At 36.0% G+C, this 40,576-nt stretch carries 42 protein-coding genes; 10 read left to right on the top strand and 32 right to left on the bottom strand.

From position 1 onward, the window contains the following. Positions 1–132: 132 nt before the first annotated feature. The 8 genes from mtnA to ILA26_RS04725 all read right to left on the bottom strand — a co-directional run bounded on the left by mtnA (position 133) and on the right by ILA26_RS04725 (position 7,577). Positions 133–1,062: an S-methyl-5-thioribose-1-phosphate isomerase gene (gene mtnA, locus ILA26_RS04760; protein WP_292894685.1), complete on the bottom strand. Its 930-nt coding sequence runs from the start codon at positions 1,060–1,062 to the stop codon at positions 133–135. 249 nt (positions 1,063–1,311) lie between these two features. Then, on the bottom strand, positions 1,312–2,232 hold the full coding sequence (locus ILA26_RS04755; protein WP_292894682.1) for a manganese-dependent inorganic pyrophosphatase: 921 nt from the start codon (positions 2,230–2,232) through the stop codon (positions 1,312–1,314). A 137-nt stretch (positions 2,233–2,369) separates the two neighbouring features. Further along, a complete protein-coding gene (locus tag ILA26_RS04750) occupies positions 2,370–3,236 on the bottom strand; it encodes a radical SAM protein (protein WP_292894679.1) in 867 nt (288 codons plus the stop codon). A gap of 68 nt (positions 3,237–3,304) precedes the next feature. Further along, positions 3,305–3,865, bottom strand: a complete 561-nt coding sequence (locus tag ILA26_RS04745; RefSeq protein WP_292894676.1) for a methanogenesis marker 17 protein — start codon at positions 3,863–3,865, stop codon at positions 3,305–3,307. A gap of 17 nt (positions 3,866–3,882) precedes the next feature. Continuing rightward, a complete protein-coding gene (locus ILA26_RS04740; protein ID WP_292894672.1) occupies positions 3,883–5,124 on the bottom strand; it encodes a methanogenesis marker 15 protein in 1,242 nt (413 codons plus the stop codon). Further along, complete coding sequence (locus tag ILA26_RS04735) at positions 5,124–5,579, bottom strand: methanogenesis marker 5 protein (RefSeq protein WP_292894669.1); 456 nt, start codon at positions 5,577–5,579, stop codon at positions 5,124–5,126. Before ILA26_RS04735 ends, ILA26_RS04740 begins: the two co-directional genes overlap by 1 nt. Positions 5,580–5,587: 8 nt before the next feature. Next, positions 5,588–6,058, bottom strand: coding sequence for a methanogenesis marker 6 protein (locus tag ILA26_RS04730; RefSeq protein WP_292894665.1), 471 nt, complete (start codon positions 6,056–6,058; stop codon positions 5,588–5,590). Further along, positions 6,030–7,577, bottom strand: coding sequence for a methanogenesis marker 3 protein (locus tag ILA26_RS04725; protein WP_292894662.1), 1,548 nt, complete (start codon positions 7,575–7,577; stop codon positions 6,030–6,032). Before ILA26_RS04725 ends, ILA26_RS04730 begins: the two co-directional genes overlap by 29 nt. A gap of 126 nt (positions 7,578–7,703) precedes the next feature. On the opposite strand from ILA26_RS04725, the gene ILA26_RS04720 reads away from it, so the two are divergent. Next, positions 7,704–8,450 carry a thermonuclease family protein gene (locus ILA26_RS04720; RefSeq protein WP_292894659.1) on the top strand — a complete coding sequence of 249 codons (747 nt, stop codon included), beginning with the start codon at positions 7,704–7,706 and terminating at the stop codon, positions 8,448–8,450. Between the two features lie 15 nt (positions 8,451–8,465). Here ILA26_RS04720 and ILA26_RS04715 read toward each other — a convergent pair whose 3' ends face one another. The 4 genes from ILA26_RS04715 to ILA26_RS04700 are packed head-to-tail and all read right to left on the bottom strand — an operon-like array spanning position 8,466 to position 11,819. Further along, positions 8,466–9,197: a DUF4013 domain-containing protein gene (locus ILA26_RS04715; protein WP_292894656.1), complete on the bottom strand. Its 732-nt coding sequence runs from the start codon at positions 9,195–9,197 to the stop codon at positions 8,466–8,468. A gap of 10 nt (positions 9,198–9,207) precedes the next feature. Continuing rightward, positions 9,208–10,182, bottom strand: coding sequence for a methanogenesis marker 2 protein (locus ILA26_RS04710; RefSeq protein ID WP_292894653.1), 975 nt, complete (start codon positions 10,180–10,182; stop codon positions 9,208–9,210). Between the two features lie 18 nt (positions 10,183–10,200). Then, a complete protein-coding gene (locus ILA26_RS04705; RefSeq protein WP_292894650.1) occupies positions 10,201–11,316 on the bottom strand; it encodes a DUF2117 domain-containing protein in 1,116 nt (371 codons plus the stop codon). Further along, positions 11,313–11,819 (bottom strand): type II toxin-antitoxin system VapC family toxin, encoded by a 507-nt coding sequence (locus ILA26_RS04700; RefSeq protein ID WP_292894647.1) that lies wholly within the window; start codon positions 11,817–11,819, stop codon positions 11,313–11,315. Before ILA26_RS04700 ends, ILA26_RS04705 begins: the two co-directional genes overlap by 4 nt. A gap of 227 nt (positions 11,820–12,046) precedes the next feature. Between ILA26_RS04700 and ILA26_RS04695 the strand changes: the two genes are divergently transcribed. Genes ILA26_RS04695 through ILA26_RS04680 form a run of 4 tightly spaced genes read left to right on the top strand, consistent with a single transcriptional unit; the run spans position 12,047 to position 14,472 of the window. Further along, on the top strand, positions 12,047–12,835 hold the full coding sequence (locus ILA26_RS04695; RefSeq protein ID WP_292894644.1) for a transcriptional regulator FilR1 domain-containing protein: 789 nt from the start codon (positions 12,047–12,049) through the stop codon (positions 12,833–12,835). After that, positions 12,835–13,626 carry a transcriptional regulator FilR1 domain-containing protein gene (locus ILA26_RS04690; RefSeq protein ID WP_292894641.1) on the top strand — a complete coding sequence of 264 codons (792 nt, stop codon included), beginning with the start codon at positions 12,835–12,837 and terminating at the stop codon, positions 13,624–13,626. Before ILA26_RS04695 ends, ILA26_RS04690 begins: the two co-directional genes overlap by 1 nt. Then, complete coding sequence (locus ILA26_RS04685) at positions 13,623–13,976, top strand: winged helix-turn-helix domain-containing protein (protein ID WP_292894639.1); 354 nt, start codon at positions 13,623–13,625, stop codon at positions 13,974–13,976. Before ILA26_RS04690 ends, ILA26_RS04685 begins: the two co-directional genes overlap by 4 nt. Next, complete coding sequence (locus ILA26_RS04680) at positions 13,966–14,472, top strand: molybdenum cofactor biosynthesis protein B (RefSeq protein WP_292894638.1); 507 nt, start codon at positions 13,966–13,968, stop codon at positions 14,470–14,472. Before ILA26_RS04685 ends, ILA26_RS04680 begins: the two co-directional genes overlap by 11 nt. A 32-nt stretch (positions 14,473–14,504) precedes the next feature. On the opposite strand, the gene pyrE is transcribed toward ILA26_RS04680, so the two are convergent. Together pyrE and ILA26_RS04670 are read right to left on the bottom strand one after the other, a co-directional pair. Next, positions 14,505–15,032 carry an orotate phosphoribosyltransferase gene (gene pyrE / locus ILA26_RS04675; protein ID WP_292894635.1) on the bottom strand — a complete coding sequence of 176 codons (528 nt, stop codon included), beginning with the start codon at positions 15,030–15,032 and terminating at the stop codon, positions 14,505–14,507. Further along, positions 15,029–15,262, bottom strand: coding sequence for a PRC-barrel domain-containing protein (locus ILA26_RS04670; protein WP_292894632.1), 234 nt, complete (start codon positions 15,260–15,262; stop codon positions 15,029–15,031). Before ILA26_RS04670 ends, pyrE begins: the two co-directional genes overlap by 4 nt. 126 nt (positions 15,263–15,388) lie before the next feature. On the opposite strand from ILA26_RS04670, the gene xseA reads away from it, so the two are divergent. Continuing rightward, positions 15,389–16,780, top strand: a complete 1,392-nt coding sequence (xseA, locus tag ILA26_RS04665; protein ID WP_292894629.1) for an exodeoxyribonuclease VII large subunit — start codon at positions 15,389–15,391, stop codon at positions 16,778–16,780. Next, positions 16,780–17,001, top strand: a complete 222-nt coding sequence (locus ILA26_RS04660) for an exodeoxyribonuclease VII small subunit (protein WP_292894626.1) — start codon at positions 16,780–16,782, stop codon at positions 16,999–17,001. Before xseA ends, ILA26_RS04660 begins: the two co-directional genes overlap by 1 nt. On the opposite strand, the gene ILA26_RS04655 is transcribed toward ILA26_RS04660, so the two are convergent. The 15 genes from ILA26_RS04655 to xerA form a co-directional block, all read right to left on the bottom strand. Then, complete coding sequence (locus tag ILA26_RS04655; protein WP_292894624.1) at positions 16,991–17,950, bottom strand: adenosylcobinamide amidohydrolase; 960 nt, start codon at positions 17,948–17,950, stop codon at positions 16,991–16,993. The genes ILA26_RS04660 and ILA26_RS04655 overlap by 11 nt on opposite strands. An 84-nt stretch (positions 17,951–18,034) precedes the next feature. Then, positions 18,035–19,645, bottom strand: a complete 1,611-nt coding sequence (gene thsA, locus ILA26_RS04650) for a thermosome subunit alpha (RefSeq protein ID WP_292894621.1) — start codon at positions 19,643–19,645, stop codon at positions 18,035–18,037. Positions 19,646–20,015: 370 nt separating this feature from the next. Then, positions 20,016–21,173: a glycosyl transferase gene (locus ILA26_RS04645; protein WP_292894618.1), complete on the bottom strand. Its 1,158-nt coding sequence runs from the start codon at positions 21,171–21,173 to the stop codon at positions 20,016–20,018. A 230-nt stretch (positions 21,174–21,403) separates the two neighbouring features. Continuing rightward, positions 21,404–22,453, bottom strand: a complete 1,050-nt coding sequence (gene asd / locus ILA26_RS04640; protein WP_292894615.1) for an aspartate-semialdehyde dehydrogenase — start codon at positions 22,451–22,453, stop codon at positions 21,404–21,406. 9 nt (positions 22,454–22,462) lie between these two features. Beyond that, positions 22,463–23,284, bottom strand: coding sequence for a 4-hydroxy-tetrahydrodipicolinate reductase (gene dapB, locus ILA26_RS04635; protein WP_292894612.1), 822 nt, complete (start codon positions 23,282–23,284; stop codon positions 22,463–22,465). Positions 23,285–23,296: 12 nt separating this feature from the next. Continuing rightward, positions 23,297–24,190: a 4-hydroxy-tetrahydrodipicolinate synthase gene (gene dapA / locus ILA26_RS04630; protein ID WP_292894609.1), complete on the bottom strand. Its 894-nt coding sequence runs from the start codon at positions 24,188–24,190 to the stop codon at positions 23,297–23,299. Next, positions 24,187–25,407: an aspartate kinase gene (locus ILA26_RS04625; RefSeq protein ID WP_292894606.1), complete on the bottom strand. Its 1,221-nt coding sequence runs from the start codon at positions 25,405–25,407 to the stop codon at positions 24,187–24,189. The genes dapA and ILA26_RS04625 overlap by 4 nt, the downstream gene beginning before the upstream one ends. 190 nt (positions 25,408–25,597) lie before the next feature. After that, a complete protein-coding gene (locus tag ILA26_RS04620) occupies positions 25,598–25,795 on the bottom strand; it encodes a 30S ribosomal protein S17e (protein ID WP_067043908.1) in 198 nt (65 codons plus the stop codon). After that, positions 25,782–26,123: a chorismate mutase gene (locus ILA26_RS04615; RefSeq protein WP_292894603.1), complete on the bottom strand. Its 342-nt coding sequence runs from the start codon at positions 26,121–26,123 to the stop codon at positions 25,782–25,784. Before ILA26_RS04615 ends, ILA26_RS04620 begins: the two co-directional genes overlap by 14 nt. A 66-nt stretch (positions 26,124–26,189) precedes the next feature. Then, complete coding sequence (locus ILA26_RS04610) at positions 26,190–27,356, bottom strand: succinylglutamate desuccinylase/aspartoacylase family protein (RefSeq protein ID WP_292894600.1); 1,167 nt, start codon at positions 27,354–27,356, stop codon at positions 26,190–26,192. Between the two features lie 50 nt (positions 27,357–27,406). Further along, positions 27,407–28,627: a succinylglutamate desuccinylase/aspartoacylase family protein gene (locus ILA26_RS04605; protein ID WP_292894597.1), complete on the bottom strand. Its 1,221-nt coding sequence runs from the start codon at positions 28,625–28,627 to the stop codon at positions 27,407–27,409. Beyond that, positions 28,624–29,490 carry a shikimate kinase gene (locus ILA26_RS04600; protein WP_292894594.1) on the bottom strand — a complete coding sequence of 289 codons (867 nt, stop codon included), beginning with the start codon at positions 29,488–29,490 and terminating at the stop codon, positions 28,624–28,626. The genes ILA26_RS04605 and ILA26_RS04600 overlap by 4 nt, the downstream gene beginning before the upstream one ends. Next, a complete protein-coding gene (locus tag ILA26_RS04595) occupies positions 29,490–30,572 on the bottom strand; it encodes a glycosyltransferase family 4 protein (RefSeq protein ID WP_292894592.1) in 1,083 nt (360 codons plus the stop codon). Before ILA26_RS04595 ends, ILA26_RS04600 begins: the two co-directional genes overlap by 1 nt. Positions 30,573–30,720: 148 nt before the next feature. Next, complete coding sequence (locus ILA26_RS04590; RefSeq protein WP_292894589.1) at positions 30,721–33,246, bottom strand: peptidoglycan-binding protein; 2,526 nt, start codon at positions 33,244–33,246, stop codon at positions 30,721–30,723. A 272-nt stretch (positions 33,247–33,518) separates the two neighbouring features. Beyond that, positions 33,519–34,514, bottom strand: a complete 996-nt coding sequence (gene xerA / locus ILA26_RS04585; RefSeq protein ID WP_292894585.1) for a site-specific tyrosine recombinase/integron integrase — start codon at positions 34,512–34,514, stop codon at positions 33,519–33,521. A gap of 297 nt (positions 34,515–34,811) precedes the next feature. Between xerA and ILA26_RS04580 the strand changes: the two genes are divergently transcribed. Together ILA26_RS04580 and ILA26_RS04575 are read left to right on the top strand one after the other, a co-directional pair. Continuing rightward, entirely contained in the window at positions 34,812–35,033 is a 222-nt protein-coding gene (locus ILA26_RS04580) for a hypothetical protein (protein WP_292791989.1), read from the top strand. Between the two features lies 1 nt (position 35,034). Further along, the gene (locus ILA26_RS04575) at positions 35,035–35,289 is read left to right on the top strand and encodes a type II toxin-antitoxin system RelE/ParE family toxin (protein WP_292894582.1); all 255 of its coding nucleotides are present in this window, start codon (positions 35,035–35,037) and stop codon (positions 35,287–35,289) included. Positions 35,290–35,462: 173 nt separating this feature from the next. Here ILA26_RS04575 and ILA26_RS04570 read toward each other — a convergent pair whose 3' ends face one another. Next, a complete protein-coding gene (locus ILA26_RS04570; RefSeq protein WP_292894579.1) occupies positions 35,463–39,011 on the bottom strand; it encodes a C1 family peptidase in 3,549 nt (1,182 codons plus the stop codon). A gap of 443 nt (positions 39,012–39,454) precedes the next feature. Here ILA26_RS04570 and ILA26_RS04565 point away from each other — a divergent pair, with 443 nt between their 5' ends. After that, positions 39,455–39,583 carry a hypothetical protein gene (locus tag ILA26_RS04565; protein ID WP_292894576.1) on the top strand — a complete coding sequence of 43 codons (129 nt, stop codon included), beginning with the start codon at positions 39,455–39,457 and terminating at the stop codon, positions 39,581–39,583. Between the two features lie 70 nt (positions 39,584–39,653). On the opposite strand, the gene ILA26_RS04560 is transcribed toward ILA26_RS04565, so the two are convergent. Together ILA26_RS04560 and ILA26_RS10340 are read right to left on the bottom strand one after the other, a co-directional pair. Continuing rightward, positions 39,654–40,307, bottom strand: a complete 654-nt coding sequence (locus ILA26_RS04560) for a DUF447 domain-containing protein (RefSeq protein WP_292894573.1) — start codon at positions 40,305–40,307, stop codon at positions 39,654–39,656. Positions 40,308–40,441: 134 nt separating this feature from the next. Continuing rightward, positions 40,442–40,576 carry a zinc ribbon domain-containing protein gene (locus ILA26_RS10340; RefSeq protein ID WP_366514880.1) on the bottom strand — a complete coding sequence of 45 codons (135 nt, stop codon included), beginning with the start codon at positions 40,574–40,576 and terminating at the stop codon, positions 40,442–40,444.

Here is a 40,576-nt window from a genome sequence, read left to right as displayed (position 1 = left end):
GTTTTTTCTTTATTATATTTAATCTCCATAAAATCTCCTCGGTAATAATAACAATTAATTCTATTAATGTTATATTTATTTTATATTTTTATTGCTTAAATAATTTTATCTAAAATGTAAAATACAATGGAATTAGATTGGGTCAATAATTCCCTTTTCGGTGATAATTCCAGTGACCAATTCTTTAGGAGTTATGTCGAATGCAGGATTTATAACATCTGTTCCCTCAGGACAGATTCTTGCACCACCGTAATATCTTACTTCATCACCATCTCTTTCCTCAATGATTGTGTCATAGATGGATATCTCATTGTCGAAAGTTGAATATGGTGCTGCAACATAAAACGGAATGTCATGATGCTTTGCGGCCAGTGCCACCATGAAAGAACCTACCTTATTAACAACTCCTCCACGGGCAATCCTATCTGCTCCAATGACAACCTTATCAATTTTTCCTTGAGACATTAAGAATCCTGAAGCCACATCAGGGATTAATTTAACTGGAATGTTTTCCTGCTGCATTTCCCATACGCTTAAGCTTGCGCCCTGTCCACGTGGACGTGTCTCGTCACAGATTACATTGATGTTTTTACCAGCATCCCTTGCGGCCCTGAACACTCCAAGAGCGGTCCCATAGTCCACACATGCAAGAGCACCCGCATTACAGTGAGTTAAAACGGTGTCACCGTCATCAATTATTTCAGCACCAAATTTTCCGATAGCCCTGTTTGTAGCCATATCCTCCTCATACATTTTAAGTGCTTCTGACAATGCATCATCACTGTTCAATACACGGTCAACTGCCCAGAACAGATTTACAGCAGTTGGCCTTGCTGCCTTGATTTCCTCTGCAGCCTTGTCCAGGTCAACACCTTCAATGTCTGCAAGAGCCATTCCAAAAGCGGCTGAAACTCCAATAGCCGGAGCGCCACGTACAGTCATATTTTTAATTGCAACAATAACATCCTGATAGTTGTCACAGTAAACGTAAGTCAATTCATCAGGAAGTTTTCTTTGATCAATAAGTTTTAGTTTGTTATCTTCCCATTCAAGTGTTTTCATTTTAACACCTTGTCTAAAAAAAGTATAAAAAGTTGAAAAGCATAATTAACGTTAGTTTCTAATTTTTTTATGTATAAAAATACAATTAAAGGTTTATAATTATGCTTCCCGTCTAATTTAATATCCAAAAATGGATTGATTAGAGATGTATTTACATACATCTAATTATTACTTATAATATTATCATTTATAAATATTTATAAAAAACCATGAAAATGCCTTTATTTTAGTCAGACCTAATAAAATTAATTATGCATTATCAGTCATGATTGGCACAACTTGTTTTTTACGTGAAACAACACCCTCTAACAATACTGTGTTGTCTTCAAGTTTTACACCATAAGCCTTTTCGACTAGGCATGCGTCTTTACCCAATGCAATCACTTGTGAGTTGCTGTTGACGATATCAGTGATTAAAAGCATGAAAAGGTCCAATCCTTCATCTTCAATGATTTTGTTCATGCCTGCTTCCAAATCATCCTTCATGGCCATGACATCTGAAATGTCTGCAGTGTTGACTTGATTAATAATTGATTTTACATCTTTAAAGTCAATTTGCTTAGCGTCTAAAGCCAAGATTTCCTCAATTGAAAAACTGCTTAAGTCAGTTCCTGCCTTGAGCATTTCCAAACCATATTCTTCAGCGTCAACTTCAGCGATTTTTGCAAGTTTTTCAACAGCAGCCTTATCGTCCTCGGTTGTGGTTGGAGATTTCAATAGCAATGTGTCGGAAATGATTGCGGACAACATTAATGTAGCGATTTCTTTTGTGATTTCCACATCGTTCTCTTCATACAATTTGCATAATATTGTTTCAGTACATCCGACAGGTTCAAATCTTAAGAATAAGGGATAAGAAGTTTCTAAAGCTAATTTATGATGATCAACAACTTTTAAAATATTTGCATTTTCCAAATTGTCAACGGATTCTGCCGGAGAGTTGTGGTCAACTAAAATCACATTTGCATCGTCTTCAACATCTTCCAGAAGTTCCGGTGCTTCCATATCCAAATAATTTAAAATGAATTCAGTTTCCTTGTTGATGTTTCCTAATCTGTAAGCTTTTGCATCAGCATTACCCAATTCGTTTTCCAAATTAGCCATTACAATACTGGATGTAATTGTATCACTATCAGGACTTTTATGTCCAAAAACATAAGTTTTAACCATATTATTTACTCCTATTAATTATGAATTGATAAAAATAAACTTAATATCAGTTATAAATTATCTTTTTCATCAGTATTTAATATTACTAAAAAAATAGATGAAATATAAAAAAAAGTTATGAAAATAAAAAAAAGTGTTTAGTAATGACTTTGTGGAGTCATTCCTAAATGATGGTCTTCGCTTTTCTTACCAGGTATTCCGTATGCATCCGCCCTACATTGAGTACATGCCCTGAATACTGGAATAATTTCTTCAACTTGTTCCCTGACGCTTTCCATCATTGAACAATCCGGACGAGAATAATGTTTCATTTTTGCCAATGGGATTAAAGGCAAGACATTCATCAATGCTGCACCACGTTTTTTGACTTCCTTAGCTATTTCAACAATATGCTCATCATTCAATCCTGGAATTAAAACTGAATTGACTTTAACAACCAAACCGTTTGCTGCAGCTTTCTCAACACCATCCAATTGATTTTTAATCAAGATTTCAACAGCATCATATCCTTTGTACACTTTTCCTTCGTATTTGATGAAAGAATAGATATCGACTGCAATATCTGGATCGATTGCATTGATTGTAACTGTAACGGAGTTCACTCCAAGTTCAGCCAATTTATCAGCATATTTTGGAAGTAAAAGTCCATTGGTACTCATACATTTGATTAAGTCAGGTTGTTCTTTTGCTAACTTTTCGAAGAATTCAAATGTTTCCTCATTTGCAAGTGAGTCTCCCGGCCCAGCAACTCCGACAACTGAAATTGGACCGTCTGCAGTAACATCATTAATGTGAGTAATTGCATCATCTGGTTTCATTATGCAGCCAGCAACACCCGGCCGGTCTTCCTCATTATTGATATCCCTTGTACAGAAGTTACAAAAGATATTACATTTAGGTGCAACTGGTACATGTGCTCTTCCGACTTTATCATGCATTTTTTCATTAAAGCATGGATGTGCTTTTGTTATATGTGCAAATCTTGAACCGTTGTGTTCATTCATATTACCACTACTCCATAAAATATAACTCTTGTTAATTTGTATTGATACGAACAAATATATAAAGTTTTCTACATGCCATTGTTCAATTCGTCGATAAACTCGTGAGCTTTTTCAATCCATTCATCCTTAATTAGCTCATCAGTAGCTACAACAGTTACAATATCCTCAGTGGATAAGTCTTTAATGTTTTTAAATCCTTCAGGCAATATCCTAAAGACTGCATCATAAATACGTCTTTGTAAATTAGAATGAGGATCATCAACAACTACAGATTTTAATTCAGTGAAATCACCACTGATTTCAAGCTGATATCTGTTAGGTTGGTAGATTTCATCTCTTGAGAACTTTTTCCATAGCTCTTTTAGGATGTTTGGAAGGTAGTTCTCATTGTCGATTAAAATCATGGTTACGTCCCTTTGCTTGTCATAAGTCAAGTTAGCAACATCTTCAAACAAAACGATATTTGAAGTCTTCCTCATTTTAATAGCTAAGACAAATACAGGATCATCCGGATTAACATAAGCCCTTAAATCATCCACAGAAGCGCCTAAAACCAAATCCTGAAAGATTTGCTTAATGATAATTTCATAAACTTCTGCACCACGTTCATCATAGCATTCAACTAACATCGAATCAATCCCTAAATCTATTTATTATCTTGTCTGTGACCCATTCCAGATACTAAAAGAGCTGCACCTACAGCACCAATGTGTTGTGAGTATTCCGGAACGATAACTTCAATTCCACCTAATGTTTCACTAACCGCTTCAACAAGACCGGAAATTAAACTGGTTCCTCCTACTTGGATTAAAGGTTCACGGATATCAATTTCCTGAAGTTGTTGTTCATAAACTTGCTCAGATACGGAATGACATGCAGCAGCTGCAACATCCGCTTTGGAACCTCCAGCAGCGAGTGTAGTAACAAGGTCCTGAATACCGAATACAATACAGTATGAGTTCAACATTGCTTTTCTCCAGTCCCCTTGAACAGCTAATGGACCTAATTCAGTGATGTCCACATCTAACCTACGAGAAGTCATGTCCAAGAATCTACCTGATGCACCTGCACAGATACCACCCATGGTGAAGTTGTCAGGAATACCGTTGTTTACGGTAATAACCTTGTTGTCCATACCACCTATATCCAATACGGTAGCTTCACCTTTTTGACAATCCGCCAAGTATACAGCACCTTTTGCGTTAACAGATAACTCTTCTTGAATGAGCTCCGCACCGAATTCCTGACCCATGGTAAACCTACCGTAACCGGTGGTTCCAATTCCATCAAGGTCATCCCAATCGTAATCGGTTTCGCCAAATGCTTCAGCAGCAGCTGTTTTTGCAGATTCGATAATGTCCTTGGTGGATGTCCAACCGGTTCCTATAACCTTGTTGTTTTCCATAAGAACTGCTTTTGTAGTGGTTGAACCTGAATCCAAACCAAGAGTAAGTCCTTCTTGCTTTTCACGTGCAAGAATACTTCTTCTAGTTACAGTAGTAGCCAATGCTTCCATACGGATGAACAATTCGTCCGCTTTTGTTCTTTCAGTGAATGAATAGGTTACTACTGGAATACGAGTATTGTTCTGAATAAATCTTCTTACTTCATTTCTGACCAATGCCGCTTCAGCACATCTAAAACAGGTTGCGATAAACACTGCATCAGGTTTGCATCTGCCTTCAACAATAGCCATAGCTCTTGCAATCATTAATTTTAAACTTGAACTTTGAGCTGAAAATCCAAATTTCTCATAAGATTCATCAATGTAATCTAAATCAATTTCAGGAAGAATGATTTCAGCACCAAACTTGTTTGCTGCCTTTTCAATCTCTTTTTGAATTCCACTGTATTCTGTTCCACATGAAACTAATGCGATTTTAACCATTATTCTTCCTCCTTAGTTTCTTCAAGTGAGTCTATAAAATTATTAATATCATTTACCATAACATATGTTTCATCCTGATTTGTAGGATAAGTGACTTCCAAAACAGGAATGTCCTTGTTTCTTAGCAAGAATATTGACAATTCGTTAGTCCTTGCACAACCTATACAACCGAAACCATATGGTGCGCCGTCAACAACAATTGCTGCTTCAGCTTCATCTATAAGTGGCCCAATGATTGCCATCCTACCACGAACACCTGAAGGAACTTCAATAGCTGCGTATTTAAGTCCTTTGATTGGGTCCTCTTCGGTAATGTTCATTGGTGGAGAATCAATCTCAGGGTCTTTGATTTTTTGCCTAATTTGTTTTTGTAAAACTAAAGGAGTGTGACCTTTTCTTTCAATTAAATCTGCCAAAATTAATGAGTTTGGAGGATAAATAGCTACCTTAACCATATTTTCACCTATTCTTCTTTATCTAAACAATCATTCATGATTTTCTTAAATTCATCAACGTCAACTGGTTTTTTCTCTTCAATTTCAACCTCTTTAGGATTTTCTAAAGCGTTTGAAACAAAACCAAGTATACGATATTCCTTTTCCATTTGGTGGAAACCTTCCCTAGGACCGAACCTGTGACCTCTGCATCTTCTAGGATCACCTGGAGCGAATCCTCTTTCCTTTGTGAAAATGTGATTAGGGTCTAGTTTTCTAATCTCCTCAATTGCCTTGTATACATCCTCACTTTTTCCACTAATCATAGATCCATAACAAGTATTTTTAATAGTAAGTGGTAAACCCAGCATGTGAAATGCAGTAACGATTTCTTGTTCACTTACGTGAGCTCCTGGCCCAATAAAAATCATACGAGTGATTACATCAGGATCCCAATCTTCAGTACCCAAATCAGGACTCATGGTTAGATTCTGTGACATAAACTTCAACTCCCTCTTTTAATTGTTCAATGTGATCATAATCTGAAGTGATATCCCCAACAATGTTTGTCGCTTCAAATGATTCTGCAGTAGGACCGTATTCAGAATTGTCCTCAAATCTGATACCGATTAGACCTGCACTTTTTGAAGCCATGTTGGTAATACCAATTTGACCTCTAATTACCTTATCGACCGGGTTATTCTCAGGAACTAAACCCTTAGCCAATTTCTTATCTCCTTCAAAAATTACAATGTGCATTCCAGGCACTGCAAAGTGGACTTTGATTTTTCCAATAGGATTTTCCAAAAGACCAGAAACATATTTGAAGTATCTTACAGACCTTGGAGCATTATCTGCAAACTTGACTGTACATAAGTCCTCTTTCTTGATTGCTTTTGTAATTACCTGACCTTCTTTTAGGATATCAATTGTATGTTTAGGAATTTGCTCGACAATAATTGCATCATCATCAATCAATCCATCAATCATGTGCTCAACGCCAGCTGCAGACAATAGTTCTGTAGCCTCTTTTTGAGTTTTATTTAATAACATTAACCTTTGTTGTTCAGATTGAACGGTAATGAAATCGTTTTCTTTTGCGATGTCAATTATTTCCATTCCCGCAACGATGTGCCCAACAGTGGTATGATTTGGAGTCAATACCCTGTTTTCACGATATATGAATACTTTTCCAACACCTACACCATCGTTTCTCACAGTAATTGTTCCACGAGTTCTTTGAGTGGTGTTTTCCTTAGGTTTATCTATACCTGCAAGGTCATAAAAGCCTATGAATGACTCACTGTCATATGAAACTTTAATTCTACCGTCTTTAATAACTGAAAAGAGATGCTCTACACAAGTAGGAGAGTCCTCATCAATATCGAATGAAATGTAAGTGTATAACTCATTTCCTTCTTCCAAAACTGTGCTTAAGTCTGATACGGAAGCACTGTCAGTTGTTGTGCTTCTTTCAATGACCGGCTCAATGCCTGTTATCTTATCGTCATCAGTTAACCCTTCCAAAGTTTTTTTACCACCAATTACACGGGCAAAAATACCCTTGTTGTATGGCGGAACACTGTAAACGTTAGTAGTGTTTTCCTTAAGCATTATAAAGTGAGTTGACTCATTACTAAAACTAGATAAACTTAAAACAACATCTCCCTCAAAATACTTGTATTCATCAGAAGTAGGCTCCAAATCAGTTACAATAGGACCAACTGCCACTTCTGTAGGAGTTGACCAGCGAATGTCCAAGTCAACAAACTCCTCGTATTGATTTTTCCACACATCAACAAGAGGTTTTGCCTCATCGGATTCGTCCAATTGTATAATTATTGAACCCTTGTTTGTTTTAATTTTATACTTGCTAATATTCTTTTCCAGTTCTTTTTTACCTTTTATTAAGCAAATAATACTTCCTGGAGTATAAGGGGCATTTGTTTCATCAATTACATCCTGAATTGTAGAAGCATCTGCCACTTCTATTTCCTCTCCATTAATTTTAATTAACATACAATCTCCAATAAGAATTTTAATATTATATATTTATGAGTTTATTATATAAAACAATTATTTATTTGATTTTGAAAAATTATATAAACACAAAATTATAACATTAATAATTGAGGAGGAAAATTTATGAAAGTCACTAAAAAACATATATTTTCTTTATTGGTTATTTTGATTATAGCGATTAGTGCAATCTCAATTGCAAGCGCATACACAGGAACCGGGTTTTCACACAACATTCCAAGTTCCAAATATTATGACCTGTCAGCTTCAGATATCTTAAGCAAATACAACAAGACAGACTGTCATGTTGAAGAAAGCGCAGTCTGCACCAATGTAGTTGATGGAGATACTATATATCTGGATAACGGTGAAAAAATTCGTTTTGTAGGAGTGAACACCCCTGAAAGAGGCGTTGAAGGTTATATTACATCTAAAAACTTTGTGCAAAAACTTTGCCTAAACAAAAAAGTGGGCATTGATGTCGACAATAGGAAACACAATGACAAGTACGGAAGAACATTAGGCGTCGTTATTGTTGATGGAAAAAATGTCAATGAGATGCTTTTAAAAGAAGGGCTTGCCGAAATAATGTACATGCCTCCAAGTGAATTCTACCCATATGACTGGGCAAACGGCAACACCCATGTGGCAGACACACATAGCTCGTCTTCATCAAGTTCACATCCGACAAGCAGCGAATCGACAAGTTCATCAGGTTCTGCAAGTTATGTTGGAAATGCAAACACCGGCAAATTCCACGAACCGTCATGTTCCAGTGTCAAGGACATGGCTGAAGGAAACAAAGTGTTCTTTTCTGCAAGAGACGATGCAATAAGCCAAGGATATATCCCGTGTAAGCGGTGCAATCCTTGAACTCTTTTTTATTTTTTATGTGATATTTGAATATAGCAATCCCAATGAATAATTCGCAATACTTTCCATGATTGGAATAATAATACAGACATCAATCAGGAATCCCACATAAGGAATTGTCAGAACGAATGATGAGACGAATGAAATTACAACCATCAAGATCGCCATCGCTATCAGCCATTTAATTATATTGAATATTCCTATGTTCCTGATATCGCCAATGACCCTATTAATTTTCAAGGCCTCTGACAAGCTATCAAGATATGCCAACCTGGCTTTTGCAAAAAACAGAAGGAATTCGAACACCAGATAGGTGACTAAAATCACCAGGGTTAAAGTCCAGAAAGTTGCCAGGAAGCTAAGAATCTTGTATTCATATAGAAGATTTACACTGGCGGGACCCAATGTGGACAGGCTTATGAAAAATACCAAGGCAGGTACAATCATATAAACCATTCTCAATGCCAAAACCCTAATTGAGTCATATACGCTGTTCACCAGATTGAAAGAAGGAAACATCGAAGATTCCCTTGAACCTGTTTTAATAACGTCCAGGAAGAATCCTGGTACAATCAAAATGAAAATAAAGAATGCAACTACCCCAATGAAAATTATGATCTTATTATCCAACAGATAACCTATTGGAGTAATGGTTATTAAAATAAAAAGAATAGAAATAATCGGCAATTTTGCAATATTCCTAAACGGATATTTCAATGAATTAAAAATGATATTTGATAAATCCATATCCTACCTCTCATCTGAAAATAAACACGGGATTTTTATCTTGGTTGAACACTTCCACCTGTTCACCGTCATGATTCAAGAATAGCGAATTGGAATCATTCACTTCACCAACCACATTGGCCGCAATTGAGTATTTGGCCAAATATTCCTTAATGTAATCACATTTATCTTCACTTGCTGTGAAAACAAAACCTGAACCAGGATATGATCTAAGCCAATCAACCCATGACATGTTCTCATTTTTTGGAATGTCGTCAAGATTGACTGTGGCTCCTTTGTGAGAAGTTTCCAGAAGCATTTCCAAGGTTCCCAAAATTCCAGGGTTTGAAATATCCTTTCCGGATTTGATGTAATCATGTTCGGCCAAGTATTGAACCGCAGTAATCTGGTCTTGAACGAGTTGTGCATCTTTGTCATATGTAGTGTCCCAGTTCAAGGAAAACATTTCATGAGGTTTGCCATCAAGGTCGATAGCAACAATCACCTTATCTCCAACTTCAGCTCCAAAACTAGTAATTATCTTATCTTTTTGAGCTATTCCGACAATTGCCACACCTAATGAGTCCACCTCACCATCAGGATGCAAGTGTCCTCCAACCATAGGGACATTGAACTTCAAGCATCCGTCTTTTATTCCATTTAACAAATCTTCGTAAATATCATCATTGCTTATTGACATTATGTTTACCATAGCCAATGGCTTTCCTCCCATCGCAGCAATATCATTAACATTAACAAGCACGGAGCAATATCCTGCCCAATAAGGGTTTACATTCATGATGTCTCCCCAAATGCCGTCCGCCGCAATAAGCATTACCTGACCATTTCCAATGTCAATAGCGGAAGCGTCGTCACCAATGTCAATCACAACATCACCGGAAACGTTGTATGATTCTTTTAAAAGAGATATTACATTGTCTATTGAACTTTTACGTGACACGCCCTTAAATTCTTGAATTTCCTTTACTAGACTTTTTAAATCCAAAGATTACACTTCCCAATTTTATTCTATATAATTAATTTTGTAATTGCAATTAATATTATTTATTATTTCAATGATTTTGCATTTAACATCCTCGATATCTTCAAAATCACCACATTCCCGTTTGCCGCCAAAGATTACCTGTTTAATATTTTGACCGATGATGTCATCAAAACCACTTTCGACCTCGAAGATTATGGAATTTTTAACCTTGAATCCATCTTCCACAACCTTATCCAAATCCCCATCAGTTATTCCAATTACAGGTATATCAAATCTATACAGAATGTCTGAAGATATCAATGTGGTGTCGTCACCAACAGTGATGACAAGACTGGAATCTCTGAATCTGTAAACATCCTCTCCAGCATGGTCAAGAAAAGTTACCCTAAAATCATTAGGCTTTTGATTTGATATTACACGAGGAGTGACCTTTGCATGCCTTAAAAGACCTGTTTTGATTATTGCTGAATCAAGATCCACCTCGCCCAGCTTTTCAAGGCCGTGCTGTTTAAGCTCACCACCAACAATGTCGACAATATGATTGTCACGGGCAATCAATGTAAGCCGGTCGGAATTAGTCTTTCCAATCACGACACTGTTAACCATGATATTTTCACCAGGACTTACCCCATGGACAATTCTTTGATTCAAACCTGCATTGTCATTTTTAATATGCTTTTCATAAACCTCTTCAGGCCATACAATATTCAAGCCCAACCTTTCAGACAAATCATGGCCCAATTCCAAGTCATTATTCCATAAAATGACACTACCGTCTTCTTCGCCAGGCCTTTCAATTTGAATTACAGGAATGTTGTTATCGTCGATCTTTTCAACATAATGATTGTAAACCTTATATCCGAAAACCTGGCCAGTCACATCCGATTTACCATAATTCAGAAGGAAAATCACATCCGCTCCATCATCATGAAATATCTTGAGGGACTCGCTTGGAACCAACTTGCGGGAGATGTCAATCACATCCTCCAGGCTTGCATCAATCACTGCAGTCCTTCCCATTGTTCCGCCAAGCCTAACCTTAACATCACCATATTCTTTAAGCAGGCCAATCAGTTTCAAGGCATAACCTGAGTCAATTATATTAGGTCCGTGAACAACAATTCCAATATTCATTTATTCACCTTTATTCTTTTCTTGAATATTCTTGAACCGCAAATCTCGCAATCATCAAAAGGATAATCCTCATCATATTCCTTTTTACATCCTTCACAAACCTTTTTCCAATTGTAAATTCCCTTAATTCCATCTGTTATAACTCCAGAATACGGAATGTTCATGATTTTCAAGGTGTTCTGGATTGTGTAATCGTCACTGATAACCTTTACGTTGCGACCCTGTTGATGGAACATGTATGCAAGGGATATTAATTTTTTATCAGGCATGGATAATCTTAAAATATCACCGGAATCAGAAATAATATCATTAACACTTGATATATACTCGGAAGACACATCTTGTATGATTAACCTGCCTTCCTCAAGAGCCATATCAAATGTTAATTTGGATTTGAAATCTTTAATTTCAGATGATATTTCTGGAACCGTGAAATTGTTTTTAGAAATTAGTTTAAATCCATTTATAAAAGCAGATGCATCTAGAACATAATAAATTTCCATGATATTATATTACAAACTATAAATTAATAAAGCTATTCAATGAGTTGGAATACATTTGGAATAACCTTGGGAAATATTTGGGAAAAGTTTGGAAAAAGCTTAGAATAAATATTGGATAAATATTGTAAGGATTTGGAATAATTTATTTAAATTCTAATTGTTAAATTAATATTAACGAAATTACATGAAGAGTTTAATAGAAATCTTTATGGATAGGAGATGTTTAAATGAATTTCAAAAGTGATATAAATAACGACATCAAGTTCCTTGCAAAATCGGAAATTCGATTGAAAATTTTAAGTGAATTGTATAAACAACCAAATAATGTACGTGGCATCGTTAAAAAAACAAAGATTACCTACAGTTCCGTTTCAAGTAATATAGGAAAATTAGAGAAAAACAATCATATTCAAAAAATCAACAAGAGGTACCACATCTCTCCAATGGCAGAAGTTTATCTGAAAAGTCTAATGGACTTTAAAAACAGCATGGACCTGGTTAGTGATTACGATGCTTTTTGGGACAATCATAACTTGAATCAGCTAAGCATTGACTCTGTAAAAAGCATAACCGATTTGAAGAATTGTGCACTAATTGAAGCGACACCAACAGAGATTTTCAAAACACACAATACAATAAAACAGCAGATGGTCACATCTAAAAGCGTAAAGGCAGTATTTCCCTATTTGCATCCGGAATACCCCAAATTAATTGAAAGGGTATTGGAGAACAACGGCACTGTTGAACTGATCATTCCGCAAAGCATTTTCCAAGAATTATTTTTCAAAATCAATGGAGACATTAGAAGGCCTGCAGTCAAAAGTAAAAAATTGAGAGTGTTCAAGTTTAAAGACGAATTGAATTTGTACTTGAGCATTTGCGATGAAAACATAGGATTGGGCTTGTTCAAAAACGACGGCAGCTTCGACCAGAATCGCATCCTAGTTTCAAACGATGAGCAATCCGGCAAATGGGCTGAGAAATTATTTGAACATGTGAAACATCAGGTGATATAATGACCAGCACAGAAACCCGTGAACAAATAAACAAAGAGTTTAGTGGAATCAAATACATTTTGACTTCAGGAATGCGTTCAAGACTGCTATTGGCAATTTATGATGGACCTAAAAACTTGGATGACTTGAGAAATGTGTTGAAAAAGCCTTCCGCAACAATATTGCATGGACTTAAGGAACTGGAAAACAACAATCTGATCAAGAAAGTCAACAAACAATATGAACTGACTTCAAACGGATACCTGATAACCGTAAACATGGTGAAACTTGTTGAAAACTGGTATGCCGTAAACAAAAGCAAGGCCTTTTGGAACAATCACGATTTGTCAGATATTCCAGATGATGTTTTGAAAAACGTGTACCTTCTAAAGGATGCCGAATATATACATTCCACTACAAGCGATTTGTCCAATGCATTCAATTCATATCTAAAATTAATTTCAAAAGCAAAAACATTGAAGATTATTCTTCCGATCTATTCCGAGAAACATTTGAAACATCTAGTAAAATTGCTAGATGAAAATAAATTAGAGAATCTGGAATTAACCATTGACCGTGAAATCTTAAATTCAATGAAAAGCAATGCCGACTTGAAAAAGTCCCTTGTTGAAAATGAAAAAGTCAAAATAAAAATAACCAAGCAGAAGGTAAGGTTATTTTTGACAATTTCAGAAGAATTCATGTCTCTAACATTATTTTTTAAAGACGGTCATTACGACGACAGCCAAATCTTAATTGCCAAGGATGAGAATGCCTTAACGTGGGCATTTGGCCTCATTAATCATTATTGAATAGACTGGCGGTGATTAAAATTAAAAAAACTGAAACGAACATCTGGAATTTGACCAACAAAGAACTGTTATACTTAATTAAAAGCAGAGACGGCGGAAAAACAACAGCAAGAATCATAGATGCAATACTTGAAGGACCATACAACAGAAACCAATTATCAAAAAAACTTCAGCTAGACTACAAAACGATATGTTACCACATACAGCTAATCTCAAAATATGACTACATCACACAGGAAAAATTTGAGCAGAATTACTATTATCGCCCCAGCAAAAAATTATTAAAGAATATAAACGAATATAATTTAATTAAAGAATCAATTAAAAATGAGGGAAAAAATGAAAAGTGAGACTTCCAAATTACACAAGCAACAATCATCTGATGATATTGAATGCGGATTAATAACCCTTAGCGACAGCAGAAAATCAGAAAAATTAGATTTGTCTGGAAAATACATCGCAGAGGAAATCGAATCTAGATACACATTAAAATCTAGAAAATTAATTCCTGATGAACCAAAAGACCTAACCGATGCGATAGATGACATGATTTCCGAGGGAATTGACGTGATACTAACAAACGGTGGAACAGGTCTTGATGAACGTGACATCACCGTTGAAACCGTTGAAGCACTTTTTGAAAAAAAAATTGATGGTTTTGGAGAACTCTTCAGGGCAAAATCTTTTGAAGAAATAGGATCTGCAGCACTTCTCTCAAGAGCGACTGCAGGAGTCTATAAAAAAACAATCATATTTTCGATGCCCGGCTCCCCAAATGCTGTTAAAACAGCTTTAGGATTAATCATTGATGAACTGCCTCATTTTGTCCATCATGTGAAAAAATGATGAAATAAATATTTCATCATGATTTTATTTTTTTAGTCAAAAAACTCGTTGACACTTATTAAAGGTTCTAATTTTATGCCTGCCTTTTCAAACTCTTCAACAGCACCTTCTTGCCTGTCAACGACAACAAAAGCCCTAACAACATTGCCGCCATTCTCTTGAATAGCCTTGATTGCTTTTAAAAGTGATCCTCCAGTTGTGGAAACGTCCTCAACAACAATCACATTATCATTTTCGTTGAGCTCGCCTTCAATGAGTTTTGATGTACCGTAGCCTTTCTTTTCCTTACGAATCATCAGCAATGGCAATTTAGATTCAAGTGAAACTGCAGTGGCTATTGGAACTGCACCCAATGCAGGGCCCGCAACCTTGTCAATGTCCTCGCCAGATATTTTTTCTGTAATCAATTTTGAGATTGTTGATAAGATTTCAGGTTCGGTAATAGCCTTTTTCATGTTAATGTAATAATTACTCTTTTTACCTGAAGATAAAGTGAAATCCCCTTCAAGGAACACTTCATTCTCTTTCAATAAATCAATCAGATATTCCTTTGAAGTCATAATATATCATCTTCGCCTTTAAGTAAAATCTTATCCCCAATGACTTTTACAAGTTCCATTGGAACAACGTCTTCACTGGATTTGATTTGTTCGGAAAATCCGGATCTTTTTATCACTAAATCGGTAATTTCTAATGAATCTTTATCAAGAATTACATCATGAACCTTTCCAACAATTTGAATTTCTGCATCAAGTACTTCTTTTCCAAATAATTCTTCTCGAATTCTCATAAAAAACACCTTAATTAATAAATAGTTTTTAATATTAATTAATAGTTTCTAAAAAAAATTAATGTCAATGCAAAATTGTATTAAATACAAACAACATACTAACAATATTAATTTTAAGGTGAATGCATGGAAGAGAAAACTTTCACAGTATCTGAGATTAATAACTATATTGGAAGGAAGCTCAAGCTGGACCAAAATTTGAAAAACATCTACATAAAGGGAGAAATTTCAAATTACAAAACCTACCCTAGCGGACATAGCTATTTTACTTTAAAGGATGAGAAATCACAGATTCCGGGAGTGATGTTCAAAGGAAATAAGGACAGATTCCTCAAATTTGAACCAAAAGACGGAATGAAAGTAATCATCAAGGGTAAGATTGAAGTATATGAGAGGGACGGAAAATATCAGCTATATGCAACAAGGATAACTGAAGACGGCCTTGGAGACTTACACATAGCTTTCGAACAATTAAAGAAAGACCTTAAAAAGGAAGGATTATTCGACGATACCCATAAAAAGAAAATACCTAAATACCCAAATAGAATAGGCGTTGTGACTGCACAGACAGGTGCGGCAATAAGAGACATCATCACAACAATCAAAAGAAGATACCCAATTTGTGACGTGCTGGTCTTTTCAACTCTGGTTCAGGGAGATAACGCTGCACCACAAATTGCCAGACAAATCATTCATGCCCAAAAATTTGATTTGGACACACTAATTGTAGGCCGTGGTGGAGGAAGCATTGAAGACCTATGGGCATTTAACGAAAGGGAAGTTGCATATGCAATCTACAACTGCAGAATTCCGGTCATAAGCGCAGTGGGTCATGAAATTGACTTTACAATATCCGACTTTGTGGCGGACTTGAGGGCACCAACCCCAACTGCAGCGGCGGAAATTGCCGTGCCGGACATTAGAAAAGTTAAGGAGAGCGTGAGCCAGTTAAACAGAAGGGCAAATAAGTCCATTAACGATAGGATTGAATTAAATAAAACTAAATTGAACAACATTTCACAAAAAAACATTTTAAAAAATCCCGAATCGATTTATGATATAAAAGGGATGAGCCTGGATAACCTAATCAACAGATTAAGTTTCACATCCAAGAATATTATGACAAGAAATAAAAATAAGCTGGTCAGATTGGAAAGCTCAGCAGTGTTTAAGAATCCGGAATCAATGTATAAGCTAAAAAGGATGGATCTGGAGAAAGTGATTAACAAACTGAACATGACTTCCAACAACATTATTGTCAAAAATAAAAACAGGCTGTTTAAGATAGAAAATTCCCATATTTTAAAGAATCCTACCGAAATAACCAAGAAGAAGAGGGACGAATGTTTAAAGAATATAAATAAGTTAGAAGTTTTAAATCCACTTTCAACATTGAAAAGAGGATACAGCATAGCGAAGACCAAAGAAAAGGTAATCACTTCCGTAAAAGATGTTGAAGTTGGAGATGAAGTGGATATTGAATTTGACGATGGAATTATTAATACAAAGGTGATATGATGGAGCAAGAATTAAGTTTTGAAGAAAGTTTAGAAAAGTTAGAAGACATTGTTAACAAGTTGGAAAATGGTAATGTGCCATTGGACGATGCAATTGATGAATTTAAAAAAGCGATGGACCTTGTCAAGATTTGTAACAAAAAATTAGAAGTTGCAGAAGAATCAATCGCAAAGATAGTTCAGGATAACGGAGAACTGATAGAGTTCAACACTAACGAATGAAATAGTTTATCCAGTATTCCAGTAATGCATTTATTGGATAACTATTACAATTTTCTTTTATTTTTATCGCCAAATCATAGGCGACCTGTTTTTCAATCAGATTATTTTCAACCTCATCAATTAAGTTTAGGATTGAAGTGGTGATTGCCACATTTTCCTGCTTTCTAGCATCGATTCTCAACTGTTTTATAAATTCAAATTTATCGTCGTCAAGATCGTCATAAAACCTGTTGATGTCCAAGGTATATCTGTTTAGCCTTACCAATGCATTGGACTGGGACTTGCTTGTAATCCAGACTTGCTTCCCAATTGCCTTGGAGATTGCTTCAATTACCGCATTGGCAATTAATTCACCTAACTTGGAGTGTTTTCCCGCATTGGTCAATATCTCTTTTGAGTCAGTGTTTGAAAATATTGCCACACCGTCAGTTCCGGTGCCTGTTGCAAATCCATTCGAATATTGAGAAGGGATTTTCAGATTGCTCAATGCAACGGTCTTCGCTTCGGTTATTGTCATGAATGCATCTGTCAATGTTGACTCGTCCAAACATACATTAGTCAGCAAAATAACATTGATGGTTCCAAAATGAAATTCACCGTTTTCCTGCCAATATGATGCAGGGTCTCCCGCCCGTGACGCATTTGTCCTGACGCCTGCAGTGACCACGGCAGTGACATCAACATTCCTGAAAGACTTGTTGACAATGCTTACGTTTTTCATTTCCGCCAAGGTTATCAAACCTGTGGCATGACGATAGTCGACATTCAGCCTTTCGCATTCCTTAATCAGGTAGTCATGAACGTCATGGTCCACAAGATAATCAATTTTTTCTTGAGACAGGTGTTGGTTAAAAACAGTTTTATACAAATCGTTTGTGCCACTATTCAATTCAGAGGTTGACAATCCATTACGGCTTACCCCAAAATTAATTAAGATAGTGTCATTCAAATAATATATTTCATCACCAAGTGATGTCTTAAAAATTAGTCTATTGGAATTCATAAAAAAAAGAAAAAAAGAAGATGTAAGAATTTACATCATTGGAGGCATTCCGCCCATTGCGGAAGGATCCATACCCATGTCTTCAGGGCCTTTGGTTGATGCAATTACATCGTCGATTCTTAAAATCATTTCAGCTGCTTCAGATGCAGATTGGATAGCTTGTTTTTTAACACGTTTAGGTTCGATAACTCCAGCTTCTTTCATGTCTGCAACTTCACCAGTGAATACATCTAATCCCATGTAGAAGGAGTCTTCTTGTGCAGCTCTTAAGTCTACTAAGGAGTCGATGCTGTCTAAACCTGCGTTTTCTGCTAAGGTTTTTGGTACGATTTCTAAAGCTTCTGCGAATGCGTTTACAGCTAATTGTTCTCTACCAGAAATGGATTCTGCGTAGTCTTTGAGTTTTTTAGCCATTGCGATTTCAGGAGCTCCTCCACCTGCAACAACTTTGTCGTCTTCTACGGTAGCTGCTACTACACCGATTGCGTCTTCGATTGCTCTTACGATTTCGTCAACGATGTGTTTGGTACTACCTCTTACGAATAAGGTTACGGATTTTGCACTGGAACATTCTTCTACGAAGATCATGTCGTCACCGGAGATTTTTCTTTCTTCTACGGTTCCAGCAATACCTAAGTCGTCTTCGGTTAAGTCATCTAAGTTGGTGATGACGTTAGCACCAGTTGCTCTGGATAATTTTTCGATATCGGATTTTTTAACTCTTCTTACAGCTAAAACACCAGCTTTGGATAAGTAGTGTTGTGCTAAGTCGTCGATACCTTTTTGTGCGAATAATACGTTAGCGCCTGCTGCAACAACTTTGTCAACCATGTCTTTGACCATTTTTTCTTCTTGTTCGATGAAAGCTTGCATTTGAGCAGGGTCAGTGATTGTGATTTCAGCGTCCATTTCGGTTTCTTTTACTTCTAATGGAGCGTTGACTAATGCGATTTTTGCGTCTTTGATTTCAGATGGCATACCTGGGTGTACTCTTTCTTTGTCTACAATTACACCTTCAACTAAGTTGGATTCTTCAACAACAGCTCCGTCTTTTTTCTCGATTTTGATGTTGTCAGTGTCAACTACGCCGTCTTCTTCAACTGCTTCTACAGCGTCAACGATTAATTTTGCTAATGGTTCACGTGCAGCTTCGGTTCCTTTACCAGTCATAGCAGTCATAGCTACTTTCATTAAGGTTTCGGAATCTACGTCATCGATTGCGATTTCGTCTAAGATTTCTTGTGCTTTTTCAGCTGCTTTTCTGTATCCCATTGCAATGATTGTTGGGTGAATGTCAGAGTCGAGTAAGTTTTCGGATTTTTTGAGTAATTCTCCAGCAATGATAACTGCAGTAGTGGTTCCGTCACCGACTTCGTCTTCTTGGGTTTTTGCCACTTCTACGAGCATTTTTGCTGCAGGGTGTTCAATATCCATTTCTTTTAAGATTGTTACACCGTCGTTGGTTACAACAATGTCTCCAAGTCCGTCTACTAACATTTTGTCCATTCCTTTAGGACCTAATGTGGTTCTTACGGTTTCAGCTAATACTTTACCAGCTAAGATGTTGTTTCTTTGAGCATCTCTACCGACAGACCTGTTAGTACCTTCAGGTAAAATAAAAATTGGTTGTCCTTGTGCCATTAATAATCACCTTTTTTTTAATTTTAATAAATAAATAGATCAGTTTAATTATCAACATGAGAAAATAAGTTTATAGTGTTGACTAAACCTTTCTACTTAATACATGAGTTTAAGGTTATATAAATACTTTATGGTATAAAGTAAATTAAAGTAAGAAAAAGAATAATTGAGAAATCCAATGAAAAATTACCCCTCGAAATATGCAAGCAACATGTAAAAATTTTAACACTTCAAGAAAAGATACCCAAAATAAATCATGAGCAAATCAATTATTTTGAAAACAGTGCTAAAAAAAATAGTAAATTAAATGGGATAGATAGATGATTGCAACAATAAATAAAAAATTTAAAGATAAAAAAATAAGATAGAATTATCTACCTTGTTTTTTCTCCAATCTGAAAGGAGGAGTCCTGTCTTGAGTTTCGTAAGCCTCCTGCTCTTCCTGAAGATCATTAAAGAAATTATTAATTTCTTCTAATCTTTTGATTTTATCATCTTTTCTTTGGAGCTCATTTTGGAGTTTCAAATAATCTTCACGTGAAACGCTTTGTTCCCTAATAAAGCGAAGTTCACTTTCACGAGCATTGATTTCACTTTCCAATTGATTTTGAAGACTGACATAATCCTCTTTAGGAATAGTCCTTTCTCTTAGGTATTGTATTTCACTGTCTCTTGCATCAATTTCAGTGTCAAACCTGTTCTTGAGATTCACATAGTCATCCTTAGGAACGGTGGTTTGTTGCAAATCAACAATTTGACTATCCAAACTTTTAATTTCAGAATCGAATTTGGATTGCAAATCGTCATAATCTTTTTTAGGGATACTGTCTTGTTTCAAATTAGAAATTTCATTATTCATCGCATTGATTTCAGATTCAAATTGAGTTTGAAGAGAAATATATTCATCTTTAGGAATTGTTTGCTGTTTTAAAATATTTAACTCATTATTAATTTGATCGATTTCACTTTCCTTAATGCGAATTTCATTATTTTTAAGTTCAATTTGCTTTTCAAGCTCCAATATCTGAGCCTGGGATTCAACATCATTTTCCAATTTGAGAACTTTGATCTTGTATTCATCAATAGTCCTAGAAAGAGTATTAATTTGAGCTTCTTTTTCAGCAATACTTTTATAAGATTCGGTTAATCTCTCATTAACATCAGCTAATTCTTTTTTCTTATAATCATGCAATTGCTCTGCAAAATATTCTTTAATCTCATCAAGAGAATTGTTTACGTAATCTAATTCATAAATCCTATCCTCCTGATTTTTGATTAAAATGTCTTTTTCTTCAAGTTGTTTTTTCAAAAGATTAATTTCGTCTTCTGCTTTGAATTTAATAACAGAAACTTCTTTTTCCTTATCTACAATATCTTTTTCGAGTTCTTTAATCCTTTGTGGAGTGTTATCATTTTTCCGTTCCACTTCAAGCTCAGTCAATTCGAATTTTAAGTTATTGAGCTCCAATAGGCAAGATCGAATCAAAGATTGTAAAGTATCTTTTTCAGCATCAATTCCTATTTCCATTCTATCCCTTAGTTTAAATTTTATCCCTATATCGATTTCAAATTAGTGTGAAATTATAAATTTGAAATCATCGATATATTGTACAATATAATTCCTTGATATAAAATATTAATTTTATACTATTTAAATTAAACCCTTAAATTAACCTATAATTGAAATTAAAAAGAAATAGAAAACAGATAGAAAAATCAGAAAATATTAAAAAAAATAGAAAAAATAAATTGATAAAATTAAAGTATTTTATCATTGATTAACTCAGCATTCAATATTGATGCTCCAGCAGCACCACGAATAGTATTATGTCCAACAAGAACATATTTGAAACTATTATCAAATACTTTGTCTTCTCTTAATCTACCAACAGTAACCGCCATACCATTGCCGGCATTTCTGTCCATTCTAGGTTGTGGCCTGTCGTTTTCATTTTTGACAATTACCGGATTTTCTGGAGCTGAATATAGATTTAGTTCTTGTGGCAATCCTTTGAAGTTTGCCATTTTATCAGCAACATCAGCAATGTCAAATCCATCATCCAATTCAATGAATACTGCCTCGGTATGACCATCGATAACAGGCACCCTATGACATGATGCACTCAATTTGAAATCTGCATTAACTACATCGTTACCATCGTATGAACCTAACAGATAGAGGGATTCACTTTCCATTTTTTCCTCTTCCCCTCCAATGTAAGGAACGAGATTATCGACAATAGCCATTGATGGTACACCATTATAACCTGCACCGGATACAGCTTGCATGGTTGATACTCTAACTGAGTTTACATTGAAATTGTCAACAATAGGTTTTAAAGTTAAAGCCAAAGCAATAGTGGAACAGTTTGGATTGGTTACAATGAATCCGTCCCAGTCATTTTCCTTTTGCTGAGCATCAATCATGTCTAAGCACTCAGGATTGACTTCAGGAATTACTAAAGGAATATTTTTCTTCATCCTGTGAGCACTAGCATTACTTGCAACAACATAATCCTTTGCAAATTCCTTTTCAACAGTCAATGCGAAATCTGCAGGAAGAGATGAAAATACAATATCCACATCGTTATCCATAGCTTCAGGATTTGTTTCAATGACTTCTATGTCTTTAACAGACTCAGGCATTTCATTATCCATATACCAAGTTGTAGCATCCTCGTATCTTTTACCCGCTGATCTGGAAGAAGCCGCTAATGCAGTGACTTCGAAATCAGGGTGGTTTTCGAGCAATTGAATGAATCTTTGGCCGACCATTCCAGTTGCACCAAGTACTCCCACGTTTACCATATTTAACACCTATTCTAATCCTAAGACATCATTCATGCTGCTGACAACACCTTTTTCAGCATTAGGAATGTATCTGATAGCCCTGATTACACCAGCAATGAAAACTTCCCTTGTGTGCGCTTGATGTTTGAGCTCTATCCTTTCACCGTCACCGACAAACATTACGGTATGATCTCCAACAATGTCTCCACCACGGATGGCGTGGATACCTATTTCTTCAGGAGTTCTTTTACCTACTAATCCTTGTCTTCCGTAAACTCCCACTTCTTCAGGGTCACGTTCCAATTCCTTAGCGATGACTTCAAATGCAGTCATGGCTGTTCCGGATGGAGCGTCTTTTTTCTGATTGTGGTGAGCCTCGATAATTTCAATGTCAAAATCATATAATAATGGAGCCAATTTTTTCAATGTGTTGAAAAATACGTTTACTCCAATAGCCATATTGGATGATATTACTGCAGGAACATTATTATCCTTAACATTTGCAATGTTTGATTCCATTTGCTCTTCACTGAAACCGGTGGTTCCAACTACAACACCAACACCACAGGAAGTTGCTATTTTAATGGTTTCAACTGCTGCGTGAGCAATAGTGAAGTCAACCAATACGTCTGGTTTGGAAGCTTTTAATGTTTCTTCTAATTTTTCAGAACCGGAGATTGCAACACCCAATTCATCAATTCCAGCTTGAACACCAGCATCTTTACCTGCAAGAGGAGTGTTTGGCATTTCAATAGCTGCAACTACTTCCATATCATCTTGTTCTGTAATTTTTCTAATAATACCAGAGCCCATTCTTCCGGCCGCTCCGGTAACTGCTACTTTAATCATATTATTACCAACTTAAATTAATTCTGATTTTTTTAATGCTTCTTTAAGAATGTCAACATGTTCATCTAACATTGGAGCTAATGGTTGTCTTAACGGTCCTGATGGAAGTCCCATAATGTTCATTGCGGTTTTTACAGGAACCGGATTGCTTTCAATGAATAATGCCCTAATCAATTCAACCATTTCATAGTGAAGTTCCATAGCTCTTGTGTAGTCATCGTTCAAGATGCTGTCAACCATCAACACCATCCTTTTTGCGTCAACGTTTGCGGATGCACTGATAACTCCAGTTGCTCCGACAGCCATGAGAGGTAATGTCAATGAGTCTTCACCTGAAAGGATGCTGAAGTCATCTTCAAGTCCTTCATTTGAAAGAGCTTTGTAAATGTCTGAAACTTTATCCACACTTCCACTTGCTTCTTTTACAGCGTCAACACCGTCGATTTTAGCAAGTTCAACAATGGTTTCAACATCCATGTTGATACCGGTACGGGAAGGTACGTTGTATGCAATCAATGGGATGTCAACAGCTTCTGCAATAGTTCCATAGTGTTGAATCATACCATGTTGTTGAGGTTTGTTGTAGTAAGGAGTGATTAACAATGCGGAATCCGCACCTGCATCATATGCGTATTTGGTTAAGGAAAGTGCTTCTGAAGTAGCGTTACTTCCGGTTCCGGCTACGGTTTCAACCCTGCCATCAACCTCATCAACCAAGATGTCGATAATCTTTTGATGCTCTTCATGATTCACGGTAGCGGATTCACCGGTGGTACCTGCACCGACTAAACCTGTGACCCCTTTATCAATCAAATAGTTGATATTGGATCTAAATCCTTCTTCATCAATCTCCAAATCTTTTGTGAATGGAGTAACCATTGCAACATATGTTCCTTCAAATTTCATTCTAAAACCTCGTTAATTAATTCGCGTGCTTTTTCACCATCTTCCCAATCGACGAAAAGTACAATTGCGGTTTGTGATGAGATAATTTCGACAATATTGATATTGTTTTTTCTAAGTGGTTCTGTGACATCTGAAATGATTCCAGGAGTGTCAATAATGTCTGGACTTACAAATGTAATCATTGCAGTGTCCCTTCCTAATGATAATGAACTTAAAACATCACTTTCAATCACTACATTGTGCAATAAATGATATGCCTTGTTGGAATCAGCCTTGTCGACAAATGCGGTTATTGAATTCTGACCTGCGGAGATGCCGAAAATGTTTATGTCTGAGTCAGCAAGACTTCCAGATAATTTCGCTATTAGACCAGGTGTTTTCACCATAGCTTCACCGACAATAGCAATAAGAGAAATAGGGTTCTTATAAATTGATACACATTTCATCATTTCACCTTCATAGGGACCCAAAATACGTGTTCCCTTTGAAGACAAGTCTCCGTGCTCGAAATTTATAATCTTTGCAGTTATTAATGGATCTTTATATTTTAATGCATGAGGATGTAAGACTTGAGCTCCATGAGTAGCCAAATCCCTTAACTCTTCAACGGATATCTCTTCAAGCAATTCAGCCTCTTCAATTTTATTTGGGTCTGTTGACATTACTCCATCAACATCGGTTACGATAATCACTTCATTTGCGTCTAGGCAGTGGCCTATTAAGAATGCTGTGATGTCACTTCCACCTCTTCCGAGAGTTGTGATTTCACCGCTAGGACCTTGACCTAAAAATCCACAAATGACAGGAATAACACCTTGGTTTACAAGCTGCATGATTCCTTCAGTTTTTTTCTTTGTTGTATTGAAGTCAATGCTTGCTTCCAAATAGTTTGAATCAGTCTTGATTGGCCATAAGTCACTGTATGGATCAATAAATTCGGACTTGACACCTAAAGATTCAATAGTTGCAGAGAATAATCTAGCGCTAGTTAATTCACCCATAGACACGATTTCTGCCTTCTGCTTATCTGTTAAGCTAGCACCAATTGCCTCATCAGATAATCCTATGAGGTCGTCTGTAGTCTTGTTGACAGCTGAAACCACAACTACCACTCGACTACCATTCATATATTCATTTACAACGGACTGCGCCGCTTTTTTAATTCTGGAACCGTTTCCTACCGAGGTTCCACCGAATTTTATTACTACCAAATCCATTAAGTTCACCTATTTCTTAAAATATTTATTGTTATTTTGTCAAATTATTCAACAAAATAAAATATACATATCTATTTTTATCTAACCATATTAATATACTTTAATTAAAAGAAGTGTTGGAAAAAAACCTGAAAAAATAGTCATGTAAAAAAAAGTTATAAAAAAAGAGTAAAAAAATATGAAAAAAAGCTTATTCTTGGGTTTGTTCTAACCTGACAAGCCTTGTTACATATCCAGCAATTTTGTTTCTTAAATGTTTAGTACTTACAGTAGAGTATTCTTGTACTAATTTTTTGTTTTCTTCAAAATCAGTAGTGAAAACACCTTTGTGAGTTTCAATTAATTCTTTTGCTAAACGTTTAACAAATGAAGTTCTAATATTGCCCATCAACATTCCTCCTTAAAATTTCTTTTTGTTCGTTTTTACTTAACATAGTCAGCATATTAACTATCTGATCAATAATATCAACATCAAGACCATTTTCTTCAGACAATCTCTCAACCTTTTCATGAATTGCATCTTCCCTGCTTTTATCATAAATAGGCATTCCAAGATAATCCTTGGAAATTGCAATGTCCTTTGCAAGAGAAGTTCTCTGAGAAATTAAATCAAATAACGCATTATCAATTTCATCAATACGTTCTCGAGATTCCTTGAGCAGTATTTCAGCATCTTCCCTATTTTCAAAAGATATTATTTCCTCATTACTTTTCAAAAAATCACCAAATTGATAATAATATAATTTATTCATATCCTACTATATAAACTATATGTTTGCTATTTAAATCAATGCATTGAATTTCAAAAATGACCTCATCATTGACAGTGACTTTGTAGGGGTTCCCTTAGCAATCTTGCCGTGAGGGGTTATCACCTCACATGTCACCGCAGGGATTCCCTTCAGGCTGACGGTATCTTCCAAAGCTCCAGGATATTCGGAACCTGCCTTTTTGTAAATCAGATAGTTTACATTGCTGTCCTTGGCGATGTATCTGGCCATCACAGCACTCTGTGGAGTCGGATTATAAGTCCCCATCGCAACATCCATTCCTGGTTTTCCGCCGGGTTTTGTGCAGTGGAAATCACCGTAGGCCTTGCACTTGAATTTAGTAATCAACTTGACTGTCTTATAGGATATTGTTCCCTTCTTATTGGCCAACTTATTCAAATGAACTCCATTGTAATCTCTTACATTCTTTGCAGTTCCCTTTGGATTCATGAAAGGCATGATGTAAACGGTCCCCTTGATTGGATGGTCTTCCAGATACTTGATCAGGTTCATTGCTGCAACCTGAGACGAAAGCTCATTTCCATGAACCCCTGCAGTGATGAACACTTTCTTGCCTTTCCCTCCCTTGAACTTGATTACGGGAGTTCCCTTCTTGGCAGCTTTTACAATCTTTTTGACTACCTTGGAATCCGGAATGTTCTTTTTGATTTTCTTGTTCTTTTTTATGTCCGCACCGGATTTCCACTTGTAAATCTTGATTTTATAGGCGTTTTTGACATTAATGGTATTCTTTCCGCCAACACCATCACATGAATAGGATATTGTATACTTTCCAGCGTTTAATTTGAGGGATACTGTTGCTATCCCCTTAGAGTCAGATTGGGCAGAATATTTATTGCCGTTGACTTTAAAGATGACTGACTTGTCTTTAAGCACATTGCCATCCTTATTCAAAAGTTTAACTGAAAAAGTTGTTTTTGACCCATACTTTGAGGCCACATCCTTGGCCGAAAACTTTGAAACAGAACCTGAAGGAGACTTCAATGTGGTGTCGGTACCACTTTCGTTTTTGGAAACATCATCCGCACTCAAAGTTGAGGATTCAGCATCTCCCATAACAGGAACATCTGTAGAGCCCCTTAATGATAAATCATCAGAATCACTTAAAACGTTATCATCAGTAGCGTTATCTGCTGCACTTACTGCAGAAATAATCAAAAATAAAAAAAGAATTAAAAAAATATTTTTTTTAATCAAATCGCCCCCACTCATATTACTGAGTTGAATCTCAATAATGCCTTCATCATGGCATATGAAGTCTTGACCGTTTTTGTTGTCACAGTATTGTGTGGAAGCATGACCTCACAAATAACACCTGGAATGCCATTTTTGTTAACATTGTCTGCCAATGCGCCAGGATATTGCTCTCCGGCATATTTATAAATCCTTTTATTGACCTTTGCCTGACTTGCGATATACTTTGTCATTTCCTTGCATTTTGTAGCAGGGGATTTTGATCCCATGACAATATTTTTTCCAGGAATTCCTCCAGGCTGTGTTGTATGGAAATCACCATATGCATCACAGTTATATTTGCTTACAAGCTTGACTATCTTATTTGAGATTGTTCCTGCTTTGTTAGCAACCCTATTATAATCAACGCCAGTGTGCCTTACCTTATTTGATATAGCCTTGATGTTAACAAATGGAATTATGTAGACTGTTCCCTTGATTGGATTTTTACTTAGGTACTTAATCAATTTCATTGCCGCAACTTGGGAGGACAATTCATTACCATGAACTCCGGCAGTCAGGAATACAATCTTTCCTTCACCACCCTGGAATTTCAAAAGAGGATTTCCTTTCTTGGTAGCTTTTACGGCCCATTTAACCCACTTATTGTTGGGCATGTTTTTTTTAAGCAGCTTAATCTTGGACACATCGCCTTTATTTCCCCATTTTAAAATCTTGGTTGTAACCTTATTTGAAACAGTATATGTGTTTTTGCCTTTCAAATCTCCAACAGAATAACTTATGACATATTTTCCAGCAGGCAAATTAAGTTTTAAAGTAGCCACACCATTGGAATCTGTCGTGATTTTATAGGATTCATCATTGACCTTAAAGGTGACCTTCTTGCCCACTATAATCTTTCCGGACTTGTCCAGCAATTTAAGTGTGTATTCAGCTTCAGTCCCATAAGTGGATTTGATATCCTTTGTGGTTGCTTTTGAAGGAACCTGCACTTCAGCATCCTTGGAAGAGTCATCAGAAGACTCATTTGATGATGCAATCATATCGGGCTCATCGCTTGACTCCAACCTATCGGCATCATGATTCACTTCAGACATTACATTATCCAAAGGCACTTCTTCAACATTATCCATTTCCAACGGAGCGTCAGAAACTGATAAATTATCCGCCGCTGAAACCGCCGACATGCTTAAAACAATAGCGGCCAACAACAGCACTACATATCTCTTTTTCATAATAAACAACATCCTTCATTATCAACGTGTGTTTCAATAACACTTCCTTCATATTTCTCCCAAGCTTCCTTGACATCATCGATTGAATCATCATCAACAACCGCAACAAAGGATGATCCTGTTCCGGACAAACCGGAAGCGATGGCCCCTTGGGCCAATGCATCAACTGCAATTGTTGAGTCAAATCCCAATGTTGCTGAGTAAAGCAAACCGTTCAATGTCAATGCCTTAAAGTAATCCTTATCACAGGCCAGATCAAATGCCTCCCTCACCAATGGGGCCAATACCCTCATTCTGTCAGCGTCGCTGTCTCCTGATTTTGAATAAAAATTGGGCATGTAAATTAAAATGGGATGCGCTTCCATTTTCTCTTTAATGATAAATTCCCTATTCTTATTATCTGTAACTACAACCCCTCCAAAGTATGAAGCTGTTGCATCGTCAAATGATCCGGTGATTGTAACACCAGCATCCAGTGACGCATCAATCGCCATATTAACGACCTCCAAGTCCTCAAGAGGGTTTAGGTCAAATTCCTCTGCAACGATTTCAGATACAACTTTAACTATTGCATTTGATGAAGCACTACTGCTTGAAAGGCCTGATGCCATTGGCAGCTTTGATTTTGTCTTTAAGTTGATTCCGAATTCACTTTCATCAATGTCATAGTGATTGAATACCTTCTGAACGCACAGCTCCATCAAGCCTGTGTCGGCTCCGACGTCATTTGAGCAGGTTATTGAATTTGATGTTGTTTCAGCCTCGCATTCTATATCCAATCCTATTCCGAATGCCGAACCGTATCCTGTTGCTATTGCGTTAATGATTGTTGCTGAACCTGGCGATCTTACTGTCTTTTTCATTATTGAACCTCATCGTAAGGGATTGTGACTTCCGAGAAATCCCTTGCCCTGTTTCTTGCATTCATTGACAATGCATTTCTAAATTCATCATCATTGACAATCCTATCGATTGCATGAGCTATTGATGAAACCTTTTTAGGATTTACAAGCAATCCCACTTTATCGTTTATGATTTCTGTGATTCCGCCAACATCACTTCCGATGACCGGTTTTTCACATGCCAATGCCTCAATCAGCACAAGGCCGAAACTCTCTGAAAATGATGGCAGGACCAAAACGTCACAGCTTGGAATGATGTTTTCCACGTCCCCTCGGGAACCGGTGAAAATAACGTCACGGATGTTTTCCTCCTCAACCTTCTTTGTCAGCTTCTTGTAAAGCGGCCCGTCACCGACGACCACAAGATAATAGTCGCTGTTGGCAATCTTTTTGGCCTCAAGAAGTGAATCAACGTTTTTCCTTTTAATCAGGTTTCCCACAAAAAGAACTATTGGCTTGTCTGTGAGCTTATATTCCTTTTTAAAGGAATCATCATTGTTTGGAGAGAATCTGTCAATGTCTACGGAATTCCATGAAAGCTTGGTTTTATCTGCTATGCCGACAACTCCTGTGGCTATTATCTCATGTCTCAGTGCATTGCTCACTGCAAAAACTCCATCTGCATTCTTCAACACGTTTTTAATCGGTGAGCGCATAAGAGGCTGGGACTTGTAAAGCTCAAACATGTCCGAACCGTGGGCTGTCACATATGTCTTTATGTTGTGGGCGTTTCCAACCTCAACAGCGGCCGCTCCCGCAGGGAAGAGGTAATGGCCGTGAATGATGTCGATATCTTCTTTTTCCAAAAGGTTTTCCAATGCCTTTTTGGCATTCTTCTTGAACATCAATCCACGAACTCCTGGGATATTGAGCCCTTTAGTTCCGATTACATGTATTCCATCGATGTCCTTGATTTCCTTGTGGGGATAGGTTATTACATAGACCTCATGACCCTCTTCAACAAGCTTCTTGGACAACGTGTGTATATGAACTCCCACTCCTCCAACATGAGGCGGGAACTGACCAACCATAGCTATTTTCATAAAATAAAACTCCAAATTTCACTATATAATTATATAATTAAATTATTCTTTAAATAATTAATCAAATTGGAATGGATTCCTAAAAAGTTCAATTAAATTAGAAAAAAAGAAAAAGTGGTAGGCAACTGGATGCCTACATTTATCGAATTTAAATTATTCCAAGCTTATGGGCGGTTTTCTCGTCAACCTTGCCTGTCACTTTGAGTCCATTGTCCTTTTGGAACTGCTTGACGGATCTTTCAGTGCAGCTTTTGAACTTGCCGTCGACTTTAAGGTAGTGGCCTTTGTATGAAATGTAGTAACCTTTGTCTTTTAAGGCTTGCTGGATTTCCTTGACGGTTGACTTGTCCTTGCTTCCTTTGGATACTGTCTTGAAGGTGACAATAACTTTAATATTGGCTTTTTTGGATACCTTGTTGTAGTACTTGTTTCCTTTATAGGTTATTGTTGCCTTGAAGGTTCCTTTCTTTTTGAGATTTTTGATTTTGAAGACTGCTTTGCCTTTGCTGTTTGTGGTTGCCTTGTAGGTTTTGCCCTTGACTTTTAGGGTGACTTTAGCCTTCGTGATTGCCTTACCAGTATTGTCCTTTAAGATTATAGCGTACTTTTTGGTTTTGACACTGGTTTTAAAGGTTTTCTTTTTGGCAGTCAACTTAGGAGTTGCCTTTTTGACAGTGACTTTAACATCCTTGGTTGACTTATCATAGTTAGTGTTGCCGTTGAATGTTACCTTAGCAGTGTATGCTTTTGGAGCAAGTCCCTTGGTTGATACCTTGACCTGGCCGTTATTATCGGTAGTGTATGTTTTGGCACCGTTCAAGTCAACAGTTACTTTAACACCACTTAAAGCATTTCCGCTTGCGTCTTTGAGGGTAACAACCAGGTCCCTGTCGATGTTGTAGGTTGCGGTTATTCCCGCAGCTGTGATTGCTGTTGATGCCTTATGCACAACTGCCCTGACGGTGCCGTTTAATCCTGTGTAATTCTCGCTATCAATGTATGTCACGTTAATTACATGTCCTGTTTCATTGGCTGATATGCCTGTGAATGTGACATTTTTGACTACATTTGCTTCAAGAGTTACTGTTTGGGTTTTATCGCCAACTGTAACCACATAATCTCCGCTCATGTCTGATTTTACATTAACGACAACATTTTCGGAGTATGTTGTTTCATTGCATGACGCTTCAATTTTCAGTGCTATCCTACTGATTGTTACTGTGACGTTTTTTGATTTAGGGTCCAGATTCGGATATGGGATTCTCAGCTCGGCGGTATAGTTGCCTGCGGCCAAATCAAAAATCAATGCCCCACCGCTTAGGCAAGAGTATGTTTTGACATGATTGCCGTTCTTATAAATTACCACATCAGTATTCATAAAGTTTATGTCTCTGTCCTGGCCTTTTAAAGTGATGAGGAACTCCTTATCGGATTTGTATGTTGAATTGAAATCAGATACTTCAAAGTAAAGATCTAACACCTCACAATCAACATATTCCTCTTCCTGACCGATGCAGTCCAAATAATAGCCGTTGTACATGGCATCACCATTGCCTTGTGCACGGTTGGCTATGAATGTGCAGTTTATGGCTGAACCACGATATATGGCACCGCCATCATTAGTTGCGTTGTTATTGGCAAAATAACAATTTATCGCAGTATTATTAAAATTACTGCCAAAATAAACTGCTCCGCCATTAGTTTCTGCTTTGTTATTGGTGAAATTACAATTTTTAACACTGCCCTGATACATAATGACAACACCATCAGTGTTTACATAGTTATCGGCAATATTACAATTTTCAACACTGCCCTGAAGTATTGAGATAGCACCACCGCCACGTATTGCAGAGTTACCGGTGCAATTAGAATTTTTAACACTGCCATAATACATCCAGACAGCACCACCAACTGCTGCAGAGTTACCTGCAAAATTACAATTTATCACTTCACCATTACTATTATCGTTAAATAAAACTGCACCACCATAACCATAATTACCAGTTGCTTTGTTTTCAACAAAATTACAATTTATAACACTACCGGAGTTACTAAAGTAAACCGCTCCACCCTTGTTAGTTGCTTGGTTATTGGTGAAATTACAATTTTCAACAGTGCCAGAACTCACCCATATAGCGCCCCCATAATTGGTTGCTTGGTTATTGGTGAAATTACAATTTTTGACAGTACCTGAACTAGTAAAGTAAATTGCTCCTCCATCACCCTCATAATTAGCATTTTTAATGGTTAGGTTTTTAATTGTTACATCGGAAGCACTAATATAAAATGCCCTGATTGTTGATCCGTTCATGTCAATGACTGCACCGTTACCATCAATGACTTTATTGGCCTCACTGATAGTAATGGTTTCACCCCCAGTGTAAGTATAGTTCTTATGGGTTAATGTAATGTTTCCAGAATGGCCAATTTCTTTAGCCAAATCAGAATATGTAGCTGAATCCGCACCCAATACCTCAGTATCAGTTTGTGCAATAGCCTCATCATAATCAGTTGAAGCCAATGCCTCGTTTTCTTCACTTGTTTGTAGATTATCCTCAATAATATCATTATCAGTGGATAACTCGATTGTATTTGTATTTTCGCTTGCTATAGTATCCCCTATTTCACTTGCACTAACACCTGCAATGCTCAATAGGAAAACAACAAGCGCCAATAGGATTATTGTTTTTTGTACTCCATTTTCTCCCTGAACCCCTGAAAATTATATACTAAAAATGTTTTATATCATTCAAACAATCATAAAAATACATATCCTTTGTTTAAAACATCTAAAACATGAATAAAAATCTATCAATAAATATATTTATACATAACTATACCAGAGACATGAAGGGCAGATAAACTGATATTTATGTACCTACCATTTTAAGAAAATAATGGAAGAAATATCCACCAAAACACCTAAAATTTAAAATACGAACAAGATTATCCGATGAATTTCCTATGTGATATTTTCACGTTGTTTTGATTCACCATTGCATATTGCATGGTAGTGTCAATCTGTACATGACCCAACAGCCTTTGAACCTGTTCAATCGGCATTCCTTTATCAATTGCATTTGTTGCCATTGTTCTTCTGAACTTATGTGGATGTATTTTTTTGATTTTAGCTTCATTGCCAAGTTTACGCATTCTTTTTTCAACACCAGGAATTCCCAACCGATTGTGAGGTTTTCTAAGTGACACGAATAGTGCGGGATTATCATCGTTTCTTGACTCCAAGTATTTTTGAAGGTGAATTTTTGTTTTTGCATCAAAGTAAACTATACGTTCACTGTCACCCTTGCCCAATACAACACATTCCCTTTCACTAAAAAGAATATCATCAATATTTAGATTTACAAGTTCCCCTACACGTATACCGGTTGATGCTAAAAGCTCAATCATTGCCAAATCCCTGATGTTATCACACTTGTCCCTTAGGACTTCAAAATTTTCATCGCTTAAAACCTCTTTAACTACCCTTTTGGTTTTAATCCTATGAATTCTTCTAACGGGATTTTTTGAAATATATCCCTCATCCTCAAGCCAGCTGAAAAAACTAGACAGAACTCTTCGGATATTGTCAATCGTTGATTTGGATGCATTACTCTGATTTTTATAGTCTGCCAAATATTTTCTCAAATCATCAGTTGTGATGCTTTCGATTTTAAGATTAACTGACCTCAACATCCTGGAAATCATGTTTCTGTAATAATCAATGGTTTTTTCAGAACATCCCTCAATTTGTTTGGCTGAAAGAAAAGACACCAACAATTCCCGATTTTCTTTTGATTCATCAGCCGATAAAATATTGTCCTTTTTAAACACTTCAAATTCATTCAAAATACTTTTTAGACATTCATTAAGTTGTGCCAATTGAATTTCATTTAGATAATGCCCTATATTACTTTCTATTAATCTGATCAATTCATTTTTCATTTAAAATCACCATATGACAATATCTATTAAATCATACTGGAAAACATATGCAACAGAAACTTTGACACTAAATTTTTCTCATAAACCTAAATTTAATAAAAAAATAGAAAAGTTAGTCTTATAAACCTAAAATTTTAAACGAAAACCAAATGTTAGAGAGATTAACTGATATTAATATTTTTTGTCATATACAAAAAAATATATAAAATTGAGCAATATTGTTGATTATGTATACAAGGTATACCTTGTAAACTATATATACTTAAAACTACAAAATATATTATTGGTGATGTATAAATGGAAACAAAATCTATCAGAGTCAGTTTATTTAATCATGAAAGATTAGCAGACATTGGACATAAGAATGATTCTTTCAATGACATTATCTCTAAAGTATTAGATGATTATGAAGAATATCAGGAGATTAAAGACTTAATTGAAGCAGATAAAGAATTTGCAAATGGTGAAGGAGTTCACTTTTCTTCATTAGACGAACTTGATGCATATCTAGATGATTAATATGGAACTTGAATTTAAACGTTCTGCTTTAAAACAATTGAAATACTATAAAAAGAAAAATCCAATAGCTTACAAAATAATCCGTGAAAAATTAGAAGAAATAATAAACAATCCAGAAGACAGTAACTATAAAAAAGTAAAAAAATATCCAAAATACAAAAGAGCAAGAAAAGGAAATTATAGAATCTGTTTTAGAGTAGAAAACAATTGCATTTATATTGGACGTATTGAAGACCGCTCAAAAGTATACCAATAGTTTTTCCAAATCGGGTTAAACTATTTAATTTTCTATTGGCAGATAAACTGATATTTATACACATATTGATTTGACTTTAAAAACTAAAAAAAAGCAGTACCTATTAAAAAATGATTAAATGAAAAATGCAAAAAAAAGAAAAAAGTGCAGATGCAATTGCATCCACATTAAATTTAAATTAAACCAAGTTTTTTGGCGGTCTTTTCATCAACCTTACCGGTCACTTTAAGGCCTTTGTCCTTTTGGAACTCCTTGACGGATCTTTCAGTGCAGCCTTTGAATTTACCGTCAACCTTAAGGTAGTGGCCTTTGTATGAGATGTAGTATCCATGGTCTTTTAAGGCCTGTTGGATTTCTTTAACTGTGGATTTGTCCTTGCTTCCTTTGGATACTGTCTTGAAGGTGACAATGACTTTAATATTGGCTTTTTTGGATACCTTGTTGTAGTATTTGTTTCCTTTATAGGTTACTGTTGCCTTGAAGGTTCCTTTCTTTTTGAGATTTTTGATTTTGAAGACTGCTTTGCCTTTGCTGTTTGTGGTTGCCTTGTAGGTTTTGCCTTTGACTTTCAGGGTGACTTTGGCATTCTTGATTGCCTTGCCGGTATTGTCCTTTAATGTAATAGTGTACTTTTTGGTTTTTGTAGTTGTCTTAAAGGTTTTCTTTTTGGCAGTCAACTTAGGAGTTGCCTTCTTGACAGTGACTTTAACATTTTTGGCGGATTTTTCATAGTTGGTATTTCCGTCGAATGTTATTCTTGCAGTGTAAGTCTTAGGAGCAAGTCCATTGGTTGACACCTGAACCTGACCGTTACTGTCAGTAGTGTAGGTTTTAGCACCGTTCAAGTCAACAGTGACACCTGCACCAACTAAAGGTTTTCCTTTACTGTCTTTCAATGTGATTACAAGATATTTATTGACATTATAAGTTGCAGTCACATCTGCTGCAGCCAGATTGGTGGAAACCTTACCTACATTGATAGTAACTGTTTTTAAATCAGAAGCATATTTATCATTTCCAGCAAATGAAACAGTGACAATGGCAGTACCTTTACCAACGGCAACAATTGAACCATCATCAGATACTTTGACAACACTTCCATTGATTGAAGAATATGTCAGATTACCTGCATCAGCCGGATTCAAAGTAGCATTGAGCTGAACAGTGTCACCAACTTTCAAATCAATTGTTTCATTAGTTATATCAATTTCAGCAGGCATTTGAGAAACTGCATATGCCTTGAGAAGCGCTACAGAGAGTGAATTACTCAAATCTTGCCAGGATTCACCATCATTACTAACAAAAGACTGTCCCATTTGAGGGTGAATTCTGAGGGTATTGACGGCATAGAGCATGTTCTTAAATGTGACTTTAAATTTTTCCCCTTTTTTAATTGGAACGAGTTTATCCAGTTTGATTGTTTCATATCCCCTAAATTTGCTTATTCCCTTTTGAGTATGTACATCAACATCGTTTACGGATATTGTAAACTCATATTCAATGCCACTTTGATTGAAAAATGTTCCGACAGCCCCAATAAATTCATCCTCATCGGCGGTGAAAACATTGGCATAATACTTGGATCTTTCCATCCATTTACCTTCCCCGCCAACATCATGCTGATAAATCCGGGTGTATGAATCATTGTTAACTATGTAACAAATACTCTCTTTGGTTGCAAATGAGGTGTCGTAATAAGACACGTAGAAGTATCCTCCATCACCCCAATCAGTTCCCCAACTGTTTTTGCAAATCCATGCACCGTCACCTTCAGGAGTGTTTAGGAAATTATATCTTGAATAGCTGTCATCCCACCCCACAATACAAACCCTATGATTTGCATTGTGTGTGCCATAAAAATATTGTGCAGAACTTGACTCGTTGAAATATTTACTTTTATCGAAATTTGCGTAATGAGCTGTTGATACAGCCCCATATTTTATTAAAGAATCTTTGATTAAATCCCTATCTGAAGCATTTTTTATTGGGGCAATGACAACCACATTTTGAATATGGATGTCTTCGGGAGTTATGGCCAATGAGGATATCTTACCCAGTTCATCGTAACCGTCATATTCTTCGGGAAAGATTCCAAGCCAGTCAATCAAATAAGCAACAGCGGAAAATGCAATTCCCCCTTCCTTCATAGAAGAATCTCCATATTTTGAATACTTGAGCATTGAATTCTGCATATTGTTCACTGATAGGGAATATGTCTTATTTGCATATCTCAGCAATGATGATTCCAGTGCCGCAAGATTTCCAAATGCCCAGCAGGATCCCGCGAACCCCTGGCTTTTAACTGGAGTAATCCACCCATAGCTTCTCAAATCAAATTTTTCAGGCATCTCATCAAATGAAAGAGTGTTGTTGATTATTATAAATGAACTCGCACTGCCTTCAAAATTATAGAAGTTATTGGTGTTGTTGAAAGATTTAACATCTGAACTATAATTGTTATCCCGTTCTTCATCCATTTTTCCATATACTGTGTATATGCTTATCGCATCAGAGGGATTGTTGAAGTAATTTCCGATTAAGTTTAAAGTCACATCATATGCATAAACTGAAGCCCCTTCAAAAGCCATATTGTTTTCAAAAGAATTTCCATCTAGGGTTACAGCACCATTATCAAAATAACATGCCCCTCCATAAGACATTTCGTCAATCAGACTATTGTATTTGAATTTTGAATTGGAAATCCCTACATAGGCATCACTTGTATAAACTGCACCGCCTTCATAATGTGCAATACTGGAAGTGAAATTTGTATTGTTAATAACCAAATATCCATCCAATTGAAGTATGGAACCTCCAAAACCGGAATAACAGTTGTTAAATACTGAATTTTCAATTTCAAGTTTATATAACGCCCCATCATAACCTTTCATGTCAACAAAAATTGCACCTCCATTGTTTGCGCTAGATACATTGTCAAATTCACAGTTTGAAACAGTTAAATCTGATACAACTTTTGCTCCGATTGCACCTGCAGTTTTATAAGCAAACAGGTTTTTGAATTTAGAATTTTTAATATTTAAGTTTCCATCATCCATTAAAAAAATTGCAGTAGCATATTTTGAGGTAGTATTTAAAAAATTGGAACTGTCAACAGTCAACTGTGAGTTTTCCAAATATATATGTCCATTAATAATCATATCGCTACCGCTGATGAATGTGGAGTTGACAACATTGACCGTAGATCTTAAAGAAGTGAGTGAAGCACCATTTTTTCCACCATTATCAATGAATCTACAATTATTAACGTTTAATGTAGTCCTGTAAGAAAAAATGGCACCTCCACTATAAGTTTCATTATCCCCTAAGCAATTTATGAAGGTAACATTGTTCAATGTTAACTGGGAGCCAGTTCTAATTGCCGAACCATACCCGTAAAAGGCATTTTCAATAATTAAATTATTTATTTCAACATTCTTTCCTGTGATATAGAACGCTCTGGATTGACCGCCACAGTCAATTCGATGATTATTCCCATCAATTATAAAATTATCCTTGGTTATATTGACTCCACCAGAATAATTTTTGTCAATTTCACCATTAAATTTATAATCACTTTCAAAAGTAAAATTCAAATTTTCTCCATTAATTTTAATATTAAGGTCACCATATGATTTCTCTCCAACATCATTTAAAACATCATGACCAACAGTATCATTTAAATCAACTGCAGATACTGATGTGATTGAAATCAAAATGCACACTAATATAAAAAAAATGTAATACATATTTATCATATGTCATAATTTTCCTCAAAATATTATTCATAATTAAATTTCTTTGGAACAATATTTAAATTTATTTAAAATAATTTAAATGCAAATATGATTTTATCAGTTATTTATATATTTATTTAACAAGAGCGAATGTATCAAATATATTTCAAATCATAGAAAAATTAACTCTTAATCATGAAAACTGATATTTATATACCTATTTACAATTGTAGAAAATATATTACAAAATACAGCAATAAGAACAAAATTTGGTTTAATTTAAAAAAATACAAGATTTAGACACATTTTATAATCGCAATGTTTTAACAGCAAGCGTGGAATTCCTAACTAGAAAAACTTATTTCAGAAAAAATACATAGACGGTACCAACTGACCGCATTTAAAAAAGAATAACTTTTGGGGAAAATATCATGGATGAAAAGGAATGCTATAACTGCAAGCATATGGAATTTGATATCGGCCTTTGCACCCAATATTACTGCAGATTGCATGAAAAACTAGTTAAAATGGATGACACGTGTGATGACTGGAGCAAATAACCTAATTAAATCCATTTGTTGAAATAATGACTATTTTTGGTTTCAACACACATGTGCTCAACTAATCCTGTTATTCAACGTCAAAGCCCTTTTCCATCATGCTGTTTTTAAGAATCTCCATGGCTTCTATTGTATCAGGCCCTGAAACCCTCTTGATCATACGGTTGTTTTCATTAAACCTTCCGACAAAATAATCCTGCTGCTCCTTGCTGACAAGGTCGAGTCGAGTATAGTTTGTAAGGCATTCCAGAAGTGCAAACACACCTCGGTTTAAAGCCTTTGCGCATGGATGGTTTTTGACGATTTCAACAACATCGCTGCTTACGATATAAGCCTCCCCGTTTGAGGTTACATGGTCCCTAATCGGGTCCATTTTTCTAATGTCTGTGACATCGCAAATAATATACGCTTCGGCATTTTTCAATATTGCAATGTCCTCATCATCTGTAAACTCTTCAATATCCAGGTTTCCGATGGTTGACTTTACAAAGTTTATAGGGTCAAAAGTGATGTTTACAACATACTTGCGTGTTTCCATGATGTTTTTAAGGGTTTGGGTGCCGACAAATAACCTGCATCCGAGTTTGTTCTTGCCCTTGCACACAATTCCTATTGGCGCAGCATTTTTTACACCGTCATTGCTCATTGTAGTGTAAATCCCTTCATATTTCTGTCCTTCTTCAATTCCGATATCAGTCAAATCAATAGCCATTTTATCATCCACATTAATCACATTCAATATTAATATCTATTCATAATCTAATTAAAAATTATTGTGAAAAATCCTTGATTCATTGAACCACCCCGCCCTTAAGAGGGTGGGGATTCCTGAATTTTTTTTCATTTGATTGATTAATTTTAATGTTTTTTCAGGCTATCCCCGTTGAACCAGCGGTTTAGTATATTAATTGCGGCGTTTATGTCTCTATCATGTGTTTTTCCGCAGTTTGTGCATTTCCATTTGCGTGTTTTGACTTTTAACTCTTTTTTTAT

The sequence above is a fragment of the Methanobrevibacter sp. genome (assembly GCF_017940815.1).
GTDB lineage: Archaea > Methanobacteriota > Methanobacteria > Methanobacteriales > Methanobacteriaceae > Methanocatella.
This window is presented reverse-complemented; position numbering and strand designations above follow the sequence as displayed.

Excerpts from the sequence above, each read along its gene's own strand:
- mtnA (WP_292894685.1), bottom strand. The coding sequence starts at position 1,062 with ATGAAAACACTTGAATGGGAAGATAACAAACTAAAACTTATTGATCAA.
- ILA26_RS04565 (WP_292894576.1), top strand. The coding sequence starts at position 39,455 with ATGGATGAAAAGGAATGCTATAACTGCAAGCATATGGAATTTGATATC.
- ILA26_RS04625 (WP_292894606.1), bottom strand. The coding sequence starts at position 25,407 with ATGGATTTGGTAGTAATAAAATTCGGTGGAACCTCGGTAGGAAACGGT.
- ILA26_RS04735 (WP_292894669.1), bottom strand. The coding sequence starts at position 5,579 with ATGGTTAAGGTAGCTATTTATCCTCCAAACTCATTAATTTTGGCAGAT.
- ILA26_RS04715 (WP_292894656.1), bottom strand. The coding sequence starts at position 9,197 with ATGGATTTATCAAATATCATTTTTAATTCATTGAAATATCCGTTTAGG.
- ILA26_RS04690 (WP_292894641.1), top strand. The coding sequence starts at position 12,835 with ATGACCAGCACAGAAACCCGTGAACAAATAAACAAAGAGTTTAGTGGA.
- ILA26_RS04575 (WP_292894582.1), top strand. The coding sequence starts at position 35,035 with ATGGAACTTGAATTTAAACGTTCTGCTTTAAAACAATTGAAATACTAT.
- thsA (WP_292894621.1), bottom strand. The coding sequence starts at position 19,645 with ATGGCACAAGGACAACCAATTTTTATTTTACCTGAAGGTACTAACAGG.
- xerA (WP_292894585.1), bottom strand. The coding sequence starts at position 34,514 with ATGAAAAATGAATTGATCAGATTAATAGAAAGTAATATAGGGCATTAT.
- ILA26_RS04595 (WP_292894592.1), bottom strand. The coding sequence starts at position 30,572 with ATGAAAATAGCTATGGTTGGTCAGTTCCCGCCTCATGTTGGAGGAGTG.
- ILA26_RS04600 (WP_292894594.1), bottom strand. The coding sequence starts at position 29,490 with ATGAAAAAGACAGTAAGATCGCCAGGTTCAGCAACAATCATTAACGCA.
- ILA26_RS04720 (WP_292894659.1), top strand. The coding sequence starts at position 7,704 with ATGAAAGTCACTAAAAAACATATATTTTCTTTATTGGTTATTTTGATT.
- ILA26_RS04620 (WP_067043908.1), bottom strand. The coding sequence starts at position 25,795 with ATGGGCAATATTAGAACTTCATTTGTTAAACGTTTAGCAAAAGAATTA.
- pyrE (WP_292894635.1), bottom strand. The coding sequence starts at position 15,032 with ATGACTTCAAAGGAATATCTGATTGATTTATTGAAAGAGAATGAAGTG.
- ILA26_RS04605 (WP_292894597.1), bottom strand. The coding sequence starts at position 28,627 with ATGAAAAAGAGATATGTAGTGCTGTTGTTGGCCGCTATTGTTTTAAGC.
- ILA26_RS04745 (WP_292894676.1), bottom strand. The coding sequence starts at position 3,865 with ATGTTAGTTGAATGCTATGATGAACGTGGTGCAGAAGTTTATGAAATT.
- dapA (WP_292894609.1), bottom strand. The coding sequence starts at position 24,190 with ATGAAATTTGAAGGAACATATGTTGCAATGGTTACTCCATTCACAAAA.
- ILA26_RS04680 (WP_292894638.1), top strand. The coding sequence starts at position 13,966 with ATGAAAAGTGAGACTTCCAAATTACACAAGCAACAATCATCTGATGAT.
- ILA26_RS04645 (WP_292894618.1), bottom strand. The coding sequence starts at position 21,173 with ATGGAAATAGGAATTGATGCTGAAAAAGATACTTTACAATCTTTGATT.
- ILA26_RS04580 (WP_292791989.1), top strand. The coding sequence starts at position 34,812 with ATGGAAACAAAATCTATCAGAGTCAGTTTATTTAATCATGAAAGATTA.
- ILA26_RS04755 (WP_292894682.1), bottom strand. The coding sequence starts at position 2,232 with ATGGTTAAAACTTATGTTTTTGGACATAAAAGTCCTGATAGTGATACA.
- asd (WP_292894615.1), bottom strand. The coding sequence starts at position 22,453 with ATGGTAAACGTGGGAGTACTTGGTGCAACTGGAATGGTCGGCCAAAGA.
- ILA26_RS04670 (WP_292894632.1), bottom strand. The coding sequence starts at position 15,262 with ATGAGAATTCGAGAAGAATTATTTGGAAAAGAAGTACTTGATGCAGAA.
- ILA26_RS04725 (WP_292894662.1), bottom strand. The coding sequence starts at position 7,577 with ATGTTAATTAAAATTAATGGAGAGGAAATAGAAGTGGCAGATGCTTCT.
- ILA26_RS04695 (WP_292894644.1), top strand. The coding sequence starts at position 12,047 with ATGAATTTCAAAAGTGATATAAATAACGACATCAAGTTCCTTGCAAAA.
- ILA26_RS04740 (WP_292894672.1), bottom strand. The coding sequence starts at position 5,124 with ATGGTTAAAATCGCATTAGTTTCATGTGGAACAGAATACAGTGGAATT.
- xseA (WP_292894629.1), top strand. The coding sequence starts at position 15,389 with ATGGAAGAGAAAACTTTCACAGTATCTGAGATTAATAACTATATTGGA.
- ILA26_RS04705 (WP_292894650.1), bottom strand. The coding sequence starts at position 11,316 with ATGAATATTGGAATTGTTGTTCACGGACCTAATATAATTGACTCAGGT.
- ILA26_RS04700 (WP_292894647.1), bottom strand. The coding sequence starts at position 11,819 with ATGGAAATTTATTATGTTCTAGATGCATCTGCTTTTATAAATGGATTT.
- ILA26_RS04750 (WP_292894679.1), bottom strand. The coding sequence starts at position 3,236 with ATGAATGAACACAACGGTTCAAGATTTGCACATATAACAAAAGCACAT.
- ILA26_RS04660 (WP_292894626.1), top strand. The coding sequence starts at position 16,780 with ATGGAGCAAGAATTAAGTTTTGAAGAAAGTTTAGAAAAGTTAGAAGAC.
- ILA26_RS04730 (WP_292894665.1), bottom strand. The coding sequence starts at position 6,058 with ATGTCACAGAATCTAACCATGAGTCCTGATTTGGGTACTGAAGATTGG.
- dapB (WP_292894612.1), bottom strand. The coding sequence starts at position 23,284 with ATGATTAAAGTAGCAGTTACCGGAGCGGCCGGAAGAATGGGCTCTGGT.